This is a genomic window from Nonomuraea sp. ZG12 (assembly GCF_052068115.1).
GTDB lineage: Bacteria > Actinomycetota > Actinomycetes > Streptosporangiales > Streptosporangiaceae > Nonomuraea.
The window spans coordinates 1-56694 of record NZ_JBQHCW010000034.1 but is presented as its reverse complement, the minus strand read 5'-3'; the positions used below and the strand labels follow the sequence as shown (position 1 = coordinate 56694).

The window sequence follows — 56694 nt, the reverse complement described above, 5'->3', positions numbered from 1 at the left end:
TCCTGGCTGACGTCGCGGGTCAGGTGTGCCGGGTACGGCTCAGCAGTGCTTGCTCAGCGACATGCCCTTGATGAGGTGGTACTTGGCGGCGTTGAACCTGCCGGAGGCGAACCACCGGTATCGCTGGGTGCGGCTGGGCAGGTTCTTGACGAACTTGGCCCTGTCGGCGGGGTCCTGGATGCCGGCGTTGGCCAGTGAGCCGAGCACGGCGCCGTTGGCGTCCTTGACTCGCGCCCACATCAGCCAGGCGTCGTTGTTGCCGCCGCTGGTGACCGTGGCGTCGAACGTCGCCGTGCCGTCCGAGTACAGGGTCCACCGTGCGCCTTGGAACATCGTGCAGTCGCCCGCCGTCATCAGTTTCCAGGTAAAGGTCTTGGAGGCGAGCGCGTGGGTCGTCCCGGTGGCCGGGAGCGACAGCCCCGCGGTCAGAGCCAGCGCGGCCAAGGTCGCGCCCACGAGCGTGCGGATTCTACGCATGACATTGTTCCTTCTCTTTTAAGGGGATTTTTGTGGACATATCGAGCAGATTCAGCGAGGCGGCGGCTCGTAGTCGTCGTCGCGCGTCCTGGCCAGGGTGAACGCGGCGGCGGCGAAGCCGAGGGCGGTCAGGCCCCAGGCGGCGCCGTCGAGGAACTTGGGGCCCGCACTGACCACCACGGCCAGGTGCAGCGGCTGGGAGGCGATCAGCATCACGCCGGCCCAGGCCGGGACGGCCCCGGACCGCCAGAGAGCCGCGCCGAGCAGGACGGTCCCCACGACATGGCCCAGGACGAACAGGCCGACGGAGGTCGCGAGCGCCGGCTGTTCCGCCAGCTCGGCCAGCAGCGCGGTGCCGTCCGGCGGGCTCAGCCCGGCCGTGACGGCGGCCAGTGCGGCGGCGTCCGAAACACCGAGCGCGGCGATGCCCAGATAGCCGGGCACGGCCAGCGTCGTGGCCACGATCGCCAGCACGGGCGCCCGGCGCATCGCCATCCGGGTGAGCGCGAACAGGCCGGGGACCAGCGCGATCAGGGCCAGCGGGCCGAGCCAGAGGACGGCGGCCTGCGCCTCCTGGCCGACGGCGACCGCCGCGAGCTGAGCCGACGGGCCGTCCGTCGTGCTGTAGGGGAGCATCACCCGCAGCGCGGCTACGCACAGCGGTCCGATCGGCAGGAGCACGGCGAGAGCGTGCCGGCGGAAGGCACGCGTATCGCGCACCTGCGGGGTGGCGGAAGTGAGGGTCATGACGTCTCCCATGAAGGTCGGTGACGCACTCATGCTCCGGCCCGGGCGGGCGCCGCGACACGGTGCGCGCCCCCAGGGCGGCCGGGCGATCGTCCCGGGCGTCCTGGGGGCCCGCCCCTAGGCACGAGCGGCGGCGGGCGGCCATCATGACCGTGTGAAGGTGCTGGCCTGGATCCTGTTCGCGACCGCGGCGACCGAGGCCGTCGTGGGCGTGGCGGGCGCCGTCCTGGCGGGAATGAGCTTCGAGAGCGCCACCGACAGCTTCATCGTGACCAACTCGGCCATCGGCCTCACTCTCGCCTGCGCGGGTGTGCTGATCGCCTGGCACCGCCCGCGCAACGCCATCGGCTGGCTGCTGCTCGCGGCGGCCGTCACCCAGGCGGGCACCGCCCTGGGCGCCGGCCTGTGGGCCGTCGGCGAGGTGCACGGCTGGCCGGAGGTCCTGCAGCGGACGATCATCACCTTCGCCGTCTACTCCTGGCCGTGGTCGATCGCGCTCTGCCTGCCGCTGGTACTGCTGCTCTTTCCCGACGGGCGGCCGGTGAGCCCCCGATGGACCTGGCTCGTCCACCTGACGATCGTCACCGCCCCGTTCTTCGTGCTGGAGATGGGCGCCTCTCCCACCGGGCTGGGGGAGGGCCCGTACGGCGTCGGCTATCTGACCATCGCGTTCCACGACGACCTGGCGGTGCTCTGGACGGTCACCGAGATCCGCGGCGCCCTCCTGGTCCTGGCCGCTTTCGGGGGTCTGGCGCTGCGCTACCGGCGGGGCGGGGAAAGGGAGCGGCGTCAGCTCCTGTGGCTCCTGCTCGCGGTGCTGCTGCTCGCGGCGGTCGTGCTCGTCTGGGGCGTCTTCCAGGCGGGGCCGGTGCTGATGCTGCTGGCCATCCCGCTCGTGCCGATCGCGATCACCATCGCGATCCTGCGCCACGGCCTGCTCGACATCCGCCTGATCGTCTCCCGCGCCGTGCTGTACGCCCTGCTGACCTCGGCCGTGGTCGCCGCCTACGCCCTCCTGGTGACCGTGCTCGGCAGCGCGGGACTCGGCGGCTCGGCGTTCGCCACGGTGCTGATCGCCGTCGCCTTCAACCCCGTCAGGGTGCGGCTGCAGCGCGGGGTCGACCGGCTGCTGTACGGCGACCGGGTGGATCCCGCCCGTGCCCTGTCACGCATCGGGCGGCGCCTGGCCGATCCCGCACCCGGGCTGGCCGGGCTGGTGGCCGCGATCTGCGAGGTGCTGCGCCTGCCCTTCGCCGCGCTGCGGTCCGCTGATGTGGAACGAGCCTCCAACGGCACGGCACCCGAACGGCTGCACACCGTGCCGCTCGTCTACGAGGGCGACCGGGTGGGCGAGCTGATCGTCGGCCTGCGACCGGGCGAGAAGACGGTGTCGCCGGCCGACACGCGGGTCCTGGAACTGCTCGCCGTCCCGCTGGCGGTGGCCGTACACGCCACGGATCTGTCGGCGCAGTTGCAACGCAGCCGTGAGCACATCGTGGTCGCCCGCGAGGACGAGCGGCGGCGGCTCCGGCGTGACCTGCACGACGGTCTCGGCCCCACGCTCACCGGCGTGGTCTACCGCGCCGACGCCGCCGGGAACGTGATCGCCGACGATCCCGTCCGGGCCAAGGAGCTGATCCTCACCCTGCGCTCCGAGGTCACGACCGCGATCGAGGACATCAGGCGCCTGGTGTACGGTCTGCGCCCGCCCGCCCTGGACGAGTTCGGCCTGGTGAGCGCGTTACGGCAGCAGGCCGAGCGGCTGTCGCTCACCGTCAGCGTCCAGGCCCCCGAGGATCTCTCCGAGCTCCCCGCGGCCGTGGAGGTCGCCGCCTACCGCATCGTCACCGAAGCGCTCAACAACGTGGCCCGCCATGCCCGCACCTCCAGCGCGCGGGTGAGCCTCACGCTCCGTGACCTCCTCCGCGTCGAGATCAGCGACGGCGGTGACGGCGATGACGGCGGCGGTGACGGCGATGACGGCGGCGGCGACGGCGGCGGCGGCGAGTGGCGAGCGGGGGTGGGCATGCGCTCCATGCGCGAACGCGCGGAGGAACTGGGCGGCACCTGCCAGGCGGGGCCACACGCAGGCGGCGGGCGCGTCGTGGCCTTGCTGCCGCTGGCGGCGACGTCATGACCGTTCGCGTCGTCATCGCCGACGACCACCCGATCGTCCGCGACGGACTGGCCGTGCTGCTGTCCACCCTGCCCGGCATGCAGGTCGCCGGCACCGCCGCCGACGGCCGCGAGGCGGTCCGCGCCGCGGTCACCCTGGCGCCGGACGTCCTCGTCCTCGACATCCAGATGCCCGGCATGACCGGCATCGAGGCCGCACGGGAGGTGGCCACGGCCGCCCCCAAGGTGGCGGTCCTGATGCTGACCATGTACGAGGACGACGAGTCGGTCTTCGCCGCCATGCGGGCGGGAGCTCGCGGATACGTGCTCAAGGGCGCTCAGCAGGACGAGATCGTCCGCGCGATCCGGGCCGTGGCCGCCGGTGAGGCGATCTTCGGCCCCGGTGTGGCCCGTCGTGTCCTGAGCTACCTCACAGCCCCGCCCCAGGGCGAGCCGTTCCCCGGACTCACCCGGCGGGAGCGGGACGTGCTCGATCTCATCGCCGCCGGACGCACCAACGCCGCGATCGGAGCGCACCTGACGCTGGCGCCCAAGACCGTGAGCAACCACATCTCCAGCATCTTCGCCAAGCTGCAGGTGGCCTCCCGCGCGCAGGCCATCATCCTGGCCAGAGAGGCGGGGCTGGGGCGATCCACGGACGCACCCGAGTGACACCGGCCCCGGAGCCCTGACCCGAGGCCGGCGGGCCGGTTCATCCCCGTCCGGCCCGCCAGTATCCGCAGAACACGATCCGGTCCTTCGGCAGGCCGGCCGCGATCCAGTGGCGGCGAACCGCGACGGGCAGGGCCTGTTCGCCCACCACCCAGCCGAAGGCGGGTCCGTCCGGCAGGGGCATCAGCTCGGCGGCGGCGAGTACCGCCCTGCCGGGAAGGACGTGCGGGTCGTCGCGGATCACCCAGTCCAGTCGCACCCCGGGGGGCGAATCCAGCTCCTGGACGTCGGCGGGCGTGGGCACCTCGATTACGGCTCGGCCGCCGATGTCACGCGGCAGCGAGGCCAGGATGCCCGCCACGGCCGGCAGGCCGCTCTCCTCGGCCACGATCAGCACGGCGGCGGTGCCGGCGGGCGGGTTGAAGGTCACTCCCTCGTCGATGATCGCCACCTGATCGCCCGGCCGGCAGTTCTGCGCCCAGAAGGCGGCCGGCCCCGGCGTGCCACCCGCGGGCGGGTCGTGCAGGACGAAGTCCACGTCGATCTCGGGGCCCTCGGCGCGGTAGGCGCGCACCGTGTAGTTGCGCAGGATCGGGCGGTCCTGTTTGGAGATCGTCAGATACCTCAGGTAGGAGGCCGCGGTCAGCTTGCCGGGCAGACGTGGCAGCGGTTTGCCGGAGATGGGGATGAACAAGCGGAACCACTGGTCGTAACCCATGGGACGGAACCGTGCGATGTCGCCGTCACCCAGGGTGACCCGTACGAAATGCGGCGAGATCCGCTCCGTGCGCCGCACCCGCAGGACGAGCGTCTCGGCCGCCTCGGGTTTGATACGGACAGCCCTGATGTTGGTCTTGGTCATGGTCTCGTCCTTTCGCCGCAGCCACCGCACTCGCTTGGAGCACGCTCGGCGAGAGGCCGCCAAGACGCGCCAGGCCATCCGCGAGCAAGGTAAGGCTAACCTAAGTTGACATTTTTGTGGAGGCGCGGATCACCCGGCAAAAAAGTAAAGCCAGACCGGCGGGCTCTCGGTCACGGGTGGGCGGACCGGGCCGACCACGACGTCGACGTCAGCGAGGAACCGGACCGCCTCCGGACCGGGCACGTTTCGCTGAGGGGAGAGCGGACATGTCGGTCGAAGATTGGGTACGTCACCCAGGAGGGAAGGGACCGAACCATGGCGCACAGAGCACGGGTCGTAGTCGTGGGCGCGGGTTTCGCGGGGCTCGCCGCCACGAAGAAACTGGCTCGGACCGGGGCGCTGGTGACGCTGGTCGACCGTAACCCGTATGCGACCTTCCAGCCCCTGCTCTACCAGGTCGCCACGGCCGGGATGGGCACGTCGGACGTGTCCTATCCGATCCGCACCTTCGCCGCCAGGTGGCCCAACGTGCGGACGCGCCGTGCCGCCATGAGCAAGGTGCTGCCGGGGGAGCGGAGGGTGGAGTTCGAGGACGGGAGCGGGCTGGACTACGACTATCTCGTGGTGGCCACGGGCGTGACCACCAACTGGCTCGGCGTCGAGGGGGCGCAGGAGAACGCGCTGCCGATCTACTCGCTGCACGACGCGGCGGCGCTGCGCAACCGGCTGGGGCAGCTCCTGGAGGAAACGGCGCTCGGCCGCCGCGAGAGCACGCACGTCGTGGTGGTGGGCGCGGGCGCGACCGGGGTGGAGATGGCGGGCACCTTGGCCGAGCTGCGCCGGCGTACGCTGCCGTTGACGCATCCCGAGATCAAGCCCGGCCAGACCAGCGTGACGCTCGTGGAGCGGTTCGATTACGTGCTGTCGCCGTACAAGGAGCGGTTGCGGAACGCGGCCGCGGCGGCACTGGGCCGAAGAGGGGTGAGGCTGCGCCTGGGGTCCACGGTGGCGGCGGTGCACCCGGACGCGGTGGTGCTGAGCGACGGCACGCGGCTGCCGAGCGACCTGACCGTGTGGGCGCTCGGCGTGACCGCGCCCCCGCAGGTCGCCGACTGGGGCCTGCCGCAGGGCAAGGGCGGCCGGATCACGCTCACCGAGGCGCTGAACGTGCCGGGTCACCCGGAGATCTTCGTGGCCGGCGACCTTTCCGGGCAGCCCACGCCACAGCCGCAGCTCGCCCAGCCGGCCATCCAGATGGGCGAGCACGTGGGCAGGCAGATCGCCGCGGCCCTTCAGGGCAGGCCGGCGCAGCCGTTCTCGTACCGGGACCCGGGCATCATGGCCACCGTGGGCAAGGCCGAGGCGGTGTTGCAGCTGCCCAACGGGCTGACCGTGCGCGGGCTTCCCGCCTGGCTGGTGTGGATCTTCATCCACGTGTCCTACCTGCTGGGCGGCCGTAACCGGGCCAGCGTGCTGCTCAACTTCTGGTGGCGCTACGCCGGGCCCCGGCGCAGCGCGACCAGCATCTCCCAGTAGCCGGCCGCCACCCCGAGGGGTGACGGCCGCAGCCCCGGTCAGGCCGCGTGCGAATGCCGTACTGAACCGCCGACGAACGTGACGGTCTCGTCGAGCGGCGCGCGGCCCGTGCGGACGTAGTTCACCGAGGTGTCCTCGAAGCCGATCGACATGCCGCAGTAGAGGATGAGCCCCTCGGGAGGGGACACGACCTCCGCGACGGTCTCGCGATAGACCGACCAGGCCATCTGCGGGCAACTGTGCAGCCCTTCGGCGCGCAGCAGCAGCATGACCGTCTGCAGATACATGCCGACGTCGGCCCATTGAGGCGGGCCCAGGTCGCGGTCGATGTAGCAGAACAGGGCGGCGGGCGCGCCGAAGCAGTCCCAGTTCTCGGCAGCGCTCCGCTGGCGCGCCTCCCAGTCGTCGCGCGCGATGCCGAGCGCGCCGTAGCGCTCCCGGCCGAAGGCGGATCGGCGCTCGCGGTACGGGGACTTCAGCGCGGGCGGGTACATTTCGTACTCCCGCTCGTCCCAGGCGTCGCCTGTGGCCACGCGCTCGAGGGCGCGTTTCTTGAGCTGGGCCAGCGGCGCACCGGTGAGCACGAAGGTGTGCCAGGGCTGGAGGTTCGATCCGGACGGCGCCCAGGCCGCGGCGGACAGCACGCGCTCCAGCACCTCCATCGGGACAGGCTGGTCGGTGAATCCGCGCACAGCCCGTCGGCTCGTGACCGCCTCATAGACGTCCACGAACGCCACCTCCCCTTCTCTGTGTCTCTAGCTTCCTCCTACGCCTATAATTGTATCATTCGCGATAGTATCAATCAATACTATTTCACCGGGCCCTCACCGTCCGGGATAGGCGAACCGGGTCAGTAGATCCATCAGTCGCTCGGGCTCTCCGGGGGCCAGTTCGGCGACCAGGCGCTCGGCCAGCGGCTGCGCCGCGACGTGGGCCGCGTCGAAAAGCTCGACGCCCTTGGGGGTGATCTGCACCGCCCGCACCCGCCGGTCGCCCGGAACGGTGTTGCGCACGGCCAGTCCCATGCGCTCCAGATCATCCACCACCCGCATGATCCCGGCCTTGTCCGACCCCGTCGCCGCCGCCAGGTCCCGCTGCACCGTGGGCCCGCGGTCGACCAGCACGATCAGCACGGCGAAGTGCCGCAACTCGATGCCGAGCGGCCGGAGTGCCTCCGTCATCACCGTGGCCGCGCGCCAATGCGCCTGGCGCAGCAGCAGGCCGAGAGCGAATGGCGAGCGGTCGCCGGGGCGGTCGGTGGCACGCGAGGCGGTGGTGTCGCGCGGCTGGTCAGCGGTCATGGGACCATATTACCCCTTATCTTTTCATTCGATACGGTCTCATGTGAAATAATTTACTCTCCGGGGCCGCGCTCCGAATAATGCTTGGCGTCCCGTTCCTCGGATGGACTAGCGTTGCTCCGTCAGGCACCAGGGGGATGCTCCCTGGCTGGCGCCGTCACGCCGGTAGATTGGAGATACGGGATGACTTCTCGGCTCGTTGCGCTCTGCTTCGATGCGAACGACCCCCTCCTCCTCGCGCGCTTCTGGGCCGGAGTCCTGGGCCGGGAGCCGGCCGACGATCCCGACGACGGCATCACGCTCCTGCCGAGCGATGACACCGGGTTCCGGATCCGATTTCGCCCGACCGAGGAGAAGAAGACCGGCCCGAACCAGATGCACTTCGATCTGACGAGCACGTCCCTCGAGGATCAGCAGCGGACGGTCGCCAGGTCGCTCGAACTCGGCGCCCAGCACATCGACGTCGGGCAACTCCCGGAAGAGGGTCACGTGGTGCTCGCGGACCCCGAGGGCAACGAGTTCTGCGTCGTCGAGGCGGGCAACAACTTCCTCGCTGACTGCGGATTCATCGGAGCGCTCTCGTGCGACGGTTCGCAGGAGGTCGGCTACTTCTGGAGCGCGGCGCTGGGCTGGCCGTTGGTCTGGGACCAGGACGAGGAGACCGCGATCCAGTCGCCGCACGGCGGTTCGAAGATCGCGTGGGGCGGTCCGCCGGTGGCGCCCAAGACAGGGAAGAACAGGCTGTACTTCGACCTCGCCCCACCACCGCACGGTGATCAGCAGGCGGAGGTCGATCGTCTCGTCTCACTCGGAGCGACGCGCATCGACATCGACCGGCCCGAGGCCGGCTGGGTGGCGATGGCCGATCCCGATGGCAACGAGTTCTGTGTGCTGACCTCTCGATAACGGTCACAGCCAGCCTCGGGACTCGGCCACGTGGACGGCCTCGGCGCGGTTGCGGGCTCCGGTCTTGCCGATGGCCGAGGACAGGTAGTTGCGCACGGTGCCGTCGGTGAGGAACAGGCGGCGGGCGATGTCGGCCACGGTGGAGCCGCCGGAGGCGGCGCGCAGCACCTCCGCCTCCCTCTGGGTCAGCGGGCTTGGACCGACGGTCAGGGCCGTGACGGCCAGTGTGGGGTCGAGCACCCGCTCACCCGCCAGCACCCGTCGCACAGCCGCTGTGAGCTCCGTGACCGGGGCGTCCTTGACCACGAATCCGGCCACGCCCGCGTCCAGGGCCCTGTTCAGGTAGCCGGGCCTGCCGAACGTGGTCACGATGATCACCTTTCGGTCGCGCAGGCGGGCGGCGACCTCCAGGCCTGACAGGCCCGGCATCTCGATGTCGAGCAGGATGACATCGGGGTCGTGCTCGTCCGCGGCGGCGACGACCTCGTCGCCCCGCCCGACCTCGGCGACCACCTCGATGTCGTCCTCCAGCGCGAGCAGCGCGGCCAGGCCGCTCCGGACCAGGTCCTGGTCGTCCGCGATCAGCACCCGGATCATGAGGCGCCGGCCAGCGGGACTCGGGCGTAAAGGCGGTAGCCGCCGCTCGCCGGTCTGCCGACCTCCAACAGTCCGCCGGCCTCCGCGACCCGCTCGGCCAGCCCGGTGAGCCCACTGCCCGCCCGCCGCCCGAAGGGCTCCACCCGGCCCACGCCCGGCGCGGACGTGCCGATCGGCTGTTCGCCGGTTGTGACGCCGGCGCGGCCACCCCCCGGTGGCCCGTCGTCGCGAACCTCCACGCTGGCCGTTCCCGCGTCCACGCGCAGGTCGATCCAGCAGTGCCGGCCCCGGCTGTGGCGCAGCACGTTGGTCGCGGCCTCCCGTACGGCCCACGCGAACAGGGCTTCGGCGGCGGCCGGGATGGGGCCGTCGGCGGGGGAGACCTTGAGCTCGATCCCGGCCAGCCGCAGTTCGCGCGCCGCCTTGTCCAGCTCCTCCGACAGCGCGGGCGCGCGATAGCCGGCGACCGCGAGCCGCACCTCGTCCAGTGCCTGGCGGGCGACCTGCTCCATGTCGGTCATCTCGCGCGCCGCTCGATCGGGATCGGTACGGGCCAGCCGGGCGGCGAGCTGGCTCCTGATGACGATCGAGGTCAGCGTGTGACCCAGGATGTCGTGCAGATCCCTGGCGAAGCGCAGCCGTTCGTTCTCCACCGCCAGCTGCGCCACCTCGACGCGGGCCGCGTCCAGTCGTGCCAGCAGCATCCCCATCCGCTTCATGCTGTCCACCGCGGCGGCCTGCGCCGCGACGGCGACCGGCAGCCACCAGGTCCCTCCGAACGAGACCCCCTGCGCGATCAGCGCGACCACCTCCACGCCCGCGGTCACCGCCGTCGCGAGGGCGAACGCGACGCCTTCGAGTGAGGTGGCCAGCGCGCTCACGACGAACACGAACGAGACGTACGCCCACGGCGGCCCGAGCACCGGAAGCAGGGACAGCGCCGCGACGATCAGCCCGGTCACGGCAGGCGGCAGTGACCTCCTGCCGCTGAACATCCGCCACATGACGGCCACCCAGCAGGCCGCGAACACCGCCACCGCCCCGAACGCCCACACCACTCGCCCGGCTCTCGGCTCCGATTCCAGCAGCGACCAGAGCGGCCAGCCCAGCAAGAGCAGCCACGCCAAGGCGCCGGCCCGGGCCGCTCGGCGACCCCGGCCGAAGTCCCTCGGCGCCATGCTCATCGTCACAGAGCTCATCGTCGCAGAGCTCATCGTGACAGAACCGTCGTCACAGAGCTCATCGTCACAGAGCCCGACGGTAACGCCAGACGGCCAGCGCGGCGAACAGCAGGGTCCAGGCGGTCAGCACGCCGACCGCGGTCCCAGTGGGCCACTCGCCCTCCAGCGCCCGCCAGCCGAGCGAGCCCGCCTGATAGGCCGGACTGTATTCGGCCAGCGTCCGCATGCCCTCAGGCATCAGCTGGATGGGCAGCCACAGTCCGCCCAGGATGGACAGGCCGAAGTAGACCGCCATCATGGCCAGGTTCGCGGCCTGCCCCTTGAGCGTGTAGCCGAAGGCGACGCCCAGGGCGGCGAAGGGCATGACGCCCAGCCAGATCAACACCACCAGGGCCGGCCAGGTCCACCACGGCAGCCGTACCCCGGCGAACAGCGCGCCCGCGGCCAGCACGACCACGATGCTCGGCAGCACCCCGGCCGCCCCGCTGACCAGCTTGGCCACCACATAGCCGTGCGCCGGCAGCGGCGTGACCGCGAGCTGCCGCGCCCAGCCCTTGCTTCGCTCCAGCGCGATGGCGCCGCCGATGAACAACGCCCCGCCCATCGAGCCGTACGTCGCCATCGACACCATGGTGGTGGCGGCGAAGTCACCCTGCTGCCCCGGCGGCACCACGTTCAGCACCTTGGTCCACAGCAGATAGAGAGCCACCGGGAAGCCGGTCAGCAGAACCAGCCCGGCGGGGTTCCGGAAGCCGCGCCGGATCTCCAGGCTCAGGTACGACCTCATCGCTCCTGCCCTCCCGTCAGGCTCACGAAGGCGCTCTCCAGATCAGTGCTCGCCGTGCGCACGTCCCTGACGCCGTCGAACTCGTCGAACGTCGCGAACAGGGCGCGCAAGGTGGCGTCGGAGTCGCCTGTGCGCAGGGCGACCGTGCGTCCCTCCAGGTGCACCTGGCGGACGCCGGGCAGCCCCGCGAACCGGCTCACCTCGGCGCTGTTCGTACGGAAGCGGATCTCCGTACCGCCGACCAGGGATTTGATGGCGTCGACTGGCCCGTCTGCCACGATCTTGCCGTCCGTCAGCAGGACGACCCGGTCGGCGTAGTCGTCGGCCTCGGTGAGGTAGTGGGTGGCGAACACCACCGTGCGGCCCTCCGCTGTCCGGGCGCGCACCTCTTGCCACAGAGCGCGGCGGCTCTCCACGTCCAGGCCCACCGTGGGTTCGTCGAGGACGAGCACCTTCGGATCCCCGACCAGCGCCAGCGCGAACCGCACCCGTTGCCGCTGCCCGCCGGACAGCTGTCCGACCCGCCGACCGGCGAGATCCTGTACGCCCGCCGCCCGCATCACCTGATCGACCGGCATCGGGTGCGGGTACATCCCGGCCACCGCGGCGACCAGCTCCGCCACCCGCACGTCGTCCAGCAGCCCCGCATCCTGCAGCAACGCCCCGACTTCGCCTTTCTGGAGCGCCTCGGTGGGCGAGCGGCCGAACACCCTGGCCGATCCCTGGTCAGGGGAGAGGAGCCCCAGGGCGATGCTCAGCATGGTCGTCTTGCCTGCCCCGTTGGGCCCCAGCACGGCGACCGTCTGCCCTTGTTCTACGTTCAGATCCACACCATCGAGCGCGATGGTGGTGCCGTAACGCCTGCTCACGGCCTTGAGCTCCAGCGCGATTCCCATGCTTCGAGCATGGGCGGGGGAGGGGGAGCGGCTGTAGTGCCGTGCGTCAGCCTGTCCCGTGTGACAAACGTCAGGTACAAATCTACATTGTAAAGGGCTCAGCTCTGAGGTGGAGTGTCATTGAGCCCTGAACGAACCATCTCGACGACCGGCTATGGCGGATCTCGGGCTGGTACTCGTGGCCGATGCTCTGGGTCGGGCGAATCGGCAAGATCGCCGCGGTCGTCGTCGGGTTCAGGTGGGTGCGCCGTTCAGGATCTCGACCTCGCCCGTGTCCAGGGAGTAGTACGCGCTGACCACGGCCAGGACTCCCTTGGCCACCAGCGGCGCGAGGTCCTGATTGCCGCGCAGGGCGTTCGCGGTGAGCTCCACCTGGGCTCTGGCCATCGTCTCGGCGGGGTCCGCGCCGCCCTCCCGCACGGCCTGTTCGTACGCGGGACGCATGGCCTTCGCGATCGCCTGGAGGTTGCCCGGCAGCGGCTCGTCTTCCCGCAGGGCTTTGTAGGCGGCGGAGACCGCGCCGCAGCGCTGGTGGCCGAGGACGATGATCAGCGGGGTTCCGCTGGTCATCGGCCCGTACTCGACGGAGCCGGTGATGACGGGCCCCACAGCCGCCCCGCCGCTGCGCATGACGAACAGGTCACCCAGGCCGGTGTCGAAGACCAGCTCGGGCGGCACCCGGGAATCGATGCAGGACAGCACCGCGCCGTAAGGCTGCTGGCTGGCGGCCAGCAACTGACGGCGTGTGGGATCGCGATCCGGATGCTGGAGAGCGTTGGCCACCCAGCGTCTGTTGCCCTCCATCAGCCGTCGGTACGCGGCCTTCGGCGTCTCAGGAGCCGGTCCTGTGCGGGACGCGGGCGCCGCCGTGGGCGTCTTGTTCCGCACCTCGGCCGATGAGCAGCCGGTTAGACAGGCCGCCGCCAGGGACGCGGCCGCCGTGAGCATCGTACGTCGTCCCGGGCCGGCGCCCGAGGTGGTCTCACCGGCCCGGCGGGCCGGCAGATCCCGGGGGGTGGCCCAGTGCCGGCCGGCATCGATGACGGCGTCGAGCGGGTCGGGAGGGGAAGCGTGCGGGCTGGTCACGAAGGTGACGGTACGCGGTCGCTTCGTCACTCGTCAGGCGATCGCCCGAGTTCAGCGCCTGAGTGCCGATCCAGCGACCGGGGGATCCGGCATATAGGGCGGCGGTCCCGGAGCGGGTCGGCCTGGGCGAGATGAGTAGGCCGAAAGCTGGAGCACCCTCCTGGCGTGATAGGCCTCAGCCCCTGGGTGACCAGTTCCGCTGGACTTGACGGGCTGCGACAGCCCGATCGGAAAGTCGTCAGGGGCGGAAAGCTCTGAGGGTGATGTCGACCAGGGAGTCGGCGTACTCGGCGGTGAGCGGGCCCGAACGGAGCAGCCACCGCTGGAGGAGGGGGGCGTAGAGCGTTTCCAGGACCAGGTCGAGGTCGGCGTCCGGGGCGAGCTGACCCGCCTGCTGCCCGCTGCGCAAACGCGCCTTCTTCGCCTCGTCCACGGGGCGGGCCAGCTTGTCGTGGTACTGGGCGGCGAGGTCGGAGTCGGTGATGATCTCGGTGTTGAGCGCCCGGATCGGCCTCTCGAAGTCAGGGTCGGCGAACTCGGCGGCCGTCGCGCGCATCACCAGCTTCAGGTCGGCTTCGAGGTCACCGGTGTCCGGCAGCGCCATGCCCTCTCCCTCGGCGTCCTGGCTGAGCGCGAGGAACGAGTCGAAGATCACGGCGCCTTTGGACGGCCACCACCGGTAGATCGTCTGCTTGCCGACGCCCGCCCGTGCGGCGATGGCCTCGATCGAGACCTTTCCGTATCCCACTTCGGAGATCAGCGCGCGGGTGGCTTCGAGGATCGCCTGCCGCGAGCGTTCGCTGCGCCGGGAGTGGTCCGGGTTCCTGACGTTGGGCATGCGCTCAGGTTACCACCCTGATGAGACGGACCGGTTCGTTTTGTCTGGGCGTGTGGCCTTGTCGACGATGGGCGCCGGCGATCGCCGTGGCCCTAGATAGAACCGGTCGGTTCGTTCTGCTGCTAGCATCCAACTTCGTACCGATCGGTTCGATCTTTGGAGTGTCATGCCGCCCTATGCCGGCTCACCGCACCTACGGAACGCCTCGGACGCACGGGACGTGGCCCCCGATGCCGACGCCGGGAGCGCGGGCCGATGACGCGGATCGCGCGAGAGGCGAGGTCCAGGGCGATGTGGCAGGCGGGCCTGCTGGCGCTCGGCACCGCCTCGGCGATCGGGCTCGCGCGCTTCGCCTACGGCCTGCTCGTGCCGGCCATGCGCGAGAGCTTGGGCTGGACGCTGGCCGAGGCGGGGGCGATGAGCACCGCCAACGGGCTCGGCTACCTCCTCGGCGCGCTGGTCACCGCCGCGGTCGTGCGCCGCTGGGGGACCGCCGCCGCCTTCCGCGCCGGCATGGCGCTCACCACCGTGTCCCTGGCCGCCACCGTGGCGAGCGACGCCTACCTGGCGATGCTGGCCGCGCGGACCGCGGCCGGAGCGGCGGGGGCGGTGGTGTTCGTCGCGGGCGGCGTGATCGCCTCACGCGCGGCCGCCCGCGCGTCCTCCGACGCGCCCATCGCCGTGTACTTCGCCGGCACCGGCCTGGGCATCGTCGTCAGCGGTGTGAGCATCCCCGCCCTGGGGGAGCACTGGCGCCTGGCCTGGATCGGCATGGCCGTCGGAGCCGCACTGGCGACCGTGGCGAGCTGGCGCGCAGCGGACGCGGGCGAGGGGACGCACACGATGACGGCCGAGGGCCGGGCCCGGGTGCGCCCGCTGTGGGGAGCAGCCCTGGCCTACGTGCTGTTCGCCGCCGGATACATCACCTACATCACCTTCCTGTCCGCCTATCTCGCCGACCAGCACGCCCCGCTCGGGCAGGTGATGCTCACCTGGACGGCACTGGGCCTGGCCGTCATCGCGACGCCGGCGCTGTGGAGCCGCCCCACCGCCGCATGGCCCGCCACCCGCGTCATGGCCGTCCTGCTCGCCATCCTGGCCGGCGGATCGGCGCTGGCGCTGGCCGCACCCACGCCACCGGTCATCCTCGCCTCAGCGATCATCTACGGAGCGACGTTCATGGGCGTCCCCGCCGCCGTCACCGCCCTCATCAAAGCCGACGTCCCGTCCGCCGACTGGACCGCCACGCTGGCGGCGTTCACCACCGTCTTCGCGGCGGGTCAGACCGCCGGGCCGTGGATCGCCGGCGTGGTCGCCGATCACACCTCGACCGAGGCCACCCTGGCGTGGACCGCGATCCTGTGCGCCGCGGCCTCAGTGACCGCCCTCGCCGCAGGCCGTACGCGTCCCCGGCCCGCCGTGGGGACACGCGCCTGACAACGGGTGACCCCGCCACGCCCTCATGAGCCGTCGAATCCGGCAAAGAGAAAGAGAGAAAGATCATGACTGACTTCGTGCTCATCCCAGGGATGTGCCACGGCGGCTGGTGCTTCCAGGAGCTCACCGGCGAGCTGCGCGCGCAGGGACATGCCGTCCACCCGCTGACGCTGACCGGGCTCGGCGAGCGCGGCCATCTGCTGCACGGCGGAGTGAACCTCGACACGCACATCCAGGACGTGACCGGTGTGCTGGCCGCTGAGAACATCCAGGATGCCGTGCTGGTCGGCCACAGCTACGGAGGGATGGTGATCACCGGCGCCGCCGACCGCGCGCCCGAACGGGTGGCCGCCCTGGTGTACCTGGACGCCATGGTGCTGGGGCCGGGCGACTCCTGCTGGACCCTCGTCTCCGACCAGGAACGGCGATGGTACACGGACGTGGTGGAGACCGGCTACGCGGTACGGCCGCTGCCCTTCTTCGACCCACGGGCCACGCCGCACCCGCTGGCCTCGCTGCTCCAGCCGCTCCGGCTCACCGGCGACCTCGGGCACATCCGCCGCAGGGAGTACGTGTACGCCGCGGGATGGGACGGCCCATCCCCGTTCACTCCCGTCTACCGGCGGTTGCGTGCGGACCCCTCGTGGAGGACGCACGCGCTGGACAGCGGGCACAACCTGATGCGGGACGCGCCGCAGGACCTGGTGAGGATCCTGCTCGGGGATCAAGCGGGTGCGGACCGGGTGACCGGCTGATCCTGCTGCCGGCGCACCATCTCGGTGATCCAGGTGGGCGCGAACGGAGACGTGCACCCCGGGGAAGTCGGGTAGTCCTTGAGCACCTCCAGGCGCTCACCGATGCCGATGGCACGGGCGCGGTGCTCGGCGTGCTCGATCCCGATCTGCGCCAGGCAGTGGTTCATCGCCCACTGCAGGCGATCCGGGGCGTCCTTCATCTCCGACTCGATGACGTCGAGCAGTCCTGTGAGGTCGAGGATCTCGGGCTTCTTCGTCACGCGTTCGGTGGTCAGCGCCCAGCCGGCGCTCGCGACCACTGGATCCGGATCGGCGGACCAGGCCAGGCGCAGCTCCTCGGCGTGCGGGCTCTTCTTCACCACGTAGTTCACGAGCCAGTCGTGCACCTTGGGGGAGCGCGCCTCGCGCAGCATGACGTCCAGTTCGTCCCGCCCGAACGCCTTCGGGCGGGAGATCAGGATCGCCAGCAGTCTCGCCGCGGTGTCATCGGTCTCCCAGAGCCGGTACGCGAGCTCCTGCTGCGTCTTCAGCCGTTTAGCGAGCGCGCGCAGCTTGCCGAGGTTCACACCGTGGTCGTCACCGTGTCTCTCGTTCACCTCGCGTACCTTCGGGTCCTCGAGGCCGGCCAGCTCGGCCATGACCTCGGTCAGCGTCGTCCCGGCCATCTGAGCCTCCTGTCCACCAGCGAGCGAGATTCACCCTACGCCGGATCTCACCCGCAGGCGTCAGCCGTTGAGGGCGCTGAAGAGGGTCACCGCCGCGCTGACGAGGAGGGACACCAGCACCACTTTACGGAAACGCTCCGGATCGATCCGGTTGAAGACGGCGTTGCCGGCGAACCACCCCAGCTGCACGACCGGCAGGCCCACCAGCCCGATCCAGAGCGACTGGGTGTTCACCTGGCCGGCCGCGGCGAACCCGATCAGGCTGAGCACGCTGGTGGCGGCGAACACGGCCGCGAGGGTGGCGCGGAACTTGTGGGGGTCGTAGCCCATGCCCTGGAAGGCGGCGACCATCGGCGGCCCGTTGGTGCCGGTGGAGGTGGAGAGCGTGCCGGAGATGAGCCCGGCTCCCACCAGCACGGGAACATTCCCGGGCACCTTCACGCCTCGCCACACCATCACGGTGCAGCCCAGCACGCCGACCCCGATCAGCGCCGTGAGCACGCGCTCGGACGTCACCGCGTACACCCAGAGGCCGAGTGGCATGCCGACCACGATGCCGGCCGTGGCGATCACGGCCACCTTCCACTCGGCGTGGTGACGCTGACGCACGGCGATCGTGACGGTCATGGCCAGGGCGGAGAGTGTGGTGGCGACCACTGCCGTATGAGGGTCGACCGTGAGGGCCAGCAATGGCGTGGCGACGAGGGCGTACCCGAATCCGGTCACCGCGTGCACCGTTGAGGCGATCAGGATAATCACGGCGGCGGCAAGCAGCGTGGACACCTGCCACACTTTGCCATAGATCTACTGAAATAGACCAGTATTCTTCGACAATTTGATCGTCGGCGTTAGATGGTGCGATATCTGGAGCCCGTCCGGGATCGGGGTTAGGCTTCGCCAAATGATTGGTGCGGCGGTCTTCGCACTTTGTCAATGGGGTCAATAGGAGCTGATGACGTGGGTGGTCAGGAGTTTGCGCGTTACATCGTCAGCCCGGCACTCGATGGTGACCAGGCCGTCATCTTCGTTCCCGGACTGGGAGGCCGGACGAAATTCGTGGACCGGTGGAACGAGCCGGGCGGGGCGCCTGTCATCCACCGGTCCACGTGGAGCGAGCCGATGAGCGTGCCCTCCATCGACGAGCGCGGTGCGGCGCTCGCCGCCCTCATCACGCACTCCGGTGTCACGGATGTTGTGCTCGTGGGCCACAGCATGGGCGGGCTGGTCTGCCTGGAGGCGGGCAAGCGCCTGGAGGGACGGCTTCGCGGGACCGTCCTCATGTGTCAGTACCCGCCGCACCGCACGCCGTCGTCGCCGCTGGCGGAGCTGCCGGACCGGGCCCTGGCCGAGGAGCTCGAGGCGCCGCCCCACATCAGGGACACGGCGGCTCTCCCTGAGTACGCGCGTCTCTGGCGGTCGGAGTACCAGCTCCTCAATCGCTATCTGGAGTCAGATCCGCGCCCGATGCTCAACGCGCCGATCATCGCGGTCGGCGCCGCCGATGACGCGAGCTCCTGGAACACCGCGTGCCTCGATGACTGGAGCCACTACACGACGGAGTGGCTGTCGGTTCACCTGATCGACGGCGGCCACCAGATCGTCGAGGAGCTGCCCTCGGAGACCCTCCGCGAGTGGGTCAGGAAGGTTCGTGGCTGAGCCGCCTCAGCTCGGCGACCAGCTCGGCCACCGTCGGATGGTCGAAGATCGCAGCGATGCCGATGTCCACGCTGAAACCCCTGCGGATCTCCTCGACCAGCCCCACGGCGGTGAAGGAGTCGCCGCCCAGATCGAAGAAGTTCTCCTCGGGGTGGACCGACTCCACGCCGAACGCGGCGCACCACATGTCCGTCAGCCGGGCCTCGATCGACGCCGCGTCCGTGGTCCCGGGTGAACCGGCCTCCGCCCGTGCCCCGGCCGACGCCGCCGGCCGCTCGTCGGCGGTGCCGGTGCCGGTGCTGGTGCTGGTGTCGGTGTCGGCCGGCAGGTCCTCGGAGGGCCTCAGGACCGCGTCCTCCCCCGGCAGGGTGATCGCCACCTGCCGGTGACCGGGCCGGCCCAGGAGGCGCAGCAACATGCCGACACCGGTCGCGGGCGTGATCCCGGCCTCGGCGCCCCGCTCCTCACGAGAGGTCTCGGGGGCGACCATGGATTCGTCGACGCGGCGCATGGTGAAGCCCCTGACCTCGACGGCGACGTCACCGCCGGCCGTCAGCACGTCGATGTCGGCCACGATCGTGTCCGACCCGCTCGGGCGCCGGCGGATGTGGCTGTACGCGAGCCCCGGTATCGACCGGTGCACCACGATCGACTGGTACGCGAAGGGCGCGTGCGGAGGCTCGTGGTCAGGGTCGCGCGCCAGTGACACCGCCGCGTCCAGGAGGGTGGGATGCAGGGCGTGCTCGCGGAGCTCATGGCCGAACGTCTCGGGAAAGGTGAGTACGGCGAGCTTCGTGCCGAGGTCGTCCCCGGAGGTCCAGATCTCCTCGCCGGGCCATCGTGGGCCGATGGTGAACAGCCGGTTGCCGGGATCGTTCACGGGTGTCCGCCGCTCGGGCAGCGACGCGCGCAGCCCGTCCAGGTCCACCTTGCCCGCGCCGGCGTCCACCAGCAGGATCTCACCCGTCGTGTGCACACGGTAGTCGCCGGACGAGCCGGAGGACGACGCGAGCGGCGCGGTGCGCACGGTGAATCGCCAGAGGCCCTCGTCGGCTTCGAAGCCGACCTCGAGTGACACGGGCTCCGGGGTGGTGATCGGCTGCCGGAAGACCATGTGGCGCAGCTGCGCGGGACGCCCGTTCGCGGGTTCGACCGCCTCGTGGAAGGCGCGCAGGACGAAGTCGACCTGGGCCGTGCCCGGCAGCACCGGCACACCGTCCAGGCGGTGCTCGTCCAGGATCGGATAGTCCTCGGCCGACAGCGGGGTCGACCACCGGCGCACATCCCCGGCCTGCCGCCCCTGGCGGGCGGCCATACCGACCTCGGCCCAGGACGGCCAGTTGACGGTCATCGAGGCGCAGCCCGCCAATGGCTGCCGGCGCACCACCGCGTCGAGGAAGGCGTTCGCCGCCGCGTAGTCGGCACCGCCCACCAAGCCCCTGAGCGCCGCGCGGCTGGAGAAGGCCACGAAGAAGTCGAGGCCCGCCCGCCCCCGGAGTGCCTCGACCAGGGCGAGCGTGCCGTGGACCTTCGGCGCGAGTGTCGCCGACATCTGCGCCCGCGTGCGGAATCGCAGCACGCCCCCTCCCGCCACGCCGGCGAGGTGGAACACCCCGTTGATGCCGCCGAAGGCGTCCGACGCCTGGTCGAGCACCCGCCGCAGCGCGTCGACGTCGGTCACGTCGCACGCCTCGACGCGGCACTCGGCTCCCAGGGCGCGGATCTCGCGAAGCTCGGCGTCGTGTCCGCCCGGATGGCGCCCCAGCAGCAGCAACCGTGGCCGCAGGCCGGTGTCCGCCAGGCCGCGCGCCACGGCCAGGCCGAGTCCGCCGAGTCCGCCGGTGATGACGTAGGCGCCCCTGGGACGCAGCTCGGCGGGGCCCGTACCGTCAGGGACGAGCTCCCGCTCGCCCGGGACCCAGCGCCGGTCCCCCCGCAGGGCGACGATCTCCGATCGTTCGAGGCCGCGCAGCTCCGCGAGGAGCCGATCGCCGGCCACGCCGCCCTGGACGTCGACGAGCTTGCACAGGGCGCGCGGGTTCTCGAGCATGTAGCTGCGCAGGAGGCCGAGCAGCATGGCCCGCACCGGGTGCACGGTTTCGCCGCCCGTCACGTCCGCGGACAGCTCGGTGACGACCAGGACGTGGCGGCCGCGCTTGTCGGGCGACCGGCGCGCCGCTTCCTGCAGGAGCTCGACGATGCGGTGGAAACCGGCGTCGAGCTGGCCGTCGATGCTGCTCAGGTCAGGTTCGGCCAGGGCTCCGAGCTGTGTCGCGTCGATGATGAACTCCGGGTAGCGCCGCGAGTCCCGCAGCTCGTCAAGGAGCCGGACGACGTCCGCCGGGTGCCGGGGGCGGATCACGAAGTCGTCCGCCGCTCCGGAATAAGAGGAACCGGGCCGGACCCGTAACGCGTCCCATCCGGCCCTGTCGAGCAGGGCCACCAGCTCGCCGGCTCGTCGCGCATCGCCGGGCAGGAACACTAGGGGGCGTGACCGTTCACCGGCGCCGGCGTCGTGGCGCGCGGCCGGGCCGGCCTCCACCCACGTGGGTAGCCGGAACACCGCCGCACGGTCCGCTGCCGCCTCGGCGACGGGGACGCTCGGGGACGCCCGCTCGATCCAGTACCGCTCGCGTTGGTACGGGTAGCCCGGCAGAGGCACGCGTGCACGAGGACCCGTCGCGGTCAGCGACGACCAGTTCACCTCCGCGCCCAGAGTCCACAACCGGGCCAGCGCGTGCAGGAACGAGCTGCGTTCGGTCGCGCCCTTCGACGGCCCGCTGGGGAGCGTCGGCACCGCCTGGTGCCGCTTGCCGCGCACCTGAGGATGTGCGCGTGCCAGGGTGGTGAGCGTCCGCCCGGGCCCCACCTCCAGCAGCACCCGGGCGCCGTCGGACAACACGGCGTCGAGCGCCCGCTCGAACAGGGCGGGCCGGGTGAGCTGCCGGCTCCAGAAGTCCACGCTGCTTACCTGTGCCGGCTCCACGAGGCCGCCCGTGGACGCGGCGTAGAGCTTCCAGCGAGGACCGCGCGGCTCGATGCCGTCGAAGGCCGGGCGGAACCGCTCGGCGGCGCTCATCACGGCCGCGACCGGGGGTGACCCGTCCATCGCTCGCGCTCGGGCGCTCACCAGCCGCACCGCTTCCGGGAGGGTGAACACCCCGCCGATGGCGGCGGCGGCGAACTCCCCGACGCCGTGGCCGAGCAGCGCGCCGGGCTCGATGCCCAGGGCCAGCCACAGCCGCCCCAGCGCGTACTCGACGCTGAAGAGCGAAGCGGTGCCCGCCAAGCCCTCCGGCGCCTCCGACCAGAGCTGCCGCACGGGCAGGCCGCCGGCCTCGAAGAGGTCGAAGCACTCGTCGAGTGCTGCGCCGAACGCCGGCTCGGTGCGATAGAGCTCCGCCGCCATGCGGGCGTGCTGCGCCCCTTCTCCCGGGAACAGGAACACGGTGCTCCGGTCCACCCGGTCCTCCGGGGTGACGACGCGCCTGGCGTCGTCGAGCACGGCGGAGGTCGCGTCGGACATGCTCTCGGCCACCACAGCGCCTCGGACCGGGTGCGGCGTGCGCCCCTGGCGCAGGGTGAACGAGACATCGGAGAGCGGGTCCGCGCTCTCCGCGAAGGATCGGGCGAGCCGCTCCGGGTAGGCCTCGGCCGCGGCCGGCGTCCGTCCCGACCACACGATCAGCTGTGGGGGCTCCGGAGCGGGGTCGGCCGGGCGGACCGGCGCCTCTTCGAGGATCGCGTGCGCGTTCGTGCCGCCGATCCCGAAGGAGCTGACCCCCGCCAGGCGCCGGTGGCCGGCCGATCGGGGCCAGGGCCGCAGCGTGTCGTTGACGCGGAACGGTGAGCGTTCGAGTTCGAGGAGCGGGTTCACCTGCTCGACGTTGATGCTCGCGGGGATCTGCTCGTGGTCCAGCGACAGCGCGGCCTTGATCAGCGACGTGATCCCCGACGCGTGCCCCAGATGGCCCACGTTTCCCTTGATCGACCCGATGGGGCACAGCCCGGGTTCCGACGTCGCCCGAGCGCTGAACGCCTTCCGCAGCGCTGCGATCTCGATGGCGTCGCCCAGCCGGGTCGCGGTCGCGTGCGCCTCCACGTACCCGATGTCCCCGGGCCCCACGCCGGCGGCCTCCATGGCCCGCAGCACGACCTCCGCCTGCCGATCGGCGCTGGGCGCGGTGAAGCCGACCTTGTTCGCGCCGTCGTTGTTGACGGCCACGGCCCGGATCATCGCGGTGATCCGATCGCCGTCGGCCACGGCGTCGGCCAGCCGCTTGAGGACCACGACGCCGACGCCGCTGCCGAAGATCGTGCCGCTGGCCGCCGCGTCGAAGGGACGGCAGTGGCCGTCCCGGCTCAGCGGGCCGTCCTGGGCCCACCAGTACCCGTGACCGACGGGGAACTCGACGTCGGCGCCGCCGGCCAGCGCGACATCGCACTCGTGGAGCCGAAGCGCGTTCACAGCGAGATGTACGGCCACGAGCGAGCTCGAACACGCGGTCTGCACGGTCATGCTGGGGCCGTTCAGGTTCAGCTTGTACGACACGAGCGTCGACGCGCTGTCGGGGTTGTTCCACATGCCGGCCGCCATGCCGGTGGCACTCCGGAGCGCCTCCAGGCTCCCGAGGGCGCGGCCGATCCCGTAGCGGTTCGCGGCGACCGACGAGAACACCCCCGCTCTGCCGAGTCTCAGGGCGTCATAGCCGGCGTTCTCGACGGCGGCGTGCGCGGTCTCCAGGTACAGCCGCAACTGCGGGTCGCACGCCTCGGCCTCACGCCGGGTCAGGCCGAAGAACCCGGCGTCGAACAGGTCGATGCCCTCGGGTTCCGCCACCGCCCGCACATAGGCCAGGTCGTCCAGCGCCTCGCGTGACACGCCGCTCGACCGGAGCTCGTCCTCGGACGGGAAGCGCACCGCCTCCTCCCCGGCCACGAGGTTGCGCCAGAGCTGCCGGGTGTCGGCCGCCGCCGGGAAACGACCGGCCATCCCGATGATCGCGATCGGCTCAACGAGGTTACCCATATCGTCCGCCCCTCCGAGGTCAGGTCGAGTCGTCCAGGTGCTCCAGCAGGTGATCGGCGAATGCCTTCAGGGTGGGATACCGAAAGACCAGCACGGGGGAGATCTCCGTGCCGAGACGGACGGAGACCTCGGACACGAAACGCATGAGCGACATCGAGGTGAAGCCGGTCTCGAAGAAGCCGCCGTCAGGGTCGATCCGGTCCTGGCCGAGAGCGGATCGCGCGCACTCCTGCAGCACCTCCCACAGCGCCGCGGCGTCCCCGGCCGCCGGTGGGGCCGGCTCGTGGTTCTCCGGTGGCGAGTCGCGCACCTCGATGCTCGACGGCAGGACCGCGGGGTCCAGATGGTCGCGGAGGACCGCACGAAGCTCCTCGCCGTCGACCGCCGTCGCGGAGTCCCGTACGACGGTCAGACGCACGGATCCGGCCCCCGTGCCGTCCTCGACGAACGTCGCCACCGAGCCGACGACGCCGGGAACCAGGGCGGCCGCGCCCTCGATCTCGTCCAGCTCCACCCGCGTGCCGTTGACCTGGACCTGCCGGTCAGCCCGCCTGAGGAAGCACAGCGTGCCGTCCGGCAGGCGGCGGACGATGTCGCCGGTGTCGTACCAGCGCCGGCCGTCAAGGCCGGGAGCCAGCAGTGGGGTTCCGTCCGTGTAGCCGAGTGCGCAGGCAGCGGCCTCCACCTGCAACCGGCCTTCCGGACCCGCACCGTCGGACACGATCCGGACCGTGGCATGGCCGAGCGCGCGTCCGATGGGGACCGGGTCCTCGATCGCGTCCCCCTCGCCGGGCGGTACCTGGTGCATGCACAGGACCTGCGGGGTCTCCGACGCGCCGTAGCAGTTGACGATGGTGGCACGTGGGGCGAACCGTGCCGTCGACCGCAGCGCCGAGGCCTTGAGTCGTGCCCCCACCGAGCAGACCAGCCGCAGGCTGTCGACGGGCGGTCTCGACGAGCCCGCCATGAGCTGGAGCAGGACCGGCGAGCCCTGGAGCACGGTGATGGAGTGCTCCGCCAGCCAGTCCGCCGTCAGCCGGGGATCCGAGGTCGTGCGGCCGTCGGGAACGAACAACGTCGCACCGGTGAGCCAGGGCGCGATCAGCTCCCGCAGGCTCGGGTCGTGGCCGGGCCTGCTGAGAAAGGCGATCCGATCGGATCCGTCCATGGGCAGTTCCTTGAAGAACGCCACGCTGGCGGCCTCGAAGGCCGCTCGGCCGACGGCGATTCCCTTCGGCCTCCCCGTCGTGCCGGACGTGAAGAGGATATGACTGACTTCTCCCATGTCCGCGCCGTCGTTCCCGGCGGTGTCCAGCGGGTCCAGGCCGGTGGGGGTGGACGATGGTCCGAAGGTCGCCGCGGCGCCGGTGGCCATCAGCGCTCCGCGCACCCGCTCAGCACCCCAGTCCCCGAGGATCGCCGGGACGGCGCCCGCGCTCCAGAGCCCCACGATCCGCGCGACGAACTCCGGGCTCCGGTCCGCCGGCACGCCCACCACACGACCCTGCAGGCGGTGACCCCGCACCACGCGGCTGACGTCCTCGCTGAGTGCGGCGATGTCGCCGAAGGTGATGTCACGTCCCTCGTGGACGAGGGCGACCCCGCTCAGGTCACGAGGCGTGCGTCCGAGAAGTCCGGGTCCGGCTGTGCCGATCATGTCCAGCTCGGTCTCATCCTCGTCACTCACGCTGGCCTCCCTCGCGGGCTCGACGTCCGGCCCATCGGATCGATGTCGCGTCACAACAGCTCATCCCAGACCGGGTGGAAGTACCTGGGGTGCGTGCCGCGCAGCTTGCGCCAGTGCTCCTTGCGGTCCTCCGCCGGCGCGGTGTCGATCCGGCGGTCCGGGCGGCCCCCGGCCGCGCGGTCCGGGCCGCCGGCCGCCGCCCACGCCAGGTGCACCAGCGGGAGCACGGCCGAACCACGCCTGGCCTTGCCCAGCTCCGCCCCGGCGCCGGTGACGACTCTCGACAGCCCCGCCGCGTAGGCGTGCTTGACGGGTTCGTAGATCGCCGCGTTGAAGTACACGAACGGGTCCGGCGCGTCGTCGTCGAGGCGGCCGAAGTCCGTCACGTACAGCCGGTCATGCCAGCGGCACATGACGCCGGCGCCGGCGACACGACCCCGCACACGGCACAGTACGGCCACCGACGAGGCGTCCCCCAGCGCGGACGCGTACGCCGACAGGCGCCGGGTGACCGCGTCCACGCTGTAGGCCATCCCGTGCTTGGCCCGTACGCGCACGATCATCGGCGCGATGGTCGTGATGGCCGCACGGAGTGGGACGGTCTCGGTCGCACAGTCCCTGGTGAAGAGCCCCACCTCCCGGCGGACGCTGGTGCGTGTGTTCCGTGGCAGCGTCGCGAGGTAGTCGTCGAAGCCCGCACCGGGGAGCTCCAGCTCCGTCTGCGCGACGTTCGCCAGCCGGTGGTGATCGCCGTCGCCGACGACCGGCCCGAGGTCTTTCCAGGAGGAGGCGTCGAGGAACAGGAAGAAGGTGTACGGGAGCCCGCGGTCGGCCGCGACCGCGCCGGCGGCGTCCCGAAGCGCGCGCAGGACCCTTGTCCTGGCCGAATCCGGCAGGGTGCGGTCCACGATGAGCCGCGTACCGAATCCCGCGCGGGAACCGGCCAGCAGGCCCAGCCGGCCGTCGAGCGGACCCGCGGCGCGGAGCAGGTCCTGGAAGTGGAGCTCCGGCCAGTACAGGTAGTCACCATGACTGGGGAGCGACTCATACAGGGGAAGGGCGCCGAGGATGCGGGAACACCCGGGTTCGCGGGCGATCAGGTACGTGACGGGGCCCTCACCGGATCGCTCCAGAGCCCGCAGCCACGTACGGCTCTGGAACAGGTCCCGTGGGTCGGCGACGTCGTTCCACGCCCGCCCGTCGACGTCGTCCAGCGAGGGGACGCGCTCGACCGTCACGAGGCCGGGTACTTCCGGCGTCATCGCCGTGCTCTCCTGGGCACGGCGGTCAGCCGGCCCGGTGATGGAGCCATTCGAGCAGGTCCGGCTCCGCGAGCTCGGCTATCCGGCGGTCGTAGTGCGCTCGATCCTCAGCGGTGAGGAACTGCTCCCATTGGCCCGACTTGCCGCTGCGGAAAAAGCGTTCACGATCGCGGATGTAGCCCAGCTGCTCGTCGGGTGCGAGGTCGGCCGCGCGATTGCGCATCTGCTGGAACGTGGCGGCCTCGACCAGCTCCGGCCAGACGCTCTCGTCGATCTCGATGTCGAGCCGTTCGGCGAGCCGTCGCATCTGGCCGGCGAGGTCGGCGGAGAGGTCGGCGTAGTGCAGCAGGATGACGTTCGGCTCCGCGCGGCGCATCCACGCGCGGCTCTGCGTCCAGATCAGCGCGCGCAGCGAGTCGAGATTGACGTACGGCGAGTCGTCGATGTCCACCCAACGTAACAGGTACGTCCGTTCGTCGAGGAGATCCCTGTCGTCATGTCCGTCGACCGGGACCTCGGCCGCCGCGTCGCCGGGGTGGGCGGCCTGGTGGATCAGCCGGCGAATGACGTCACGTTTGAGGTTCCTGCCGTGACTGCGCAGGGAGATGGCGACGTCGCGCGGGTCCCGCCCCACCGTGATGTAGGTGACCCGCGGATCGGCCGGGATGCTGTCGAGCGGGATGTGCGTCTTGATGAAACGGCGGTGCCGCTGCGCGGCCAGGTGGTCCCAGACCTCCTGCTTCGGACGTACGAGCATGTCGATCCACGGGGAGAGGCTCGACAGCGGCGCAGGCAGCCGGGGCGTCTGGAAGATCAGGAGCGCGCAGATCGTCTGGGTCCAGGTGGTGCCGCACTTCGCCGGAGAATTGATGACAATGTCGCCAGGCCGGAATTCGAAACCGTCCCACCGGGAGCTGTCCTCCATCGGTGTGAGGTAACGGGCTAGATGCGTCGTCATTGGCGTGAGTTTAATCACAGTATGGGAGTAAAGGAAGGTATGTGTTTTTCTGTGCGCTTTCCGGATAACAATCGCAGGTTGTGGGGGAGGCGTTTTATCCGGCGAAGTGCCTGGTGGGAACATTCCAAAATGAATGGGACCCGCTTTCGTGCGGTGATCGGCCGGGCCGTTCACCCGCTGCGCAGGGAGTAGGCGGTCACATCATCGGACAGGTCGGCGACGCGTGACAGCGCACCGGTGCCGACGTTCCAGCCGAGCAGCCGGTCCCCGCTCTCGATGATCACCGTGCCGGGGCTGATCCAGCCGCGCACGGGGCAGCCGCCCTTCCCGCACCTCGTGCCGGGAGAATCGCCCCAGGGCAGGAGCAGCGTCCTGACCAGCCGGCCCGTGGCGGTGTCGGCCACGACGACCACGTCGGCTCTGCCCGCCAGGTCGTGGTGGGCGGGCGCGGACCTGGCGACGAGGCCGTCGCGCTGCCATCCGTGGTCGCCCACGGGCCGGCCGCCCTCGCCGGTGACGCCCCGGAGGTCCAGCTCCACCTCCGACCCGCCCTCCTGGACGACCGTCCGGCCGCCGTCGGACGAGACGATCCTGAGGTCGCGATAGCCCGCCACTCCCGCGAAGCCCTTGTACGGCTGCCGCTGCGCCTTCCCCGTGGCCAGGTCGAGCAGGTAGTTCGCCTCCTTCTGCTCGACGAGGAGCCGCTCGCCGCGCCAGAGCACCATCTCGTTGCGCCCCGGCACCGGGTAGCGCCTGGCCCGGCCGATCACGAGGTCGACGACCACCACCTCGTCCTGCTGCGGGAAGGCGGCCATCGTCCCGTCGGGGGCGAGCGAGTTGGGCTTCAGCGGCGTCCCGCCGTTGCCGGCCGAGCCCAGCTTCACCTTGAGAGGGACGCGCCCGTCGGCCTTCATGACGTAGATCCGTCCGTCGCCGAACTCGGCCAGCGCCAGGACGGGTCCGGAGACCGCGGTCACGACGGGGATGCCGGCCCACCTCTCCGGTAGCGCGGTCGCCGACGCGGGCAGCGCCGCCTCACCGCTGGGCGGCGGCGCTGTGTCCATGACGGGGGCGGGCGGGATCGTGTGCGTGGGCGTGACGCTGGGGTAGACGGTGATGCCGCGCTCCACCGGCTCCGGGGACACGACGATTCCCACCACGACGAGCGCGGCGACCGTCAGGGCCGTCGCGGCGACCGTCCACCGGCGGCGGGTACGGCTCCGCGTGCCCTGCCGCCACAGCTCACCCGCGCGGGACGACCCCTCGGGCAGGGTTCCGGCGAGATCGTCGAAGAGCTCCCGCAGCCTCTGGTCCGTCATATCAACACCTCTTCCAGCTCGGGAGCGACCTCGCGTAACCGCTTCAGTGCCGCGTGCGTCTGGCTCTTCACCGTCCCGGCCGACACCCGCAGGATCGCCGCGACCTCCCCGACGGGCAGGTCCTCGTAGAAGCGCAGCACCAGCACCGCCCGCTGCTTCACCGGCAACCTGGCCAGCGCGCGGGCGAACACCACCTTCAGGTCCGACGCTCCCGAGGTGTCGTGGTCCGCCTGGTCGGGCGGCTCCTCGTAGGGGAACTCCCGACGCCTCCGCCACCTGGACGCCACCTCCCTGTACAGGGTGGTACGCACGTAATTGACCGGGTCGGTATGCACCTTCGACCAGCGGCGCGCCAGTTTGATCAGGGCATCCTGGAGCACGTCCTCGGCCAGATGCCTGTCACCGCTGATGAGAATGGCGGCACGCAGCAGTCGCGGGTGCCAGGCGGCGACGAAGGCCTCGAACGCCTTGGAATCCGTCATGTAGACAAGACGTCCGGGAGGGGGTGAACGGTTGGGTCTTTCCCGAAATCAGCTATCCGGCACTGACCGGCTTACACCGTCGAGGGGCCGGCGGAACACTTCGATCAGCGCGGCGTAACCGTCGCCGCCGTGGCCTTCGGTGACGGCGCGGTCGGCCAGGGCCTTGACGAGCTTCGGCAGCTCGGCGTTGACCCCGAGGGCCTCACTTTCGTGGACGAGGAGATCCATCGCGGCCACGTGGGTGCCGATCGTCGCGTCGGCAGCCTGGTAGGCGCCGTCGTCGATCTGCTGGGCGTACCCGGACAGCCAACCGGCCACGATCGCGATGTTCTGCCGGGCGAACGGGTCGAACGTCGAGGCGTCCACGCCCGCCGTACCGAGCAGGGCCGCACCGTACAGGAAGCCGTTCAGAATGCTCCACATCAGGCTCGCCCCGGCCGCGGAGTACAACGCGGACAGGCCGTGGTCGGCGCCGAGGAACATCGCGTCGCCGAGGCTCCGCAGGGGCGCTTCGTGCGGCTCGAAGGCCGAGCGCGGGCCGCTGTAGAGGATGAGCGACTCCGCCGTGCCGATTCCCTGGGGGGTGGCCATGATCGAGCCGGCGAGGTAGGCGGCTCCCCGCCCCGCCGCCCACTCGGCGGTCTCACGCGCCTCCTGCGAGGTGCCCGTGGTCAGGTTCACCAGGACCCTGCCGTCAAGGACGTCGGCGATCGACGCGCGAAGCCGGTGAACGGCGTCGTGGTCCGTGACGCAGATGACCACCAGCGACCCGGCCGCCACGGCGTCCGCTACCGACTCGGCGAGTTCGGCGCCCTCGGCGACGAGCCGGCCGGCCTTCGCCGCCGTACGGTTCCACACGGTCGTCGGGTGTCCCGCGCGCAGGAACGCCCCGGCCAGCGCCTGCCCCATCAGGCCCAGGCCGATGACCGTCACCGGCGTACGGCTCTCTTCACGGTTCCGCATGGTCGCTCCTACCGGGTGCGTGAGGATAGATGAAAGAATCATGGACATTCACACCGGTATGAAGGTCAAGGGGAGGCCGACGTGTTGATCGGAGAGCTGAGCCGGCGCACCGGAGTCCGTACACATCAGTTGCGCTACTACGAGGCGCAGGGCCTGCTCAAGCCGAGCCGGAGCGCGGGCGGCTACCGCGAGTACGCCGCCGACGCCGTCCTGACCGTGAACCAGATCAGGAAACTCCTCGGAGCCGGGCTGTCGACGGACGACATCGCCTTCATGCTTCCCTGCATGACCGGGCCGGGCCCCGAACTGGAGCCGTGCCCTGAACTTCTGGACGGTCTGCGCGCCCGCCTGCGTGGACTGGACGAGCGGATCGACACCCTCACCCGTTCCCGCCACGCCCTCGCCGGCTACGTCGAAGCCACCGAGCGGCGCGTGCCGTAGGGGCTCCGCGCTCTTGATCACGTGGGGTCTGACGCCTACGCTGATCATCCGGATCACCCTCTTGTCCAGCCCCCACGGACGGAGTCGTATGACGATCAGGACGAAGGCCGCGTTCGTCGCATCGCTGACCGTGATCACCTTCGTGGCCGTCCTGCCCCCCGCGCACGCGCGGACGTCGACGGCGAGCGCGCTCGCCTGCCCGCCGGTCTTCGGGCACGGCGGCTATCCCTCCGGTCCGAATCCGTGGGACCGGGACCAGGTCCGTCAGCCCAACAACGTCCGAGCCCTGAACGACCAGAAAACCTGGGGTGCCGACGGGGTGGAAGGCGACGTCCAGCTCACCCAGCAGGGCACCAAGGCCGTCATGTGGCACAACACCACCACCAACGGGCTGACGGGCACCCGGAAGAACATCACCGCGATCTGGTGGACGGCCGGAAGCGACAACCTACGCGATCGCCGCATCGCGCGCGGCCCGTACCAGGGGGAGCAGGTCTACACGTTGCGGCAGTGGCTCGACCACGTGCGCTCGCGTGGTCTGATCGCCCTGCTGGAGGTCAAGCCCGAGACCAAGGCCGTGCTGTCCGACCCGGCGTACGCGGCGGCCGCCTGGAAGGAGATCTCGGATCCGATCAAGGAACGCCAGGCTTCGCAACGCATCCTCGTCTACTCCCAGGACTCCTGGGTCCAGGCCGAGCTCTCCAGGCGCCACCCGGGCCTGCTCCAGGGATCGGAGGCTCGCTGGACCGACGGCGTGGCCTGGGAGGAGCCGCCGCCCGCCTGGAGCGGCAACGTCGGCCGATGGCAGGAGGTGCTGAACCAGGCGCCGAAGAGCGTGATGACGAACTACGCCAGGGAGTACCGCGCCTGGCTCAACGGCAGGTGCGGCTAGCGCTGAGCGCGTGCACGGCCTGAGCCGATGACGCCTGGGGCGCCGTACGCGGTGCGTGTGGAGTGAGGCGTCCTGCCGGCGATCGAGGCGGGCGCCACCGGCTACCTCCTCAAGGACCCCATTCCCCGGCGGGCACAACGGCGACACCACTCACCCTCGCGCGTACGCCGCGCGCCTGCGGGACATCCTGCACGCTCCGGCCGGCTGATCGACTCCTTGCCGCTACCCCGTCCGGCGGCGGAGGCTCGCCTGCTGGAGGGCCGGTGGCACGTACGCCTGGTCGAGCGTGCCGACGTCGGTGCCCGGCGGGACGATCTCGTCGATCCGGTCGAGGATGTCGTCGGTGAGCGCCACGTCGATGCCGGCGAGAAGGTCGTCGAGGTGGCTCATCGTGCGCGGTCCGACGATCGCGCTGGTCACGCCGGGATGAGCGATCGTGAACGCCATGGCGAGGTGGGTCAGCGGCAAGCCCGCCTCCTCGGCGAGCGTGATGAACCGCTCGACGGTGTCGACGCGGCGCTCGTCGTTGAGGTGCCGGAAGAAGCCGGCGCGGCGGAGTTCGTTCTGCCCGCCCTTGCGGACGCGCCCCGTGAGCAGTCCCTGCCCGAGCGGGCCCCACACCAGCGTGCCCATCCCATGGCGCTGGGCGACCGGCAGCACCTCGCGTTCGATGCCGCGGTTGAGCAGCGAGTACGGCGGCTGCTCTGTGCGGAACCGTGCCAGGCCGCGCCGCTCGGCGACCCAGCGGGCTTCGACGATGTCGGACGCCGGCATCGCGGAGGTCCCGATCGCACGGACTTTCCCGCTGCGGATCAGGTCAGTGAGCGCGGAGAGCGTCTCCTCGATGTCCGTGGCGGGGTCCGGGTGGTGGATCTGGTAGAGGTCGATGTGGTCGGTGCGCAGGCGGCGCAGCGAGTTCTCGACCGCGGTCATGATCCAGCGCCGAGAGGCGCCCCGCTGGTTGGGGTCGTCACCCATCGGGCGGCTCACCTTGGTCGCGAGGACGACGTGGTCCCGTCGTCCCTTGAGCGCGTCGCCGACGACCTCTTCGGAGTCGCCGTAAACGTCGGCGGTGTCGATGAGGTTGATCCCCGCGTCCAGCGCCTTGTGGATGATGCGGGCCGAGTCGCCGGGGTCGGGGTTGCCGACGGACGTGGCGAACATCAGGGCGCCGAGCGCATAGGGGCTGACCCTGATCCCGGTCCCGCCGAGCGTGCGGTACTGCATGCGAAATCTTCCTCCCGGTAGAAGCGCCGAACAGCGCTGACGAATCCGAGCTGCCAGCATGCGGCCGTGCGGGCGCCGGCGGGAGAGACGTCCTTGTCCGGGGACGGGCGGTCCCTGGCTGCGGCTGGCGTCACAGGGCATGGTGGAGGTGTGGACAGAACCGAACTGGCCGACTTCCTGCGCCGCTGCCGTACCCGGCTCTCCCCCGCCGACGTGGGGTTGCCGCAGGGCGCGCGGCGTCGTACCCCGGGACTGCGCCGCGAGGAGGTGGCGCAGCTGGCGGACATGTCCACCGACCACTACACGCGGCTGGAGCAGGCCAGGGGCTCACGCCCGTCCCGCCAGATGCTTGCCGCCGTCGCCCGCGCGCTGCGGCTGACCGGCGACGAACGGGACCACCTCTTCCACCTGGCCGGCGAGGAGCCCCCACGCAACCGGCCGACCACGGAGCACGTCCGCCCCGGCCTGCTCCTCGTTCTCGACCGGCTGACCGACGTTCCCGCCCAGGTGGTGAGCGACCGCGGTGACGTCCTCGCGCAGAACGCGATGGCCAGGGCGCTCCACGGTGACGCGTCCGCCCGCTCCGAGGCGGAGCACAACATCGCCTGGCGCTACTTCACGGACCCCTCCACGCGGGAACTCTTCCCGGCCGAGGACCATGACCGTGCCGCCCTCGCGGTAGTGGCGGATCTACGCGCCACACTCGCCCGCCGCCCGGACGACGCGCGGCTGGCAGGGCTCGTACGCCGGCTCCGCGCCCGCAGCGAGGAGTTCTCGGCGCTGTGGGACACCCACCAGGTCGCCGTACGCCGCACCGACGTCAAACGCTTCCTGCACCCGGTCGTCGGCCTACTGGAGCTGGACTGCGAGGTGCTGCTGAACCCGGAGCACGACCAACGCCTGATCGTCTACACCGCCCGCCCGGGCAGCAGATCCTACGAGCGGCTGGAACTGCTGCGCGTGGTCGGCCTCCAGGCCCTGACCCGTAGCTGAACCACTCCGCCGGGGGCTAGTGATCGTCGGTGAAGACAGGAAGCACAGGAGGGGTGAAGGCGGCGCCGGCCTCCGGGTCACCGGTCGACTGGGTCAGCAGCAGCCGCGTGGTCTCAAGAAGGTGATCACGCATGGCCTGTGCGGCCCCCTGGTCGTCGCGGGCCTGGATGCGCTCGAGAATGCGTTCGTGGACCCGCCAGATGTCCCACAGGGTCCGAGTCTTGGTGGTGGACAGGCCACGTGCCGACATCTGCGCCCGCATCGTCGCGACGGACTGGGTCACTCGCGTGTTGCCCGCGGCGTCCAGGATCAGCTCGTGGAACTTCACGTCCTCTTCCTGGAACAGCCGCTCGTCGCCGGTCTCGCAGGCCTGCCGCATCCTCTCGAGCGCCTTCGAGATCGGGGCCATCTGAGCGTCGGTCATCATGGTCGCGGCACGATAGGCCGAGGGGACTTCGAGCAGGAAGCGGAGCGAGTAGATCTCTTCGATGTCGCGGGTCGCTATCTGAAGGATCCGGACGCCCCGGCTCCGCTCGAACCGGACGACCCCGTGCGTGGCGAGCTGCAGCAGGGCCTCACGCACGGGTGTCCGTGAGACGCCCAGCTGAGCGGCGATCTCCACCACGGAGTGCAAGGTGCCAGGTGCGAGCTCGCCGGAGACGATCGCCCGGCGGACTGCCTCGAAGGTCTGGGCCGCCAGCGACGTCTGGTCCGTCGAGATCTGCTCCATTTGGACTTGGCTCCCGGTCAGTCGGTCCGCACAGCGCCTCGCCGGATGGTCCGGAACGCTTGGTCGGCCGAGACGATATCACTCAGAACAAGGATGTGGCATGCAACATGCAACACTGCCACTCAAGAGATCAAAGGAAGGACAAGTCGGCTCCCTCGCTGGCCGGCAGGACCGTCTGCGCGTACAACCTCCGCCAACCACGTTCGGGCAGTTCGGGCGGGGTGAAGTCCGCGCGCCGCCGCTCCAGTTCATCCTCCTCCACGAGGAGGTCGAGCCGCCGCGCCGCGACGTCCAGCCTGATGAGGTCGCCGTCGCGGACGAGCGCGATCGGCCCTCCGGCGGCGCTCTCCGGGGCGCAGTGCAGCACGACGGTGCCGTAGGAGGTGCCGCTCATCCGCGCGTCGGAGACCCGCACCATGTCCCTGATCCCGGCCTGAGCCAGCTTGGCGGGGATGGGCAGAGCACCGGCTTCGGGCATGCCCGCGGCGATCGGTCCCGCGTTGCGCAGCACCAGTACGTGGTCGGGGGTGACATCCAGGTCCGGGTCGTCCAGGATCCGCTGGGCGTCCTGAGCCGAGTCGATGACCAGGGCCGGTCCGGTGTGGTTCATCAGGTGCGGGCTCGCGGCCGCCGACTTGATGACCGCTCCGCCCGGCGCGAGCGTGCCGTGGAGCACCGCCAGGCTCCCCGCCGCGCCGAGGGGGTCCTCCAGCGGGCGGATCGTCGTCTGCCAGTCCTCCCGGGCGGGGCTCTCGGCGATCAGCGAGCCCAGGGTTCTCCCGGTGACCCCGACGGTCTCCCGCTCAAGCAGGGGTTCGAGGACCTTGAGCAGCGCGGGAAGTCCGCCGGATCGGTGGAAGTCCTCCAGATATCCCGACCCGGCGGGCTTGCAGTCGACCAGGAACGGCACGTCGGCGCCGACCACGTCGAAGTCCTCGAGGCTGAGTTCCACTCCGGCCCGCCGCGCGACCGCGATCAGGTGGATCAGCGCGTTCGTCGATCCGCTCATCGCCGAGAGCACCCGGACGGCGTTGCGGAAGGCGGCCGGGGTGAGGATCTCGCGGGGAAGGGGACCTCCCGACCGCGCCAGTTCGACGGCTCGACGACCGGTCTCGGCGCCGTGCCGGAGGCGGGCGCCGGTGGCCGCCGGGGGAGTGGCGCCGCCCGGCAGCATCATGCCGAGGGTCTCGGTGAGGCAGGCCATGGTGGACGCGGTGCCCATGACCGCGCAGGTGCCCGCGGTCGACACGAGTTCGTTGCGGACGCTGGTGATCTCGGACTGGTCGAGTTCCCCGCCGCGGTGCTTGCCCCAGAATCGCCGGCAGTCGGTGCAGGCCCCGAGCCGCTCGCCTCGCCAGCTGCCGGTCATCATCGGTCCGACCACCTCGAGCAGTACCGGCTTGTCGGAGGAGGCGGCGGCCATGAGCTGGGCCGGTACCGTCTTGTCACACCCCCCGAGCAGAACGGCGGCGTCCATCGGAAGGGCGCGGATCATCTCCTCGGTGTCCATCGCGAGCAGATTGCGGAACAGCATCGTCGTCGGGGAGGTCAGGATCTCCCCGAGCGAGATGGTCGGGAAGTCCATGGGCAGGCCGCCGGCCTCCAGGACGCCACGTCTGACCGCCTCGAGCAGGGCCGGCATGTCGCGATGGCAGGTGTTGTAGTCGGACTTGGTCACCGCGATGCCGATGATCGGCCGGTCCAGCGCCTCGTCGTCGTACCCGCTGGAGGCAAGGAAGGCACGCCGCAGGTACGTGCTGAAACCGTCATCGCCGTAGGACGTATGGTTCCGGTCGATGGCCGATTCAGTCGGTCGGGCGTGCATGTGGACCTCCGGGGTCTGGCTGGTTCGGGAAGAGAGGGCCGGCGGCATCAGGGGCGCAGCGGCATGGCCAGCGGGCGCATCGGAGCACCGGTCGCACCGCGCAGTTTCATGGAGGCGGCGACGAAGGCGAACTCGTAGAGCCGTTCGGCCGAGATCTGCTCGCAGTCGACCACCTCCATGATGGGAACGCCCGCCTCCCCCAGGAGATAGGTGTGGACGACCTGCCAGTTCTCCTCGTCCTTGCCGGGCATCTGCTCCAGGGCGAGGGTGTCGCCGCCGATGACGGACGCACCCAGCCGGGCGAGGAACCGGGCGCCGTCCAGGTTCAGTCCAGGGCTGTTGTCGATGTAGGCGTCGATCTCGGGCCAGGCGCGCATCCGGCCGGTACGCACCAGCGCCACGTCACCCGGCCGGAATTCGACATTCTGGCGGCGCATGGCCGCACGCAGATCGTCCGCGCCGATCCCGTAGTTGTCCGGGAGCACGTCGGTGTCGTGCAGGGCGGCGATGTCGAACAGCACCCCGCGGGCGATGATGGGAGGGATCTTGTCCGCGCCGCACCTGGTCCAGTGCCGCGAGCTGATGTGCTCCTGGGCGGAGAACCCGTTCCAGATCTGGCCGTTGTACCCGAAGTGGTTGAGGGTGTCGATGTGCGTCCCGCAGTGGGTGTACATCGAGATCGCGTCACCCGAGTAGGAGACGAGCTCGTTCTGCGCGCGGCCCACCCCGGTGATGTCGTCCAGGACCGTGCCGGCGGGTGTGTGCGTCATCCACTGCTGGAAGTTCGGGTCGCCGGCCTTCGTCCACGAGGGCATGCCGACGAAGTAGTCGACCGACAGGTCGATGACGCTGCCGCCGTCCGCCCGGGCCAGCACGGCGCGCGAGGCCTCCGGGGTGAGCAGGTTGAGCATGCCGATCTCGTCGTCGGGACCGAAGGGGCTGCGGCTGACCTCGCGGAACTCCGCACAGTACGCCGCGATCTTGTTTCTGGTCGCTTCGCTGATGAGCGCCGGTCCACACATGGTGGTGCCCGCCTTCCTGTTCGATCCGGTTACTGGCCCGAGGTCATCGGGCGGGTGAGCTCGCCGTACATCTCGGGCCGGCGGCCGGAGAACACGGGAAGCTCGAATTCGCCCGGCTTCTTGATCAGCCGCTTGGTCCGGGCGGCGTGGACGTCGATCACCGCGCCGAACAGCCCTTCGTCCTGGCCCGCGTCGGCCAGCACCGCTCCGGACGGCGCGATGATCTGGCTTCTGCCCATGAAGCGAGTGCCGGCCTCGGAGTCGGCGCGGTCGGCCACCGCGAGATAGACCAGGTTCTCCAGTGCGCGTACCCGCGTCATGTGGTCGGCGAGCATGTCCGACCCCATGGGCCAGTTGGTGGGCATCGCGATGACGTCGGCGCCCTGGAGCGCGAGTTCCCGGGCCGATTCGGGGAATCGCAGGTCGAAGCAGATCATCACGCCGACCCGGCCGAAGGGGGTGTCGACCACCCGGGGCGCCGCATCGGCGCCCGCGTCGACGAACCGGTCCGCGCCGAGGTACGGCAGGTGCTGCTTGCGGTAGCGGCCGATGATCCCGGAAGGTCCGAGAACCAGGGCCGAGTTGTAGACGTGCCCGTCCGCTTCCTCCAGCAGGCCCACCACCGCGGTCGTGGAGTTCTCGCCGCAGGCTTCCACGATGCGGCCGATCCTGGGGTCCGCGGCGTTGATCGCGGCGGCGCGCGTCTCGGCGCGGGAGTCGTACAGGTATCCGGTGAGCACGCATTCGGGGAAGACCAGGAGCTGATGCCCGGCCGTCGCGCCGTCCCGCACGGTCTGGACGACCCGATCGACGTTGGCCGCCACGTCCGTCCGGTCGACGCTGATCTGGGCGACACCGATCAGGACGCCGCTTTCGGTAGGTGAGCCGGTCAACGTGCCATCCCTGGGTGCGGTGGTTATGGAATACCCGGCAGAGTGGCATGCAGCATGCAGCACGTCAAGTCGTTGACATGCTGCACGCTGCATGCAATGGTGGCCCGATCGAATCGGACATTCCATGGGAGAAGGGCCGAGTTGTGCCAGAAGTAGTGATCCTCAGCGGTGCTGGAGGCGGGATCGGCGCCGCGACGGCGCGCGAATGCGCGACGGCCGGCGCGTCCGTCCTCCTCACGGATCAACGCGTCGAACTCGTGGAACGGCTCGCCGCCGAACTCCGTTCCAGCGGCTGCGACGCTCTGGCACACGGCCTGGACGTCACCGACGAGGAGGCGGTCGCCCGTGCCGTACGGGTCGCCACCGACCGGTGGGGCCGAGTCGACGGCTTGGTCAACTGCGCCGCCACGATCGTGGCGAAACCACTGGTCGACACCACCCTCGACGAGTGGAACCGGGTCATGACGGTCAACGCGACCGGCACCTTCCTCCTGTGCAGGAACGTGGTGAGCGCGATGCTCGCCCAGGGGACGCCCGGGTCGATCGTCAACCTCTCCTCGATCTCCGGGACGGTCGGCCTGCCCGGCCAGGCCGCTTACTGCGCCTCCAAGGGAGCGGTGCTGCAACTGTCCCGCCAGATCGCCGTCGACTACGCCGCCTCAGGGATCCGGTGCAACGTCGTCAGCCCTGGCTCGGTCGCCACCGAGCAACTGGCCACCTACCTCGGCTCCCAGCCGGATCCCGACGCCGCCCGGCAGCGGCTCATCGCCGGCCACCCGATCGCGCGCCTGGCCGACCCGCACGAGGTGGCCAAAGTGGTCACGTTCCTGCTGAGCTCCGCCGCCAGCTTCGTGACCGGCGCGGACGTGGCCGTAGACGGTGGCTACACCGCCATCTGAGCACAGACCCGCTATCTGAGCACAGACCCGCAGACTTCCCGGAAGGTACTCGTCAATGTCGCACCGTACGACCTTGCCGCCGGCCGAGCGCGCCGGTCCTGGCGGGCTGATCGATCTGCGTCGCCTCAAGGCCGGTCGGTTCTCCTCGATCTGGCTGATCACCCTGCTGCTCTTCGCCGCCAGCCCGCTGATCTCGCCCGGCAGCCTTTCCGGATCCGCTGTGCTGTCCATGCTTCCGTTCGCGGCGGTGATGGCGATCGCCGCGCTCGGGCAGACCCTCGTCGTCGCCCACGGCGGCATCGACCTGTCGGTGCCCGGCGGGATGGCGCTGGCCGCGGTGCTCGCCACCAAACTCCCCGCCGGATCGGGGGTCCCGGTCTGGGCGGCCGTCGCGCTCGCACTGGTGGTGGGCGCGCTGGGTGGCCTGGTCATCGGGTTCGCCGTGGTCCGGCTGTCCATCGCGGCGTTCGTGGCGTCCCTGGCGGTCAACTCGATCCTCATCGGCGTGGTCCTGCAGGTCTCCAACGGCTTCCCCGCCTCGGCCGCCGCCACGCTGAGCGCGTTCGCGGTCGGATCCGTCGCGGGCATCCCCAACCTGCTCCTGGTCGCGGTCGTGGTCGTCGGGCTCGCGCACTGGATCATCCGGCACACGGTGCTCGGCCGGCGCTTCATCGCCGTCGGCGCCGGCCGGCCCGCAGCGCGACTGCTCGGCCTGCCCACCGGCCCCTACGAGATAGGTGCGTACGTGGGGGCGGGCATCTGCTACGCACTGGCCGGAGCCCTGCTCGCCGGCTACCTGCGGACCCCGGACATCCTGCTCGGCAACACCTACCTGCTCCCGACCATCGCAGCCGTCGTTCTGGGCGGAAGCCTGCTGTCCGGCGGCATCACCAACCTGGCCGCCACCGCTGTCGCCGCGCTGTTCCTCACCCAGTTGGACCAGGTGGTCCTCGCCGCCGGCGCGTCCACCGCCACCCAGCTCCTCGTTCAGGCGGCCGTACTCGCGCTGAGCGTGGTGGCCCGCGGGGTGCCCTGGGGCTCCATCCGCGCGCGGCTGCGAGGCCGCGCCCCCGATCCCGCGTCCACGCTGCCATCGCCCTAGCCGCCCGCCCTAGCCGCCCGCCCTAGCCGCCGCGTCCCGCTCACCCATGTCCCCCAGACAGGAGATCCCCATGACTTTCTCCAAACCCCGATCCCTGGCCCGCCGCTCAGCCGCCGTCCTGGCCCTCGCCGCCTTCGGCGCGGCGGGCTGCGCCGGCGGACCGGGCACGTCGAACGCCACCGAGGGCGGTGTCGAGGCCGTCTACGACAATGCGGCCAAAATCGGAGACGTCTCGCAGCTTCGCCCCATGAAGGACTTCTGCGGCACCAAGCCGGTGAAGGTGGCGCTCGCGGACGGTACCGGCGACAACGCCTTCCGGAAGACGGCTCGCGCCGAGTTCGAGGACGAGGCGAGCAAGTGCCCCAACATCACCGTGCTGCCCTACGCCGACGGCCAGAACAACCCGCAGAAGGCGATCAGCGACGTCAAGGCCCTGGTCGCCCAGGGCGTGGAGGCCCTCGTGGTCTTCCCCGACGCCGGAGAGGCGCTGCTGCCGACGCTGCGTGAGGCCTACAAGGCCGGCGTGCAGGTGGTGCCGTGGACGGCGAACCCCGGCGGCAAGCCCGGTACGGACTACACCTCGTTCGTCGGCCACAACACCGTCAACGACGGCGTGACCTGGACCCGCTGGATGTGCGAGTCACTCGGCACCAAGGGCGGGAACGTCATCTTCCTCGGCGGCACACCGGGCAACACGCAGAGCCTCACCGAGATGGTCGGCATCGAGAAGGAGCTCAAGGAGAACGCCGCCTGCGCGAAGGTCAAGCTGCTGAACGAGCCGGGCAAGCCGATCGACACCAACTGGAACCCCGCGCAGATGCAGAAGGTCGTGTCCGGGCTGCTCACCAAGTACCCGGCCATCGACGGTGTGATCACCGACTCCGGTGACGCGTCACTGGGCGGCATCCGCGCCTTCCTCCAGGCCGGTCGGCCGTTGCCGCTGTGGACCGCCAACGACCTCAACGGCTTCGCGTGCGCCTGGAAGGAGAACGCGGACAAGCACCCGACCTTCCAGAGCGTGACGGTGTCGGCACGTACCTGGATCATCCGCCTCGCACTGCGCAAGGCCGTCGCCGCGCACCAGGGAATCGAGAACGACGAGCCCGAGATCATCAACATCCCGATCTTCGAGAACACGCTCGACGAGTCCAAGCCCCCGAAGTGTGACCCCACCCTTCCCGCCAGCGCGATCCTGTCCTCCGAGCTCACGCCGGAGCAGCTCAAGCAGGCCTACAGCTGATCGCTCGTTGCCCTCCGCCGGGCGCGTGCCCGGCGGAGGCGATGAGCCGGAGTGAGGAGTGATCCTTCGCATGGTCGATTCGACAGCTGGACTGGTTCTCCGTGGGGTGACCAAACGCTTCCCCGGCGTCGTCGCGCTCGACGCGGTCGACTTTCAGGTGCACCCGGGCGAGATACATGCCCTGGTGGGAGGTAACGGAGCCGGAAAGTCCACACTCATGGCGGTGGCATCCGGAGCGCTGGCACCTGATGCGGGCACCGTCGAGATCGCGGGCGAGCCGATGCGGCACCTGTCCCCGATCGCCGCACGGGAGCAGGGCCTGGCCATCGCCTTCCAGCATCCGGCGCTTCTCCCCGACCTCACCGTCACCGAGAACCTGCTGCTGAGCGTGCCGAAGCGGCTCCGGCCGTCGTTCGGCGACGCTCAGGACTGGGCTCGGGAACGACTGCTCCCGATGGGGATGGACATCGACCCGGCCGCCGTGGCCGGCCGGTTGACCCTGGCCGAGAAGCAGGCGCTCGAGATCTGCGGGGCCCTGGCCTGCGAGCCCGGCGTCCTGATCCTCGACGAGCCCACCGAGCCCTTCATGGTGGCCGAGATCGAGAGGCTGTTCGAGCAGGTACGGAAGGCCGCCGCCCGCGGGATGGCCGTGGTCTACATCAGCCACCGGCTGCCCGACGTGATGGCCCTGTCCGACCGTCTCACCGTGCTCCGCGACGGGCAGATACGCGGAACCTTCCTCGCCTCGGAGGTGACCGAGGAGGAGATCATCACCCGCATCGCGGGCCGGGAGATCGACGCGCTGTTCCCGCCGCGTCCCCCTTCCGTCGGCGATGTCGTGATGGAGGTGCGCGATCTCCGCTCGGACCGGCTCCGGGGGATCACCACCACGCTCGCCCGCAACGAGGTCCTCGGTCTCGCCGGCGTGGAGGGCAACGGCCAGCGCGTGTTCATCCGCGCGCTCGGCGGAGCCGACCCGGTCACCGGTGGCGACATCACCGTCGACGGCCGCACCGTCGAGCTCGGCAGCCCCCGACGTGCCCGCCGCGCCGGGGTGGTGCTCATGCCCCAGGAACGGCACGTCGAGGGCGTCGCGACCGTACTCTCCGTCAAGGAGAACCTGGGCGTGGCCGCCACGAACCAGACCGCCGTCGCCGGAGTGGTCAGGGGATCGGCCGAGAACGCGGTGGTGGCCAAGGAGATCGAGCAACTCGGCATCAAGGTGGCCTCACCCGACTCCGCGGTGGATCACCTGTCGGGAGGAAACCAGCAGAAGGTGGTACTCGGCCGTTCGCTGCTCTCCGCGCCCAAGGTGCTGCTGTGCGACGAACCCACCCAGGGCATCGACGTCGGTGTGCGCTCCGACATCTACCACCGGCTCCGCTCCACCGCCGAGTCGGGAACGCCGGTGGTCGTGCTCAGCTCCGACAACGTCGAGCTGGCCGGGCTGTGCGATCGGGTGCTGGTGTTCTCCCGGGGGCAGGTCGTCCGCGAACTGACCGGCGACCAGATCTCCGAGCACGCCATCACCGAGGCGTCCCTCACCGCGGCGACGTCGGATCAGACCTCGGCGGCCACCGGGCCGGCACGACGTACGGGGCCGCTCGACCGGTTCCGCCGGCTGCTCGCCAGCGAGCAGGCGCCCAGCTTGTTCCTTGCGGCCGCGATCGTGCTGCTGGCCCTGGTGAGCGCCACCAGGAGCGACCGCTTCCTGTCCGAATTCAACATCGCCAGCATGCTCGGGCTGGTGGCGCCCGTGCTCTTCCTCGCCGCCGGGCAGCTCATCGTCATGCTCACCGGAGGAATCGACCTGTCGGTCGGTCCCCTGAGCGGGACGCTCGTGGTCATCGCCTCGTTCTACGTCCTCGACGGGTACGGAGCCGGGTGGTGGATCCTGGGATTCGTGCTGATGATCCTCGCGGCGGCCGGTGCGGGACTGGGCAACGGGATGATGGTCAGATATGCCCGGGTGACACCGGTGGTCGCCACCTTGGTCACCTACACCGCGCTTCAGGGACTCTCCCTGGTCATGCGTGACTCCCCCGGAGGGTCGATCTCCAGCACCATCACCGACGCGCTGGGCGCGCGCATCGGCCCCGTCCCCTGGGCGGTGATCGTCGGTGCCGCCGTCCTCATCCTGCTGGAAGTGATGTCCCGGCGTTCCATGATGGGGCTCCGGCTGCGGGGCACCGGCTCGTCCGAGCATGCCGCGCGCAACCGGGGAATCCCGGTGGCTCGCGTCCACCTCGTCGTCTACCTCATCAGCGCGCTGCTCACCATGCTCGGCGCGCTGCTGCTGATGGCACAGATCGGCGTGGGCGACCCCACCGCCGGCGTCAGCTACACGATGGCCAGCATCACCGCCGTCGTCCTCGGCGGAGCCTCGATCTTCGGCGGCCGGGGCAGCTTCATCGGCGTCCTCTTCGGAGTCGTACTCCTGCAGCTCATCCAGAACACCACGGTGTTCCTCGGCCTGTCACAGGCGTGGCAGTACTGGATGCTCGGCCTCATGGCGCTGGCAGCGACGGCCATCTACTCGCAGGTCCGCGCGGCACGAGCGTAAGGAGGGTGTCGCGCCGGTACCTGCCGCCGGATCCACCGTCCCGGCAGGTACGGCTCAAGCCGTCCGCCCACACCCCGTCCCTGGCTCGTCCACCACAATGAGGGACATGACACGTGCGGTGTACGTCGCGGCGGGTGAGGCGGGAAGCAACAAGGGGACCGTCGCCCTGGGCCTGGTCGAGCTGCTGTCCCGGCAGGTGGGCACGGTGGGGGTGTTCCGTCCCGTGGTGCGGGCGGGGCGCGAGGACAGCCTGATCAACACCGTCCGGAGCAGGTTCCAGCTCGGCCTGCCCTACGCGGCGTACGCGGGCGTCACCTACGACGAGGTGCACGCCGACGCCGAGCGTGCGGCCGGCGAGATCGTGGCCCGCTATCGTGCGCTCGCCGGCCGGTGCGACGCGGTGGTGGTGGTCGGCACCGACTACACCGACGTGGGCGCGCCGATGGAGTTCGGGTACAACGCCAGGCTGGCCGCCGACCTGGGGACGCCCGTGATCAACGTGGTGAGCGGAAGGGGGCGGACGGGGGAGCGGATCGCCGCGGCGGTCGAGCTGTCGTCCAGGGAGCTGGCGCAGCATCACGCCCACGAGCTCGCGGTCGTGGTCAGCCGGGCAGCCGCCGGGCCGCTCACGATCACGCATCCGACGCCGGTGTTCGTGCTGCCGGAGACCTCCTCCCTGCGCGCGCCGACCGTCGCCGACCTGCTCGACGCCTGTGACGGCAGATTCTTCCTGGGCGAGCGGGACGGACTCGGCCGGGAGGCGAGCGCGTTGATGGTGGGCGCGATGTCGCTGCCCAACATCCTGGACCGCTACACCGAGGGCACGGCGGTGATCATCCCGTCCGATCGGGCCGCCGCGCTCCTGCCCGGACTCATCGCGGCGCACACCTCGCCGGGCTTCCCCGCCCTGTCGGCGGTGGTGGTCACCGGCGGCACGGACCTGCCGGCCCCGGTCGACCGGCTGCTGCGCAGCATGGCGATCCCCCTGCCGGTGATCGCCACCGACCACGACACCTTCGACACCGCGACCCGCCTGTCGGCGGTGGAGGGCCGCTTCACCCCGGAGGCCGGCGGGAAGATCGATACGGCGCTGCGGCTGTTCGCCGAGCACGTCGACGGCCGGCTGCTGCTGGAGCGGCTGGCGATCACCAAGACCGACGTCGTCACACCGCTGATGTTCGAGTACGAACTGCTGGACCGGGCGCGCGCCCGGCGCCGGCACATCGTGCTGCCCGAGGGCGAGGAGCCGCGCATCCTGCGCGCGGCCGACGTCCTGCTGCGCCGGGGCGTGGCCGAGCTCACGCTGCTCGGCGACGAGGAACGCATCAGGGTACGGGCCGCTCAGCTCGGCCTGGACCTGGACGAGGCCAGGGTGCTCAGCCCGTTCGACGCCGAGCTGCGCGAACGGTTCGCCCGCGAGTACGCCGCCGTCCGGGCGCACCGGGGGATGACCGTCGAGCTGGCCCGCGACACCGTCACCGACGTCTCTTACTTCGGCACGCTGATGGTCCACACCGGCATGGCCGACGGCATGGTCTCCGGTGCGGCCCACACCACCGCGCACACCATCAGGCCGGCGTTCGAGATCCTGCGCCTGGGCCTGGTCTCCAGCGTGTTCTTCATGTGCCTGGCCGATCGGGTGCTGGTGTACGGCGACTGCGCGGTCAACCCCGTGCCGACCGCCGAGCAGCTCGCCGACATCGCGATCTCCTCTGCGCGCACCGCGGCGTTGTTCGGCGTCGATCCCAGGATCGCCATGCTGTCGTACTCGACGGGCGCCTCCGGCGCCGGCGCCGACGTCGACAAGGTCCGCACCGCCACCGAGCTGGTCCGCGAACGACGCCCCGACCTCCAGGTGGAGGGGCCGATCCAGTACGATGCCGCGATCGACCCCGGCGTGGCACGGACCAAGATGCCCGACAGCCAGGTCGCCGGACACGCCACCGTCTTCGTCGTGCCCGACCTCAACACCGGCAACAACCTGTACAAGGCCGTCCAGCGCAGTGCCGGCGCCGTCGCGGTGGGGCCGGTGCTCCAAGGGCTGGGCAAGCCGGTCAACGACCTGTCGCGCGGCGCCACCGTCGCCGACATCGTCACCACCGTCGCCGTCACGGCCGCGCAGGTGGGGGAGCGGGCTCACGGTTCCGCGCCGAGCCCTGTACGGCCATCCACCGGCCCCGGCTCAGGAGCGGCCCGTTGACGGCAGCCGCGCGAGGGTCTGGCGGGCGATCTCCCACTCCTCGTCGGTGGGGATGACCAGGACGGGCACCTCGGCGCCGGGAAGAGACACCGCGCGCTCGCCGGCCGATTCCGCCTGGTTGGACGCGGGGTCGACGGTGATGCCGAGCCGGCCGAGCCCCGCCAGGCAGGCGGCGCGGGTGGCGGCGTCGTTCTCGCCGACGCCCCCGGTGAACACGATCGCGTCCACCCGGCCGAGCAGCGCGTGGTACGCGCCGACGTACTTGCGGATCCGCCGGGTGTAGATCTCCAGGGCCAGCCGGGCCTCGTCGTCATCGCGGTCGCGTACCTCGCGCATGTCGCTGGATCCGGTCAGGGCGAGCAGGCCGCCCTGGTGACTGAGCGCGTGCTCCACCTGTTGGGCGTCCAGGCCGCCGGCCCGGGCGAGGTAGCCGGCGAGTGCCGGGTCGGCGTCGCCGGAACGGGTGCCCATGACGAGTCCCTCCAGCGGCGTCATGCCCATCGAGGTGTCGACGCTGCGGCCGCCTTCGATCGCGGTGGCGCTGGCGCCGTTGCCGAGGTGCAGCACGATGAGGTTGACCTCCTGCGGGTCGCGGCCCAGGAAGGCGGCGGCCCGGCGGGACACGTACGCGCACGAGGTGCCGTGGAAGCCGAAGCGCCGCACGCCGAGCCGCTCGCGCCACTCGCGCGGCACCGCGTAGGTGTAGGCCTCCGGCGGCAGGGTGCGGTGGAACGCGGTGTCGAACACGGCCACCTGCGGCACTTCGGGGAACATCTTGCGCGCGAGCCTGATGCCGGTCAGGTTGACCGGGTTGTGCAGGGGCGCGAGCGGGGCCAGCTCCTCGATGGCGGCGATGACCTCGTCGTCGATGAGCACGGCCTCGGCGAACCGGACCCCGCCGTGCACCACCCGATGCCCGACCGCGACCGGGGTCGGCTCCGGTCCGGCGGCGGCGAACGCCTCCATCATCGCCTCCAGACCTTCGTCATGACCTGGGAAGGGGCGGTCACGGACATACGGCGGTCCATCCCCGCTCCGGTGCGTGAGCCGACCCTGCTTCTCCCCGATGCGTTCGACCAGGCCCCTGGCCGGACGCTCGCGGGTGCGCGGGTCGACGAGCTCGTACTTGATCGAGGAGGAGCCCGTGTTCAGGACGAGAATGCGGTCGGCCATGCCCATGACCCTATTTCCGCTGGATCCTCCTCGGGCGGGGGCCGGGCTCTCCATGCCGCCGATGATCCCCGGTTCCCGCCCCCGCACCGGACTGACAGGATGTGGTCATGGCCCTGGCTCTTCGCCTGATCCGCGCAGCCGCCTTCGCGGTGGTCTGCGTCATGGTCTCGGCGGGTGGTCACATGTTCGCCGGGGGCGGCGCGCTCTCGGCCCTCTCGCTCGTGGTCAGTTCGGTGGTGCCCTTCGCCCTCGCGCTCGTCTTCAACGGGCGTGAGCGCGCGTGCGAAACCGTGCTGGCCGCCACGGCGATCACTCAGGTCGTCCTGCACCAGGTGTTCGCGCAGATCGCGCCCGCCGTGCCCGCCGGTGGCGGTCACAGCCACGTGAACGTCGGCATGGCGCTGGTCCATCTGACGGTCGCCTTGCTGAGCGGCTGGTGGCTGCACCAGGGCGAGAGCGTCGTGTGGACCATGCTGCGGCTGTGGGCGACGGCCCCGCCGCGGCTGCTGTTCCTGATGCCGGCCGGTCTTGTGCGGGCCCCTGCCGGACAACGGCCGGCCCTGTTCGCGGTCCAGAGCAGGCCGTGGCGCTCACGGGAGTTCGCGGCGGCGGTGCGCCGGCGGGGTCCGCCCATGCTCGCCCACGCCGGCTGACGCATCCGTTTCCCGGCGCCCCGTAGTCATCCGGTGCGCGCGCCGTCCTGGCCGCGCGCCCGTTCGCCGCACCCGGCCGCGCCACGCGCGCGGGCCGGGCTCGTATCTACGGAGTCGCACGATGGCCATCGCGCCTCGTTCCATCCTGGCCGCCTTGATCTGCGGCCTGCTCGTATTGTTCTGCTCTCCCGCCGCCCTGGCTCACGACCGGTTGAAGGCGAGCTCACCTGCCAAGGACGCCGAAGTCACCTCGCTCGACGAGATCGAGCTGGAGTTCTCGGCCCGTGTCCGGATGCCTTTCGTGATTCTGCGCAATGCTCAGGATCGTCAGGTCCAGATCGGCGAGCCGGCCGTCGAGGGGAAGTTCGTGCGTGCCGAGGTGCCCGCGCCCCAGGCGGCCGGGACGTACGTCATCGGCTGGCGGGTGGTGTCCTCCGACGGGCACCCGATCGAGGGCGAGATCCCCTTCACCGTCGAAGGCGAACCCTCGCCCGACCCCACGACGCCAGCCTCGGCCACCGGGCCGAGCACCGCGCAGAACACTGCGCCGAGCACTGCGCCGAGCACTGCGCCGAGCCTCTCGGCCACCACCATGGCCCCGGCCGAGCCCGCGACATCGGTGACTCCCGCGTCCGCGGAGAGCGGTGGCGGGACCCCGGCTTGGATCTGGGTGGCCGCCGTGGTTCTCGCCCTGCTCGGTGTCGGCCTGTGGCTGGTCGGTGCCAAGGCCAAGCGTCAACGGTGACACGTCCTCTCACCGGCACCGCCTGACATGAGCGGCAGGAGGGACCTACCGGCACCCTTGGTCAGCCCGCAGGAGGGTGGGCAACTCGGCGGTCTCGATGAGATGAGCCCGTGCGGGAAGGACCTGACGGAGCAGGACGTCGTGCGCGTCGGGGTCAGGGTCGGCGACGCCGTCGGTCAGGACGTAGAGCCGGTAGTCGCGGTCGGCCGCGTCGAGGACGGTGGACAGGACGACGCCGCTGGTACTGACGCCCGCGATGATCAGAGTGGTGATGCCGTGCTGGCGCAGCCGCTGATCGAGGTCGGTGGTGGACAGGCCTCCGTAACGGGTCTTACGCACGATGATGTCTCCGTCCTGGGGAGCGAGACGTTCGTGGACAGCGGTGTCAGGGTCCGCGTGGTGCATGAGACGGTGCTGGGCCACCGGGGCGAAGGACTTGTTGGTGGGCGGGATCGCAGCCCAGTCGGCCTCGGTGAAGCCGACCCGGACATAGGCCACGGTGCCGCCCGTGGCGCGTACGTCGGCGATCACCTTTTCCATGCGTCCCAGCAGGGCTTCACTGTCGCTTTCGGGTAGCAGCGCGAGGATCGCGGGCTGATAGTCCATGACGAGCAGGGCGGTGTGTGCGGGGTCGAGCGCGGGAGTGGTGCTCATGCGAGTGTTCGCCTTTCCGGTGGCGCCTGGTCGGCGTTCTTGAGTGGGGGCGTGCGGTCGTACCGGGGGAGGAGGAGCGAGGTCGTCAGGAGCAGGAGCCCCGCGATCGCGATCGCGGTGCGGGGACTGGTGAGGCCGGCCAGCAGGCCCCACAGGCCGGTCATGGTCGCGATGGTGGCTTTACTGGTGATCGACCAGGCGGACAGTGTGCGGACGATCCGGTCCGGCGGGAGCTGTTCGAGCCGGTAGGTGGCGAACACCGGGTTGAACACGCCCATGCAGGTGATCAGCCCGAGCTCGACGGCGATGACGAGGAAGAGCCCGGTGGGGCCGGGGTGGACGAAGGCCAGTCCGAGTGGCCAGCACGCGCGCAGGGTCCCGGCGGTGCGCATGACCTTGTGCTGGCCGAACCGTGCGAGGAGCGGGCGGGCCAGTCGCGAGCCGATGAGGCCGCCGACGCAGGGGACGCCGAAGGCGAGGCCGTACTGCCAGGGTGCGAACCCGAGGTCGCCGAGCATGAGGACGGCGAGCAACGGTGAGACGGCCATGATCAGGCCGCTGACCAGGACGGTGTTGAAGAACAAGGGGCGCAGCGCCGGGCTGGCGAGAATATGGCGCCAGCCTTCCAGCAGGTCGCCGGCTCCTGGCCGGGGCGGTGCGGCGGGCCGCGCGGGACGTGGCTCCCGCCCGCCGATGGCCCGGATCCCCGCGGCCGAGAGGAGGAAGCTGGCCGCGTTGACCGCCACGCTCGCCACCGGGCCCACCAGCCCGATCGCGGCGGTGCCGAGCGGCGGCCCGAGCGCGGTGGCGGTCCAGGTCGTGGCCTCGAACCGCCCGTTCGCAACGAGCAGGTCCTCGGACCGGACGAGCGCCTTCAGACATGCTCCGCTCGCAGCGGTGAAGGCGATGTCGGCCGCGCCGACGACGACCGCCACGACCAGGAGCTGCGCGAAACTCAGCCGGCCGAGCACGTAGGCGGTGGGAACGCTCATCAGCGCCGCGAACCGGATCACATCCATCGCGATCATCACCGGCCGCTTGCGACGGAACTCCACCCACGGCCCGAGCGGCACCGCGACCACCGCCCCCACCGCGAGCCCCGCGGCGGCCAGCACCGACACCTCGGTCGGCCCGGCGTCGAGAGCGAGAATCGCGATCAGGGCGAACGCGTCGAACGCGAGCCACGTGCCGAACGCGCTGACCGCATACGCGGCCCAGAACCACCTGAACCGCCGCCCCAGCGACCTTCCCAACGCGCACCCCGCCATCTCTCGGAAACAACCAGCCGTTGATCCCTGAGATCAAAACGCTCAGGTGATAGACAGGTCAAACAACCGGATGGCCGCGCGTACACAACCATGAGTTGTGCAATAAGGTCGGTCGGTGTGGATCTCGATGCTGTGCGCACGTTCGTCGCCGTCGTGGACACCGGCCAGTTCCAGCACGCCGCCGCAGACCTGTCGATCACCCAGCAGGCCGTCTCCAAGCGCATCGCCGGGCTGGAGCAGGACCTCGCGGTGCGGCTGTTCACCCGCACCCCGCGCGGGGCCCGGCTCACCATCGACGGGCAGGCGTTCCTGCCCCACGCCCGCGAACTGCTGCGCGTCGCCGAGCGCGCGGTCGCGTCCGTGCTTCCCGGCAGCCGGCCGCTGCGCGTCGACGTGATCGCCTCACGCAGCGCGACCTCGGGCATGATGCGCGGCTTCCACCGCGCGCATCCCGAGATCGAGCTCGACGTGGTGATGCTGTTCGACGTCGAGACGGCCGTCGCCGCCATTCGGGCCGGCACGATCGACGCGTCGTTCCGCGCCGTCGCCGTGCCCGGCCGGCCCCTTCCCGAGGACATCGAGTCCGTACGGGTGCTCGACGAGCCGCTCCAGCTCCTCACCGGGCCCGGCCACGCGCTGGCTGGCGCCCGGTCGGTGACCGTCGCTCAGCTCGCCGGGCACCGGATCTGGATGCCCGGCATCGTTCCCGGTACCGAGTGGGCCGCCTACTACGACGACCTCGTCGCCGAGTTCGGCCTCACCATCGAGGCGACGGGCCCCAACTTCGGCTCGGACGTGCTTCTCGACACCATCGCCGACACCCCGGCCCTGGCCACGTTCATGAGCGAGCAGACCCGCCTGGTCTGGCCCGTCGACCACGGCCTGCGCCGCATCCCGGTGACCGACCCGACGCCCGTCTATCCGCACTCGCTCCTGTGGCACCGCGACAACCCCCACCCAGGGCTGGCCACCCTCCGCGCCCACCTCGCCGCCACGGCGCCCGGCCACGACGCCGCCGGGACCTGGGCGCCGGGCTGGGTGATCCCGCACTGAGAACGCCACCGCGTCCAGGGGCGCCGTAGCGAGCGCGGCCGGCTTGTCGGCCGTCAGCACGAGGCGCTGGCTGCTCGCACTTCGCCGAATGCCCGCTGCACGTATTCGCTGTAGTCGTCGCCGTCGGCCGTCTCGCTCCAGCGTTCATAGGCGATCTTCCCGGCGAGCGCGCCCAGCTCCGCGGCGACGTACGCGGTCAGGTCGGGAACGCCGCGCCGCTTGAGCGCGCCGGTCATCGCCGCGGTGAGACCGAGGCCCTTCAGCGCTTCGCGCTCTTGCAGTTCCGGGTTGGCGGCGATCACTGCCCGCCTGCGGGCGCTGAACTCGCGGCGAGCGGGGGTGAAGGCTTCCCTCCCGGCCGCGTCCAGGGCATGAGCCACCGCTTCGAACGGGGTTGCGGTTGCCGGCGCGGCGGCTATCGCCTCGACGAGCAGGCCGGTCATCGTGTCGCCGCCGAAGAGCACTTCCCGCTTGTCCTGGAAGTGCCGGAAGAACGTGCTCTTCGTCAGCCCCGCGCGCTGCGCGATGTCGATCACCGTTGTGTTCTCGTAGCCCCGCTCCGCGAACAGTTCGAGGGCGGCGAGGGCTAGCCGCTCTGATGCCTTTGGTTGCCATCGGGCCATGGACGAAGCATACGGCACTTGGTCCCATCAGTGATGTATGGTGACGGAACCAAGTCCCATCACTTGTCTGCTGGAGGTCTGTACATGAGCCGAGCTGTCATTTACGAGACGTTCGGAGGTCCCGAAGTGCTGGAGCTACGAGAGATTCCGGAGCCGCACGCCGGGCCGGGTGAGGTTCGCGTCCGCGTGGCGGCCGTCGGGCTGAATCCGATGGACTGGGGCATCGCCTCACGGCCTGAGGCTGCGGCGCGGTTCGGCATCACCGTGCCGTCCGGCTTCGGGTCCGACTTCGCCGGCACCGTCGACGAGGTGGGCGGCGGCGTCACGGGTCTTGCCGTGGGCGACCGTGTTTACGGCGGCGCGCTGGGCAGAGCCGCTGCCGACTTCTTGGTGGTCAGGACGCCCACCGCGCTGCCCGACGCCCTCTTCCGTACGCCGGAGGGCATCAGCGACGAGGTGGCGAGCACGCTTCCGGTGGCCGGCCACACCGCCGCCGCCGCTCTGGCGGTGATCGGCCCGCGGTCCGGCGACACCGTCCTGATCGGCGGCGCCGCCGGCGGCGTGGGCGTGTTCGCCGTACAACTCGCGAAGCTCGCCGGCGCCACCGTGATCGGCACGGCCGCGGAGGGCACCTTCGCGTTCCTGCGGCACCTGGGTGCCGAACCCGTGGCCTACGGCCCCGGACTGGCGGACCGGGTACGGGCGCTGGCTTCCGCTTCCGGCGGAGTGACCGCGGCGACGGACCTGTTCGGCACGGAGGCGGCCGAGGCCGCGCTGGCGCTCGGCGTACCGCCCGCGCGGATCTCCACCATCGCCGCCGGACCCAATCCGCCCGGCGGGGTGCGCCCCATCGGTGCCGTCGACGCGGGGCCGGATGCCTTGGAGCGGATCACCGATGCGATCCTCGCCGGCGAGATCACCGTGCCGATCGCCGCGACCTTCCCGATCGAGAAGATCGGCGATGCCGTGACACGCCAAGCCGGCCGCCACGTCCACGGCAAGATCGTGATCACGCTGTGAGCCCGAGCATTCAGTAGATCAATCAGATCCTCACGTAAGGAAACTCGCACATGACCATCGCCTTCGTGCACAGCGTCCTCGTCACCTCTGCGGTGTGGACGCCGCTGCTCAAGGAGCTGTCCACGCTGGGCCACGACGATGTGGTCCTGCTCTCGCCCCCCGGTTTCGGCGCCCCACTGCCCGCGAATTTCGGCGCCACGCTCGATGACTACCGGAGCTGGCTCATTGACGAGCTCTCGCGGTTCGATGCACCTGTGGACCTCGTCGGCCACGCCATGGGAGGAGGGCACGTTCTGGAAGCCACGATGGCCCGCCCTGACCTGGTGCGCAGCTGGGTCAGCGACTCCATCGGCGGTTACGAACCGGACTTCGTCTGGCACGAGCTGGCACAGATCTGGCAGACGCCAGGCGATGGAGAGCGGCACCTCGAGGAGCTCTTCGCCGGCGGCGTCGGTGATCGGGCGGCACGCATGGTCGAATGGGGCATCGCCGAGCCGGCGGCCGGGGTGATAGCGCTCGGGCAGGGCGCGGAGATGAGCAAGGCCATTCTCGCGCTGTACCGGGACGCGGTGCCGCCGAAGCTGCATGAGCGTGGCCGCGATCTTCCCAACGTCGCCTCCCGGCCCGGTTTGGTTCCCGTTGCCACCGAGGACCACACCATGGGCAGCGTGGCCATTCGCCACAGTGCCGCCGAACGCGTCGGTGCTCGCGCCGTGGAGCTCCAAGGAATCGGTCACTGGTGGATGGTTGAGGACGCCCCTCAGGGGGCCCGCATGCTGTCCGAGTTCTGGAACAGCCTGTAACGCTTCGGGGCGTCGCAGGGATGCCTCCGCTGGGGTGATTCCCTGACCGACATGCCGCTCAGGGGATGCGCCGTACGGTGTTGCCGACCTTGCCGTCCTTCATCTCAGCGGAGAGCTTGAAGTCCAGGATCTGGCCACGCGCCCGCTCGACGACCTCGGGGCCGGCCGGGCGCAGATTCCGGACGAACGCGTCCACCACCTCGTCGGCCGGCCCCACCGCGGACACCTTGAAGCATCGCCGGGCAGTTGACCGACGGAGATTCTGGAGCGCGCCCGCCGGTTGGTCCAGACCTGCTCCGTTCCGCCGAGTTCCGCCTGCCAGTTGCCGAAGGGCAGCGAACCGGTCTTGACGAGGTCCAGGCCCTGCGGCAGATGCGCGGCATCGATCCGAGGCCGGCGCAGATCCTCTGCCACTCCGTTGGCCGCCCTGGTCAGCTCGGCGTCCGAGAAGCCGTGGCCCAGCACCGCGAACGACTCGAAGTCCTGGCTCGCCGCTCCGGCAGGAGTATCGCCGTGGAGGACGCCACGTCGCCGCCGCACCCTGCGCCCAGGACGATAAGGGCGCCCGCCGGGAGCATGCGTAAGAATCTCATTCATGCTTGGACGCGATCTTCCGCGCGCAAGTTCTCGTGCCGCGGGCTTCTCTTGGCCAGACCACCACCTGATACGGGAGCTGCGATGAGGCGGATCGACTACGACACCGAGCAGTACCAGAACTACCCGCGCGGCCGTGCGCTCACCGAGCAGCAGCTGCGGACCTGGATCAGCGCCTTCGAGGCCGTGCTGCCCGAGCGGCGTCCGCTGGCGGGGCTGGACGTCGGCTCGGGGACCGGCAGGTTCACCCCCGCGCTGGCGCGAGCGTTCGGGCCGGTCACGGGCGTCGAGCCGTCGGTCCGCATGCGCGAGACCGCGCTGGCGCAGTCCCCGCATCCCGGGGTGCGATATCTGGCAGGCTCCGCCGAGGACATGCCGGTGCCGTCCGGCAGCGCCGACTACGCGCTCATGTTCTTGTCCTGGCACCACGTCCAGGACAAGCCGGGGGCGGTCCGGGAGCTGGCCAGGGTGCTCAGGCCCGGCGGGCGGCTGCTGCTGCGCGGGAATTTCAGCGACCACCATCCCAGGCCGTGGTGGCTGGAGCACTTCCCCCGCGGCTTCGAGGTGGACGCCTCGCTGTTTCAGCCGCTGCACGAGGTCATCGCGATGTTCACAGCCGACGGCTGGCGCGTCACCTGCTTCGGCACGGTGACCGAGCCGTCCTCCGGCACCTGCGGTGACGTGCTCGAACGGTTGCGCCTGCGTACCCTTTCGTTCTTCGCTCAGCTCAGTCCCGACGAGCTGGAGGCCGGCTTCCGCCGCCTGGAGCGGGCCGTCGCCGCAGATCCCGGAGCCCCCGCGCCGGTGTTCTCCGAGCCGCTGCTCACGCTGGAACGGCGCCGGTGACGAAGATCCGCTCGCGTGGGACCGCGGCCGTGAGCCAGATCACGGTTGAGGTTGACCTTGGGTCAGGGTGGAAGCTCGTCACAGCGGCACGACGCCGGCCTGATGTAACAGATGTGTAGGAGCGAACCGCCATGTCCGTCACCCTTTCCGACCAGGACAAGAGCACTCTGCGGACCGCCGCGTACGGTGCCGTCTCGCTGATGGCCGCCGCCACCGGCTCGCCCCACAAGGCCGCCACGGCTGCCTCCATCGCCCTGACGTCGGCGACCGGTCTGGTCGGGCACGTGCTCGCCGCGAAGGCCAAGGACATCGACCTGAAGGGCAAGACGGTCGCCGAACTCGCCGACGTGGTGCTGCCGGCCCTGACCGCAGCCATGAACCTGCTCGGCCGGCAGGCTCCGGCAGAGGCCGGCAACTTCCGCAGCACCATCCTTCTCGCCCTCGAAGCCGCCCAGGCCCACCCGGACAAGCCCAGCACCACCACGGCCGAGATGGCCCGCAAGATCACCGCAGCCCTTGGTATGGCCGCTGCGGGGCAGGGTCGTCCGGAGTTGCGGAAGGTGATGGAGGAGGTCGTCGATGCGGGTTTCGTGGGGGTGTCGTTGCGGGTGCGTGATGAGCGGGGTGAGTGGGCCGGCAGCGCGGGTGTGGCTGAGTTGGGTGGTTCTGTGAAGCCGTCGACGGACGGGCATGTCCGGATCGGTAGTAATACCAAGACTTTCACCGCGACCGTGGTGCTGCAGTTGGTGGCGGAGGGCAGGATCGGTCTGGACGAGGCGGTGGCGGGCTATCTGCCGGAGTTCGGGCTGGACGAGCGGATCACGGTGCGGATGTTGTTGCAGCACACCAGCGGGCTGTTCAACTTCACCGGCGAGGTCTACGACGACGGGACGGTCACGCTCGGGATCCCCATCCCCTACGGTGCCAAGGGCCAGGAGTGGGTCGACGACCGGTTCAGGACCTACCGGCCGCAGGAGCTGGTGGAGCTGGCGTTGTCGAAGCCGGCGCGGTTCGAGCCTGG

At 70.6% G+C, this 56694-nt stretch carries 52 protein-coding genes; 22 read left to right on the top strand and 30 right to left on the bottom strand.

The annotated features are described in order from the left end of the window. Positions 1–39: 39 nt before the first annotated feature. Positions 40–477: a DUF6294 family protein gene (locus ACTMTF_RS44880; RefSeq protein ID WP_441116204.1), complete on the bottom strand. Its 438-nt coding sequence runs from the start codon at positions 475–477 to the stop codon at positions 40–42. A gap of 51 nt (positions 478–528) precedes the next feature. Then, positions 529–1224 (bottom strand): hypothetical protein, encoded by a 696-nt coding sequence (locus tag ACTMTF_RS44875; protein ID WP_441116203.1) that lies wholly within the window; start codon positions 1222–1224, stop codon positions 529–531. Between the two features lie 154 nt (positions 1225–1378). On the opposite strand from ACTMTF_RS44875, the gene ACTMTF_RS44870 reads away from it, so the two are divergent. Beyond that, on the top strand, positions 1379–3361 hold the full coding sequence (locus ACTMTF_RS44870; RefSeq protein ID WP_441116202.1) for a sensor histidine kinase: 1983 nt from the start codon (positions 1379–1381) through the stop codon (positions 3359–3361). After that, positions 3358–4011, top strand: coding sequence for a response regulator (locus ACTMTF_RS44865; protein WP_441116201.1), 654 nt, complete (start codon positions 3358–3360; stop codon positions 4009–4011). Before ACTMTF_RS44870 ends, ACTMTF_RS44865 begins: the two co-directional genes overlap by 4 nt. Before the next feature lie 40 nt (positions 4012–4051). Here ACTMTF_RS44865 and ACTMTF_RS44860 read toward each other — a convergent pair whose 3' ends face one another. Then, on the bottom strand, positions 4052–4873 hold the full coding sequence (locus tag ACTMTF_RS44860; RefSeq protein WP_441116200.1) for a siderophore-interacting protein: 822 nt from the start codon (positions 4871–4873) through the stop codon (positions 4052–4054). 315 nt (positions 4874–5188) lie between these two features. Here ACTMTF_RS44860 and ACTMTF_RS44855 point away from each other — a divergent pair, with 315 nt between their 5' ends. Continuing rightward, positions 5189–6409, top strand: coding sequence for an NAD(P)/FAD-dependent oxidoreductase (locus tag ACTMTF_RS44855; protein ID WP_441116199.1), 1221 nt, complete (start codon positions 5189–5191; stop codon positions 6407–6409). Between the two features lie 38 nt (positions 6410–6447). Here the strand turns inward: ACTMTF_RS44855 and ACTMTF_RS44850 are convergent, their stop codons facing one another. Both ACTMTF_RS44850 and ACTMTF_RS44845 read right to left on the bottom strand, forming a co-directional pair. Beyond that, entirely contained in the window at positions 6448–7137 is a 690-nt protein-coding gene (locus ACTMTF_RS44850; RefSeq protein ID WP_441116198.1) for a nitroreductase, read from the bottom strand. A gap of 96 nt (positions 7138–7233) precedes the next feature. Then, positions 7234–7710 (bottom strand): MarR family winged helix-turn-helix transcriptional regulator, encoded by a 477-nt coding sequence (locus ACTMTF_RS44845; RefSeq protein WP_441116197.1) that lies wholly within the window; start codon positions 7708–7710, stop codon positions 7234–7236. 183 nt (positions 7711–7893) lie between these two features. Here ACTMTF_RS44845 and ACTMTF_RS44840 point away from each other — a divergent pair, with 183 nt between their 5' ends. Beyond that, entirely contained in the window at positions 7894–8616 is a 723-nt protein-coding gene (locus ACTMTF_RS44840; RefSeq protein ID WP_441116196.1) for a VOC family protein, read from the top strand. 3 nt (positions 8617–8619) lie between these two features. Here ACTMTF_RS44840 and ACTMTF_RS44835 read toward each other — a convergent pair whose 3' ends face one another. The 6 genes from ACTMTF_RS44835 to ACTMTF_RS44810 all read right to left on the bottom strand — a co-directional run bounded on the left by ACTMTF_RS44835 (position 8620) and on the right by ACTMTF_RS44810 (position 14001). Continuing rightward, positions 8620–9213 carry a response regulator gene (locus ACTMTF_RS44835; RefSeq protein ID WP_441116195.1) on the bottom strand — a complete coding sequence of 198 codons (594 nt, stop codon included), beginning with the start codon at positions 9211–9213 and terminating at the stop codon, positions 8620–8622. Then, positions 9210–10412, bottom strand: a complete 1203-nt coding sequence (locus tag ACTMTF_RS44830) for a sensor histidine kinase (protein ID WP_441116194.1) — start codon at positions 10410–10412, stop codon at positions 9210–9212. Before ACTMTF_RS44830 ends, ACTMTF_RS44835 begins: the two co-directional genes overlap by 4 nt. A 46-nt stretch (positions 10413–10458) precedes the next feature. Next, positions 10459–11181 (bottom strand): ABC transporter permease, encoded by a 723-nt coding sequence (locus tag ACTMTF_RS44825; protein ID WP_441116193.1) that lies wholly within the window; start codon positions 11179–11181, stop codon positions 10459–10461. After that, complete coding sequence (locus ACTMTF_RS44820) at positions 11178–12077, bottom strand: ABC transporter ATP-binding protein (protein ID WP_441116192.1); 900 nt, start codon at positions 12075–12077, stop codon at positions 11178–11180. Before ACTMTF_RS44820 ends, ACTMTF_RS44825 begins: the two co-directional genes overlap by 4 nt. 234 nt (positions 12078–12311) lie before the next feature. After that, on the bottom strand, positions 12312–13163 hold the full coding sequence (locus ACTMTF_RS44815; protein WP_441116191.1) for a carbonic anhydrase: 852 nt from the start codon (positions 13161–13163) through the stop codon (positions 12312–12314). A gap of 238 nt (positions 13164–13401) precedes the next feature. Beyond that, complete coding sequence (locus ACTMTF_RS44810; RefSeq protein WP_441116190.1) at positions 13402–14001, bottom strand: TetR/AcrR family transcriptional regulator; 600 nt, start codon at positions 13999–14001, stop codon at positions 13402–13404. A 255-nt stretch (positions 14002–14256) separates the two neighbouring features. On the opposite strand from ACTMTF_RS44810, the gene ACTMTF_RS44805 reads away from it, so the two are divergent. Further along, positions 14257–15438 (top strand): YbfB/YjiJ family MFS transporter, encoded by a 1182-nt coding sequence (locus ACTMTF_RS44805; RefSeq protein WP_441116189.1) that lies wholly within the window; start codon positions 14257–14259, stop codon positions 15436–15438. A gap of 65 nt (positions 15439–15503) precedes the next feature. Continuing rightward, a complete protein-coding gene (locus tag ACTMTF_RS44800) occupies positions 15504–16193 on the top strand; it encodes an alpha/beta fold hydrolase (RefSeq protein WP_441116188.1) in 690 nt (229 codons plus the stop codon). On the opposite strand, the gene ACTMTF_RS44795 is transcribed toward ACTMTF_RS44800, so the two are convergent. Further along, positions 16163–16858, bottom strand: a complete 696-nt coding sequence (locus ACTMTF_RS44795) for a DNA alkylation repair protein (protein WP_441116187.1) — start codon at positions 16856–16858, stop codon at positions 16163–16165. The two genes, ACTMTF_RS44800 and ACTMTF_RS44795, sit on opposite strands and share 31 nt — an antisense overlap. Before the next feature lie 60 nt (positions 16859–16918). Continuing rightward, positions 16919–17641, bottom strand: coding sequence for a sulfite exporter TauE/SafE family protein (locus ACTMTF_RS44790; protein ID WP_397017552.1), 723 nt, complete (start codon positions 17639–17641; stop codon positions 16919–16921). Between the two features lie 336 nt (positions 17642–17977). Here ACTMTF_RS44790 and ACTMTF_RS44785 point away from each other — a divergent pair, with 336 nt between their 5' ends. Beyond that, complete coding sequence (locus ACTMTF_RS44785; protein WP_441116186.1) at positions 17978–18514, top strand: thioesterase II family protein; 537 nt, start codon at positions 17978–17980, stop codon at positions 18512–18514. On the opposite strand, the gene ACTMTF_RS44780 is transcribed toward ACTMTF_RS44785, so the two are convergent. The 7 genes from ACTMTF_RS44780 to ACTMTF_RS44750 form a co-directional block, all read right to left on the bottom strand. Beyond that, on the bottom strand, positions 18495–23543 hold the full coding sequence (locus ACTMTF_RS44780; protein ID WP_441116185.1) for a type I polyketide synthase: 5049 nt from the start codon (positions 23541–23543) through the stop codon (positions 18495–18497). The genes ACTMTF_RS44785 and ACTMTF_RS44780 overlap by 20 nt on opposite strands. A gap of 19 nt (positions 23544–23562) precedes the next feature. Next, positions 23563–25230, bottom strand: coding sequence for a non-ribosomal peptide synthetase (locus ACTMTF_RS44775; protein ID WP_441116184.1), 1668 nt, complete (start codon positions 25228–25230; stop codon positions 23563–23565). Positions 25231–25280: 50 nt separating this feature from the next. Continuing rightward, on the bottom strand, positions 25281–26492 hold the full coding sequence (locus tag ACTMTF_RS44770; protein WP_441116183.1) for a peptidogalycan biosysnthesis protein: 1212 nt from the start codon (positions 26490–26492) through the stop codon (positions 25281–25283). 25 nt (positions 26493–26517) lie between these two features. Continuing rightward, positions 26518–27450: a sulfotransferase domain-containing protein gene (locus tag ACTMTF_RS44765; RefSeq protein ID WP_441116182.1), complete on the bottom strand. Its 933-nt coding sequence runs from the start codon at positions 27448–27450 to the stop codon at positions 26518–26520. Positions 27451–27620: 170 nt separating this feature from the next. After that, positions 27621–28769 (bottom strand): hypothetical protein, encoded by a 1149-nt coding sequence (locus tag ACTMTF_RS44760; RefSeq protein ID WP_441116181.1) that lies wholly within the window; start codon positions 28767–28769, stop codon positions 27621–27623. Then, positions 28766–29251, bottom strand: a complete 486-nt coding sequence (locus ACTMTF_RS44755) for a SigE family RNA polymerase sigma factor (RefSeq protein ID WP_441116180.1) — start codon at positions 29249–29251, stop codon at positions 28766–28768. Before ACTMTF_RS44755 ends, ACTMTF_RS44760 begins: the two co-directional genes overlap by 4 nt. Before the next feature lie 48 nt (positions 29252–29299). Next, positions 29300–30214 carry an NAD(P)-dependent oxidoreductase gene (locus ACTMTF_RS44750; protein ID WP_441116179.1) on the bottom strand — a complete coding sequence of 305 codons (915 nt, stop codon included), beginning with the start codon at positions 30212–30214 and terminating at the stop codon, positions 29300–29302. An 81-nt stretch (positions 30215–30295) separates the two neighbouring features. Here ACTMTF_RS44750 and ACTMTF_RS44745 point away from each other — a divergent pair, with 81 nt between their 5' ends. Together ACTMTF_RS44745 and ACTMTF_RS44740 are read left to right on the top strand one after the other, a co-directional pair. Next, complete coding sequence (locus ACTMTF_RS44745) at positions 30296–30655, top strand: MerR family transcriptional regulator (RefSeq protein WP_441116178.1); 360 nt, start codon at positions 30296–30298, stop codon at positions 30653–30655. 88 nt (positions 30656–30743) lie between these two features. Continuing rightward, complete coding sequence (locus ACTMTF_RS44740) at positions 30744–31547, top strand: glycerophosphodiester phosphodiesterase family protein (RefSeq protein WP_441116177.1); 804 nt, start codon at positions 30744–30746, stop codon at positions 31545–31547. Positions 31548–31769: 222 nt separating this feature from the next. Here the strand turns inward: ACTMTF_RS44740 and ACTMTF_RS44735 are convergent, their stop codons facing one another. Continuing rightward, positions 31770–32774 carry an aldo/keto reductase gene (locus ACTMTF_RS44735; RefSeq protein ID WP_441116176.1) on the bottom strand — a complete coding sequence of 335 codons (1005 nt, stop codon included), beginning with the start codon at positions 32772–32774 and terminating at the stop codon, positions 31770–31772. Between the two features lie 150 nt (positions 32775–32924). Between ACTMTF_RS44735 and ACTMTF_RS44730 the strand changes: the two genes are divergently transcribed. Further along, positions 32925–33767 (top strand): helix-turn-helix transcriptional regulator, encoded by an 843-nt coding sequence (locus ACTMTF_RS44730; RefSeq protein WP_441116175.1) that lies wholly within the window; start codon positions 32925–32927, stop codon positions 33765–33767. Positions 33768–33783: 16 nt separating this feature from the next. Here the strand turns inward: ACTMTF_RS44730 and ACTMTF_RS44725 are convergent, their stop codons facing one another. From ACTMTF_RS44725 to ACTMTF_RS44710, 4 genes are all read right to left on the bottom strand, one after another. After that, a complete protein-coding gene (locus ACTMTF_RS44725; RefSeq protein WP_441116174.1) occupies positions 33784–34497 on the bottom strand; it encodes a GntR family transcriptional regulator in 714 nt (237 codons plus the stop codon). A 130-nt stretch (positions 34498–34627) separates the two neighbouring features. Then, positions 34628–36322: a dihydroxy-acid dehydratase gene (locus ACTMTF_RS44720; protein ID WP_441116173.1), complete on the bottom strand. Its 1695-nt coding sequence runs from the start codon at positions 36320–36322 to the stop codon at positions 34628–34630. 47 nt (positions 36323–36369) lie between these two features. Then, positions 36370–37344, bottom strand: a complete 975-nt coding sequence (locus ACTMTF_RS44715; protein ID WP_441116172.1) for a cyclase family protein — start codon at positions 37342–37344, stop codon at positions 36370–36372. 29 nt (positions 37345–37373) lie between these two features. Continuing rightward, a complete protein-coding gene (locus ACTMTF_RS44710; protein WP_441116171.1) occupies positions 37374–38237 on the bottom strand; it encodes a carbon-nitrogen hydrolase family protein in 864 nt (287 codons plus the stop codon). Positions 38238–38380: 143 nt separating this feature from the next. On the opposite strand from ACTMTF_RS44710, the gene ACTMTF_RS44705 reads away from it, so the two are divergent. From ACTMTF_RS44705 to pta, 5 genes are all read left to right on the top strand, one after another. Further along, positions 38381–39136, top strand: a complete 756-nt coding sequence (locus ACTMTF_RS44705; protein WP_441116170.1) for an SDR family NAD(P)-dependent oxidoreductase — start codon at positions 38381–38383, stop codon at positions 39134–39136. Positions 39137–39191: 55 nt separating this feature from the next. Continuing rightward, entirely contained in the window at positions 39192–40238 is a 1047-nt protein-coding gene (locus ACTMTF_RS44700) for an ABC transporter permease (protein ID WP_441116169.1), read from the top strand. A gap of 70 nt (positions 40239–40308) precedes the next feature. Further along, positions 40309–41478: a substrate-binding domain-containing protein gene (locus ACTMTF_RS44695; RefSeq protein WP_441116168.1), complete on the top strand. Its 1170-nt coding sequence runs from the start codon at positions 40309–40311 to the stop codon at positions 41476–41478. A gap of 106 nt (positions 41479–41584) precedes the next feature. After that, on the top strand, positions 41585–44041 hold the full coding sequence (locus ACTMTF_RS44690; protein WP_441116167.1) for an ATP-binding cassette domain-containing protein: 2457 nt from the start codon (positions 41585–41587) through the stop codon (positions 44039–44041). Between the two features lie 106 nt (positions 44042–44147). After that, positions 44148–46241: a phosphate acetyltransferase gene (pta, locus tag ACTMTF_RS44685; RefSeq protein ID WP_441116166.1), complete on the top strand. Its 2094-nt coding sequence runs from the start codon at positions 44148–44150 to the stop codon at positions 46239–46241. Here pta and ACTMTF_RS44680 read toward each other — a convergent pair. Beyond that, the gene (locus tag ACTMTF_RS44680) at positions 46224–47414 is read right to left on the bottom strand and encodes an acetate/propionate family kinase (protein WP_441116165.1); all 1191 of its coding nucleotides are present in this window, start codon (positions 47412–47414) and stop codon (positions 46224–46226) included. The two genes, pta and ACTMTF_RS44680, sit on opposite strands and share 18 nt — an antisense overlap. A gap of 107 nt (positions 47415–47521) precedes the next feature. Here ACTMTF_RS44680 and ACTMTF_RS44675 point away from each other — a divergent pair, with 107 nt between their 5' ends. Further along, positions 47522–48067, top strand: a complete 546-nt coding sequence (locus ACTMTF_RS44675; RefSeq protein ID WP_441116164.1) for a hypothetical protein — start codon at positions 47522–47524, stop codon at positions 48065–48067. A 121-nt stretch (positions 48068–48188) separates the two neighbouring features. Then, positions 48189–48812, top strand: coding sequence for a copper resistance protein CopC (locus ACTMTF_RS44670; RefSeq protein ID WP_441116163.1), 624 nt, complete (start codon positions 48189–48191; stop codon positions 48810–48812). A 45-nt stretch (positions 48813–48857) separates the two neighbouring features. Here ACTMTF_RS44670 and ACTMTF_RS44665 read toward each other — a convergent pair whose 3' ends face one another. Further along, positions 48858–49466, bottom strand: a complete 609-nt coding sequence (locus ACTMTF_RS44665; protein WP_441116162.1) for a cysteine hydrolase family protein — start codon at positions 49464–49466, stop codon at positions 48858–48860. Next, positions 49463–50719, bottom strand: a complete 1257-nt coding sequence (locus ACTMTF_RS44660; protein WP_441116161.1) for an MFS transporter — start codon at positions 50717–50719, stop codon at positions 49463–49465. The genes ACTMTF_RS44665 and ACTMTF_RS44660 overlap by 4 nt, the downstream gene beginning before the upstream one ends. A gap of 105 nt (positions 50720–50824) precedes the next feature. On the opposite strand from ACTMTF_RS44660, the gene ACTMTF_RS44655 reads away from it, so the two are divergent. Next, the gene (locus ACTMTF_RS44655; protein WP_441116160.1) at positions 50825–51787 is read left to right on the top strand and encodes a LysR family transcriptional regulator; all 963 of its coding nucleotides are present in this window, start codon (positions 50825–50827) and stop codon (positions 51785–51787) included. Positions 51788–51840: 53 nt separating this feature from the next. Here ACTMTF_RS44655 and ACTMTF_RS44650 read toward each other — a convergent pair whose 3' ends face one another. After that, entirely contained in the window at positions 51841–52410 is a 570-nt protein-coding gene (locus ACTMTF_RS44650) for a helix-turn-helix domain-containing protein (protein ID WP_441116159.1), read from the bottom strand. A gap of 84 nt (positions 52411–52494) precedes the next feature. Here ACTMTF_RS44650 and ACTMTF_RS44645 point away from each other — a divergent pair, with 84 nt between their 5' ends. Further along, on the top strand, positions 52495–53430 hold the full coding sequence (locus tag ACTMTF_RS44645) for an NADP-dependent oxidoreductase (RefSeq protein ID WP_441116158.1): 936 nt from the start codon (positions 52495–52497) through the stop codon (positions 53428–53430). A 50-nt stretch (positions 53431–53480) separates the two neighbouring features. After that, positions 53481–54233, top strand: a complete 753-nt coding sequence (locus tag ACTMTF_RS44640) for an alpha/beta fold hydrolase (RefSeq protein ID WP_441116157.1) — start codon at positions 53481–53483, stop codon at positions 54231–54233. A 58-nt stretch (positions 54234–54291) separates the two neighbouring features. Here ACTMTF_RS44640 and ACTMTF_RS44635 read toward each other — a convergent pair whose 3' ends face one another. Further along, complete coding sequence (locus tag ACTMTF_RS44635; RefSeq protein ID WP_441116156.1) at positions 54292–54450, bottom strand: hypothetical protein; 159 nt, start codon at positions 54448–54450, stop codon at positions 54292–54294. A 461-nt stretch (positions 54451–54911) separates the two neighbouring features. Between ACTMTF_RS44635 and ACTMTF_RS44630 the strand changes: the two genes are divergently transcribed. Next, the gene (locus tag ACTMTF_RS44630; RefSeq protein WP_441116155.1) at positions 54912–55673 is read left to right on the top strand and encodes a class I SAM-dependent methyltransferase; all 762 of its coding nucleotides are present in this window, start codon (positions 54912–54914) and stop codon (positions 55671–55673) included. A gap of 131 nt (positions 55674–55804) precedes the next feature. Then, positions 55805–56694 (top strand): serine hydrolase domain-containing protein (locus ACTMTF_RS44625; RefSeq protein ID WP_441116154.1); only part of this gene is annotated, 890 nt, incomplete at its 3' end.

Coding starts and splice junctions, on each gene's coding strand:
- ACTMTF_RS44880 (WP_441116204.1), bottom strand. CDS start 477: ATGCGTAGAATCCGCACGCTCGTGGGCGCGACCTTGGCCGCGCTGGCT.
- ACTMTF_RS44875 (WP_441116203.1), bottom strand. CDS start 1,224: ATGACCCTCACTTCCGCCACCCCGCAGGTGCGCGATACGCGTGCCTTC.
- ACTMTF_RS44865 (WP_441116201.1), top strand. CDS start 3,358: ATGACCGTTCGCGTCGTCATCGCCGACGACCACCCGATCGTCCGCGAC.
- ACTMTF_RS44860 (WP_441116200.1), bottom strand. CDS start 4,873: ATGACCAAGACCAACATCAGGGCTGTCCGTATCAAACCCGAGGCGGCC.
- ACTMTF_RS44855 (WP_441116199.1), top strand. CDS start 5,189: ATGGCGCACAGAGCACGGGTCGTAGTCGTGGGCGCGGGTTTCGCGGGG.
- ACTMTF_RS44845 (WP_441116197.1), bottom strand. CDS start 7,710: ATGACCGCTGACCAGCCGCGCGACACCACCGCCTCGCGTGCCACCGAC.
- ACTMTF_RS44840 (WP_441116196.1), top strand. CDS start 7,894: ATGACTTCTCGGCTCGTTGCGCTCTGCTTCGATGCGAACGACCCCCTC.
- ACTMTF_RS44835 (WP_441116195.1), bottom strand. CDS start 9,213: ATGATCCGGGTGCTGATCGCGGACGACCAGGACCTGGTCCGGAGCGGC.
- ACTMTF_RS44830 (WP_441116194.1), bottom strand. CDS start 10,412: ATGAGCTCTGTGACGATGAGCATGGCGCCGAGGGACTTCGGCCGGGGT.
- ACTMTF_RS44825 (WP_441116193.1), bottom strand. CDS start 11,181: ATGAGGTCGTACCTGAGCCTGGAGATCCGGCGCGGCTTCCGGAACCCC.
- ACTMTF_RS44820 (WP_441116192.1), bottom strand. CDS start 12,077: ATGGGAATCGCGCTGGAGCTCAAGGCCGTGAGCAGGCGTTACGGCACC.
- ACTMTF_RS44810 (WP_441116190.1), bottom strand. CDS start 14,001: ATGCCCAACGTCAGGAACCCGGACCACTCCCGGCGCAGCGAACGCTCG.
- ACTMTF_RS44805 (WP_441116189.1), top strand. CDS start 14,257: ATGACGCGGATCGCGCGAGAGGCGAGGTCCAGGGCGATGTGGCAGGCG.
- ACTMTF_RS44800 (WP_441116188.1), top strand. CDS start 15,504: ATGACTGACTTCGTGCTCATCCCAGGGATGTGCCACGGCGGCTGGTGC.
- ACTMTF_RS44795 (WP_441116187.1), bottom strand. CDS start 16,858: ATGGCCGGGACGACGCTGACCGAGGTCATGGCCGAGCTGGCCGGCCTC.
- ACTMTF_RS44785 (WP_441116186.1), top strand. CDS start 17,978: ATGAGCGTGCCCTCCATCGACGAGCGCGGTGCGGCGCTCGCCGCCCTC.
- ACTMTF_RS44780 (WP_441116185.1), bottom strand. CDS start 23,543: ATGGGTAACCTCGTTGAGCCGATCGCGATCATCGGGATGGCCGGTCGT.
- ACTMTF_RS44770 (WP_441116183.1), bottom strand. CDS start 26,492: ATGACGCCGGAAGTACCCGGCCTCGTGACGGTCGAGCGCGTCCCCTCG.
- ACTMTF_RS44765 (WP_441116182.1), bottom strand. CDS start 27,450: ATGACGACGCATCTAGCCCGTTACCTCACACCGATGGAGGACAGCTCC.
- ACTMTF_RS44760 (WP_441116181.1), bottom strand. CDS start 28,769: ATGACGGACCAGAGGCTGCGGGAGCTCTTCGACGATCTCGCCGGAACC.
- ACTMTF_RS44755 (WP_441116180.1), bottom strand. CDS start 29,251: ATGACGGATTCCAAGGCGTTCGAGGCCTTCGTCGCCGCCTGGCACCCG.
- ACTMTF_RS44750 (WP_441116179.1), bottom strand. CDS start 30,214: ATGCGGAACCGTGAAGAGAGCCGTACGCCGGTGACGGTCATCGGCCTG.
- ACTMTF_RS44740 (WP_441116177.1), top strand. CDS start 30,744: ATGACGATCAGGACGAAGGCCGCGTTCGTCGCATCGCTGACCGTGATC.
- ACTMTF_RS44735 (WP_441116176.1), bottom strand. CDS start 32,774: ATGCAGTACCGCACGCTCGGCGGGACCGGGATCAGGGTCAGCCCCTAT.
- ACTMTF_RS44725 (WP_441116174.1), bottom strand. CDS start 34,497: ATGGAGCAGATCTCGACGGACCAGACGTCGCTGGCGGCCCAGACCTTC.
- ACTMTF_RS44720 (WP_441116173.1), bottom strand. CDS start 36,322: ATGCACGCCCGACCGACTGAATCGGCCATCGACCGGAACCATACGTCC.
- ACTMTF_RS44715 (WP_441116172.1), bottom strand. CDS start 37,344: ATGTGTGGACCGGCGCTCATCAGCGAAGCGACCAGAAACAAGATCGCG.
- ACTMTF_RS44700 (WP_441116169.1), top strand. CDS start 39,192: ATGTCGCACCGTACGACCTTGCCGCCGGCCGAGCGCGCCGGTCCTGGC.
- ACTMTF_RS44695 (WP_441116168.1), top strand. CDS start 40,309: ATGACTTTCTCCAAACCCCGATCCCTGGCCCGCCGCTCAGCCGCCGTC.
- pta (WP_441116166.1), top strand. CDS start 44,148: ATGACACGTGCGGTGTACGTCGCGGCGGGTGAGGCGGGAAGCAACAAG.
- ACTMTF_RS44680 (WP_441116165.1), bottom strand. CDS start 47,414: ATGGCCGACCGCATTCTCGTCCTGAACACGGGCTCCTCCTCGATCAAG.
- ACTMTF_RS44675 (WP_441116164.1), top strand. CDS start 47,522: ATGGCCCTGGCTCTTCGCCTGATCCGCGCAGCCGCCTTCGCGGTGGTC.
- ACTMTF_RS44670 (WP_441116163.1), top strand. CDS start 48,189: ATGGCCATCGCGCCTCGTTCCATCCTGGCCGCCTTGATCTGCGGCCTG.
- ACTMTF_RS44665 (WP_441116162.1), bottom strand. CDS start 49,466: ATGAGCACCACTCCCGCGCTCGACCCCGCACACACCGCCCTGCTCGTC.
- ACTMTF_RS44655 (WP_441116160.1), top strand. CDS start 50,825: ATGAGTTGTGCAATAAGGTCGGTCGGTGTGGATCTCGATGCTGTGCGC.
- ACTMTF_RS44650 (WP_441116159.1), bottom strand. CDS start 52,410: ATGGCCCGATGGCAACCAAAGGCATCAGAGCGGCTAGCCCTCGCCGCC.
- ACTMTF_RS44645 (WP_441116158.1), top strand. CDS start 52,495: ATGAGCCGAGCTGTCATTTACGAGACGTTCGGAGGTCCCGAAGTGCTG.
- ACTMTF_RS44640 (WP_441116157.1), top strand. CDS start 53,481: ATGACCATCGCCTTCGTGCACAGCGTCCTCGTCACCTCTGCGGTGTGG.
- ACTMTF_RS44630 (WP_441116155.1), top strand. CDS start 54,912: ATGAGGCGGATCGACTACGACACCGAGCAGTACCAGAACTACCCGCGC.